Annotated in this window: 51 protein-coding genes and 3 pseudogenes (1 of these 54 running past the window's edge); 21 read left to right on the top strand and 33 right to left on the bottom strand. The window is 59.1% G+C overall.

Translation table 11 applies throughout. The features are described from left to right. Positions 1-166: the 3' end of a hypothetical protein gene (locus tag PGB28_RS19825; RefSeq protein ID WP_237279982.1), read on the top strand. Its footprint begins 590 nt before the window's first position; the window shows 166 of its 756 coding nt (coding positions 591-756); the start codon falls outside the window, past its left edge; its stop codon occupies positions 164-166. Between the two features lie 517 nt (positions 167-683). Here the strand turns inward: PGB28_RS19825 and PGB28_RS19820 are convergent. Next, entirely contained in the window at positions 684-941 is a 258-nt protein-coding gene (locus PGB28_RS19820) for a helix-turn-helix domain-containing protein (RefSeq protein ID WP_009820240.1), read from the bottom strand. Between the two features lie 124 nt (positions 942-1065). Then, entirely contained in the window at positions 1066-1326 is a 261-nt protein-coding gene (locus PGB28_RS21305; protein WP_333908249.1) for a hypothetical protein, read from the bottom strand. Between the two features lie 201 nt (positions 1327-1527). Here PGB28_RS21305 and PGB28_RS19815 point away from each other — a divergent pair, with 201 nt between their 5' ends. The 17 genes from PGB28_RS19815 (at position 1528) to PGB28_RS19735 (ending at position 17807) form a co-directional block, all read left to right on the top strand. Beyond that, a complete protein-coding gene (locus tag PGB28_RS19815) occupies positions 1528-1896 on the top strand; it encodes a hypothetical protein (protein ID WP_047997960.1) in 369 nt (122 codons plus the stop codon). A gap of 43 nt (positions 1897-1939) precedes the next feature. Beyond that, positions 1940-2557, top strand: coding sequence for a lytic transglycosylase domain-containing protein (locus PGB28_RS19810; RefSeq protein WP_271423255.1), 618 nt, complete (start codon positions 1940-1942; stop codon positions 2555-2557). A 110-nt stretch (positions 2558-2667) separates the two neighbouring features. Further along, positions 2668-2952: a TrbC/VirB2 family protein gene (locus PGB28_RS19805; protein ID WP_027246639.1), complete on the top strand. Its 285-nt coding sequence runs from the start codon at positions 2668-2670 to the stop codon at positions 2950-2952. After that, positions 2945-3223: a type IV secretion system protein VirB3 gene (locus PGB28_RS19800; RefSeq protein WP_040104433.1), complete on the top strand. Its 279-nt coding sequence runs from the start codon at positions 2945-2947 to the stop codon at positions 3221-3223. Before PGB28_RS19805 ends, PGB28_RS19800 begins: the two co-directional genes overlap by 8 nt. Beyond that, on the top strand, positions 3213-5588 hold the full coding sequence (locus PGB28_RS19795) for a VirB4 family type IV secretion/conjugal transfer ATPase (RefSeq protein ID WP_271423268.1): 2376 nt from the start codon (positions 3213-3215) through the stop codon (positions 5586-5588). The genes PGB28_RS19800 and PGB28_RS19795 overlap by 11 nt, the downstream gene beginning before the upstream one ends. Continuing rightward, the gene (locus tag PGB28_RS19790; RefSeq protein WP_162841715.1) at positions 5585-5752 is read left to right on the top strand and encodes a hypothetical protein; all 168 of its coding nucleotides are present in this window, start codon (positions 5585-5587) and stop codon (positions 5750-5752) included. The genes PGB28_RS19795 and PGB28_RS19790 overlap by 4 nt, the downstream gene beginning before the upstream one ends. A gap of 55 nt (positions 5753-5807) precedes the next feature. Continuing rightward, positions 5808-6896, top strand: coding sequence for a lytic transglycosylase domain-containing protein (locus tag PGB28_RS19785; protein WP_271423267.1), 1089 nt, complete (start codon positions 5808-5810; stop codon positions 6894-6896). Next, positions 6896-7705: a type IV secretion system protein gene (locus PGB28_RS19780; protein ID WP_271423266.1), complete on the top strand. Its 810-nt coding sequence runs from the start codon at positions 6896-6898 to the stop codon at positions 7703-7705. The genes PGB28_RS19785 and PGB28_RS19780 overlap by 1 nt, the downstream gene beginning before the upstream one ends. A 115-nt stretch (positions 7706-7820) precedes the next feature. After that, positions 7821-8474, top strand: coding sequence for a virB8 family protein (locus PGB28_RS19775; RefSeq protein ID WP_271423254.1), 654 nt, complete (start codon positions 7821-7823; stop codon positions 8472-8474). Between the two features lie 55 nt (positions 8475-8529). Beyond that, complete coding sequence (locus PGB28_RS19770; RefSeq protein WP_271423265.1) at positions 8530-9171, top strand: TrbG/VirB9 family P-type conjugative transfer protein; 642 nt, start codon at positions 8530-8532, stop codon at positions 9169-9171. Further along, the gene (locus tag PGB28_RS19765; protein ID WP_271423253.1) at positions 9168-10547 is read left to right on the top strand and encodes a TrbI/VirB10 family protein; all 1380 of its coding nucleotides are present in this window, start codon (positions 9168-9170) and stop codon (positions 10545-10547) included. Before PGB28_RS19770 ends, PGB28_RS19765 begins: the two co-directional genes overlap by 4 nt. Before the next feature lie 4 nt (positions 10548-10551). Then, positions 10552-11538, top strand: coding sequence for an ATPase, T2SS/T4P/T4SS family (locus PGB28_RS19760; RefSeq protein ID WP_271423252.1), 987 nt, complete (start codon positions 10552-10554; stop codon positions 11536-11538). After that, positions 11535-11723 (top strand): hypothetical protein, encoded by a 189-nt coding sequence (locus tag PGB28_RS19755; RefSeq protein WP_057821914.1) that lies wholly within the window; start codon positions 11535-11537, stop codon positions 11721-11723. The genes PGB28_RS19760 and PGB28_RS19755 overlap by 4 nt, the downstream gene beginning before the upstream one ends. Before the next feature lie 407 nt (positions 11724-12130). Continuing rightward, on the top strand, positions 12131-13210 hold the full coding sequence (locus PGB28_RS19750) for a type IV secretion system protein (protein WP_271423251.1): 1080 nt from the start codon (positions 12131-12133) through the stop codon (positions 13208-13210). 187 nt (positions 13211-13397) lie between these two features. After that, a complete protein-coding gene (locus PGB28_RS19745; RefSeq protein WP_271423250.1) occupies positions 13398-15050 on the top strand; it encodes a DEAD/DEAH box helicase in 1653 nt (550 codons plus the stop codon). After that, positions 15034-16866, top strand: a complete 1833-nt coding sequence (locus PGB28_RS19740) for an ATP-binding protein (protein ID WP_271423249.1) — start codon at positions 15034-15036, stop codon at positions 16864-16866. The genes PGB28_RS19745 and PGB28_RS19740 overlap by 17 nt, the downstream gene beginning before the upstream one ends. An 11-nt stretch (positions 16867-16877) precedes the next feature. Further along, entirely contained in the window at positions 16878-17807 is a 930-nt protein-coding gene (locus PGB28_RS19735) for a phospholipase D family protein (RefSeq protein ID WP_271423248.1), read from the top strand. Positions 17808-17824: 17 nt separating this feature from the next. On the opposite strand, the gene PGB28_RS19730 is transcribed toward PGB28_RS19735, so the two are convergent. The 11 genes from PGB28_RS19730 to PGB28_RS19680 form a co-directional block, all read right to left on the bottom strand. Next, on the bottom strand, positions 17825-19717 hold the full coding sequence (locus tag PGB28_RS19730) for a hypothetical protein (RefSeq protein ID WP_271423247.1): 1893 nt from the start codon (positions 19715-19717) through the stop codon (positions 17825-17827). After that, positions 19717-22065 carry a sensor histidine kinase gene (locus PGB28_RS19725; RefSeq protein WP_271423246.1) on the bottom strand — a complete coding sequence of 783 codons (2349 nt, stop codon included), beginning with the start codon at positions 22063-22065 and terminating at the stop codon, positions 19717-19719. The genes PGB28_RS19730 and PGB28_RS19725 overlap by 1 nt, the downstream gene beginning before the upstream one ends. 67 nt (positions 22066-22132) lie before the next feature. Then, positions 22133-22969 carry a phosphoadenosine phosphosulfate reductase family protein gene (locus tag PGB28_RS19720; RefSeq protein ID WP_271423245.1) on the bottom strand — a complete coding sequence of 279 codons (837 nt, stop codon included), beginning with the start codon at positions 22967-22969 and terminating at the stop codon, positions 22133-22135. Further along, on the bottom strand, positions 22966-26199 hold the full coding sequence (locus PGB28_RS19715) for a hypothetical protein (protein WP_271423244.1): 3234 nt from the start codon (positions 26197-26199) through the stop codon (positions 22966-22968). The genes PGB28_RS19720 and PGB28_RS19715 overlap by 4 nt, the downstream gene beginning before the upstream one ends. Positions 26200-26257: 58 nt before the next feature. Further along, positions 26258-27196, bottom strand: coding sequence for a DUF4007 family protein (locus PGB28_RS19710; protein ID WP_271423243.1), 939 nt, complete (start codon positions 27194-27196; stop codon positions 26258-26260). 9 nt (positions 27197-27205) lie between these two features. Next, positions 27206-28363 (bottom strand): cysteine desulfurase family protein, encoded by a 1158-nt coding sequence (locus tag PGB28_RS19705; protein WP_271423242.1) that lies wholly within the window; start codon positions 28361-28363, stop codon positions 27206-27208. A gap of 206 nt (positions 28364-28569) precedes the next feature. Continuing rightward, positions 28570-30549 carry a type IV secretory system conjugative DNA transfer family protein gene (locus PGB28_RS19700; RefSeq protein WP_271423241.1) on the bottom strand — a complete coding sequence of 660 codons (1980 nt, stop codon included), beginning with the start codon at positions 30547-30549 and terminating at the stop codon, positions 28570-28572. Between the two features lie 8 nt (positions 30550-30557). Next, on the bottom strand, positions 30558-32909 hold the full coding sequence (locus PGB28_RS19695) for a relaxase/mobilization nuclease domain-containing protein (RefSeq protein ID WP_271423240.1): 2352 nt from the start codon (positions 32907-32909) through the stop codon (positions 30558-30560). Continuing rightward, complete coding sequence (locus PGB28_RS19690) at positions 32896-33477, bottom strand: helix-turn-helix domain-containing protein (RefSeq protein ID WP_271423239.1); 582 nt, start codon at positions 33475-33477, stop codon at positions 32896-32898. The genes PGB28_RS19695 and PGB28_RS19690 overlap by 14 nt, the downstream gene beginning before the upstream one ends. Before the next feature lie 517 nt (positions 33478-33994). Beyond that, on the bottom strand, positions 33995-34201 hold the full coding sequence (locus tag PGB28_RS19685) for a hypothetical protein (RefSeq protein WP_007120662.1): 207 nt from the start codon (positions 34199-34201) through the stop codon (positions 33995-33997). Between the two features lie 538 nt (positions 34202-34739). Beyond that, positions 34740-35669 carry a DUF2493 domain-containing protein gene (locus PGB28_RS19680; protein WP_271423238.1) on the bottom strand — a complete coding sequence of 310 codons (930 nt, stop codon included), beginning with the start codon at positions 35667-35669 and terminating at the stop codon, positions 34740-34742. Positions 35670-36589: 920 nt separating this feature from the next. Here PGB28_RS19680 and PGB28_RS21365 point away from each other — a divergent pair. Next, a pseudogene (locus PGB28_RS21365) lies at positions 36590-40195 on the top strand (YobI family P-loop NTPase). Positions 40196-40236: 41 nt separating this feature from the next. Here the strand turns inward: PGB28_RS21365 and PGB28_RS19665 are convergent. The 15 genes from PGB28_RS19665 to PGB28_RS19595 all read right to left on the bottom strand — a co-directional run bounded on the left by PGB28_RS19665 (position 40237) and on the right by PGB28_RS19595 (position 53447). Then, entirely contained in the window at positions 40237-40788 is a 552-nt protein-coding gene (locus PGB28_RS19665; protein WP_271423235.1) for a hypothetical protein, read from the bottom strand. Between the two features lie 155 nt (positions 40789-40943). After that, entirely contained in the window at positions 40944-41672 is a 729-nt protein-coding gene (locus PGB28_RS19660) for a DUF736 family protein (protein WP_188678842.1), read from the bottom strand. A 124-nt stretch (positions 41673-41796) separates the two neighbouring features. Beyond that, entirely contained in the window at positions 41797-42102 is a 306-nt protein-coding gene (locus PGB28_RS19655) for a hypothetical protein (protein ID WP_271423234.1), read from the bottom strand. Between the two features lie 19 nt (positions 42103-42121). Then, positions 42122-46384: a strawberry notch family protein gene (locus PGB28_RS19650; RefSeq protein ID WP_271423233.1), complete on the bottom strand. Its 4263-nt coding sequence runs from the start codon at positions 46382-46384 to the stop codon at positions 42122-42124. A gap of 101 nt (positions 46385-46485) precedes the next feature. Further along, on the bottom strand, positions 46486-46638 hold the full coding sequence (locus PGB28_RS19645; RefSeq protein WP_248411066.1) for an antitoxin PaaA2 family protein: 153 nt from the start codon (positions 46636-46638) through the stop codon (positions 46486-46488). Next, the gene (locus PGB28_RS19640) at positions 46628-46792 is read right to left on the bottom strand and encodes a hypothetical protein (protein ID WP_271423232.1); all 165 of its coding nucleotides are present in this window, start codon (positions 46790-46792) and stop codon (positions 46628-46630) included. Before PGB28_RS19640 ends, PGB28_RS19645 begins: the two co-directional genes overlap by 11 nt. 93 nt (positions 46793-46885) lie before the next feature. Then, positions 46886-47404 (bottom strand): type II toxin-antitoxin system YhaV family toxin, encoded by a 519-nt coding sequence (locus PGB28_RS19635; protein ID WP_271423231.1) that lies wholly within the window; start codon positions 47402-47404, stop codon positions 46886-46888. After that, positions 47401-47727: a type II toxin-antitoxin system PrlF family antitoxin gene (locus tag PGB28_RS19630; protein ID WP_005668772.1), complete on the bottom strand. Its 327-nt coding sequence runs from the start codon at positions 47725-47727 to the stop codon at positions 47401-47403. The genes PGB28_RS19635 and PGB28_RS19630 overlap by 4 nt, the downstream gene beginning before the upstream one ends. A 125-nt stretch (positions 47728-47852) precedes the next feature. Further along, a complete protein-coding gene (locus PGB28_RS19625; RefSeq protein ID WP_271423264.1) occupies positions 47853-48485 on the bottom strand; it encodes a DUF6927 domain-containing protein in 633 nt (210 codons plus the stop codon). Continuing rightward, on the bottom strand, positions 48485-49078 hold the full coding sequence (locus tag PGB28_RS19620) for a hypothetical protein (protein WP_025042408.1): 594 nt from the start codon (positions 49076-49078) through the stop codon (positions 48485-48487). Before PGB28_RS19620 ends, PGB28_RS19625 begins: the two co-directional genes overlap by 1 nt. 76 nt (positions 49079-49154) lie before the next feature. Further along, complete coding sequence (locus tag PGB28_RS19615) at positions 49155-51137, bottom strand: ParB/RepB/Spo0J family partition protein (protein WP_271423230.1); 1983 nt, start codon at positions 51135-51137, stop codon at positions 49155-49157. A gap of 150 nt (positions 51138-51287) precedes the next feature. Further along, entirely contained in the window at positions 51288-51677 is a 390-nt protein-coding gene (locus tag PGB28_RS19610) for a DUF3768 domain-containing protein (RefSeq protein ID WP_271423229.1), read from the bottom strand. A gap of 87 nt (positions 51678-51764) precedes the next feature. Continuing rightward, entirely contained in the window at positions 51765-51974 is a 210-nt protein-coding gene (locus tag PGB28_RS19605; RefSeq protein ID WP_271423228.1) for a DUF6330 family protein, read from the bottom strand. A 23-nt stretch (positions 51975-51997) separates the two neighbouring features. Beyond that, on the bottom strand, positions 51998-52936 hold the full coding sequence (locus PGB28_RS19600) for an ArdC family protein (RefSeq protein WP_271423227.1): 939 nt from the start codon (positions 52934-52936) through the stop codon (positions 51998-52000). Between the two features lie 40 nt (positions 52937-52976). Continuing rightward, a complete protein-coding gene (locus tag PGB28_RS19595; protein WP_271423226.1) occupies positions 52977-53447 on the bottom strand; it encodes a hypothetical protein in 471 nt (156 codons plus the stop codon). Positions 53448-53814: 367 nt separating this feature from the next. On the opposite strand from PGB28_RS19595, the gene PGB28_RS19590 reads away from it, so the two are divergent. Beyond that, positions 53815-54111, top strand: coding sequence for a hypothetical protein (locus PGB28_RS19590; protein WP_271423225.1), 297 nt, complete (start codon positions 53815-53817; stop codon positions 54109-54111). A gap of 28 nt (positions 54112-54139) precedes the next feature. Here PGB28_RS19590 and PGB28_RS19585 read toward each other — a convergent pair whose 3' ends face one another. The 5 genes and pseudogenes from PGB28_RS19585 to PGB28_RS19565 all read right to left on the bottom strand — a co-directional run bounded on the left by PGB28_RS19585 (position 54140) and on the right by PGB28_RS19565 (position 57074). After that, positions 54140-54556: a hypothetical protein gene (locus tag PGB28_RS19585; RefSeq protein ID WP_231017891.1), complete on the bottom strand. Its 417-nt coding sequence runs from the start codon at positions 54554-54556 to the stop codon at positions 54140-54142. Continuing rightward, entirely contained in the window at positions 54549-54818 is a 270-nt protein-coding gene (locus PGB28_RS19580; RefSeq protein WP_099913506.1) for a type II toxin-antitoxin system prevent-host-death family antitoxin, read from the bottom strand. The genes PGB28_RS19585 and PGB28_RS19580 overlap by 8 nt, the downstream gene beginning before the upstream one ends. Positions 54819-54967: 149 nt before the next feature. Beyond that, positions 54968-55822, bottom strand: a pseudogene (locus PGB28_RS19575) (ParB/Srx family N-terminal domain-containing protein); the annotation flags it as partial. Positions 55823-56580: 758 nt separating this feature from the next. Next, complete coding sequence (locus tag PGB28_RS19570; RefSeq protein WP_271423224.1) at positions 56581-56880, bottom strand: CcdB family protein; 300 nt, start codon at positions 56878-56880, stop codon at positions 56581-56583. Then, positions 56880-57074: a type II toxin-antitoxin system CcdA family antitoxin gene (locus PGB28_RS19565; RefSeq protein ID WP_271423223.1), complete on the bottom strand. Its 195-nt coding sequence runs from the start codon at positions 57072-57074 to the stop codon at positions 56880-56882. The genes PGB28_RS19570 and PGB28_RS19565 overlap by 1 nt, the downstream gene beginning before the upstream one ends. Positions 57075-57300: 226 nt before the next feature. Here PGB28_RS19565 and PGB28_RS19560 point away from each other — a divergent pair. Further along, positions 57301-57552: pseudogene (locus tag PGB28_RS19560) on the top strand (Tn3 family transposase); the annotation flags it as partial. Positions 57553-57671: the final 119 nt, after the last annotated feature.

Genomic DNA, 57671 nt, shown 5'->3' with positions numbered 1-57671 from the left:
CCAAGGTGACTTCGCGTGGCAAAGGTCTTCCGTCACTGCCCTTCCTTCGGCTCACGTAGGTCTTGAACGCTGGGGCGAGCATTGCCCTGGCATTTATCACCGATCCGTCTTCGTCGATTGGCGTGACTATGAGGGCAACTACGGGTTCGAGCAGGTGAACTACTGACCTGCCGCCACGTAGATTTGTCTCGGAAGACGGCTTCTTTGGCGTGTACGACCGCACCGCATACGCGTCGCGGTCCACATGCTGTTTGGCGTTTCGGCAAACACTGCGGGTTCGCTCTGTTCACCTGTCGTCGCTTCTTCCGATCCTCGTCAGCGCATCGAAGTCGATTTCTTGCTTCTGTTCGTCACTTATATCCGGCCGGGTTTCCGATACCGGCTGGGGCCCTTGGACGTCCCACATCACCGCATGTGAGCCTGTACTCCAGCGATAAACCCAACCAACAACACTGCACCCATCGGTCCCGATCAGATTGGCGATCGCGACGCCCTCACCCTTATCATCGTTCACTGTTTACTGACTTCCTGCACTGTGGCGCTGCGAAATGCGGCGTGTGGTTGCAGAGTGTTCACTACGACCATGCACCAGCCTTCGTTGATTTTGGCTACCTGGTCCTCGATGAGAGAATGATCATCAGACCGGGAAAATGGGTTCCGGTTTTCTCAACAATTCATTGGCTTTAAATCCTGTGGTCGGGCTCCGTGGCGGCTTCAACGATCGCCAGAACCTCGAACGGGTCAAAGCCGATGGCGCGCGCCAGAACGACCAGCTCGACAACGTCGACCCGGCGCTGACCGCTTTCAAGGCGGGCAATGAGGGATTGGTGGCATCTGAGCTTGGTCGCCAATTCATCTTGGCCAAGGCCTGCCTTGATCCGAGCGTCGACCAACGCCTGGCAGAGTGCCACCTGCCCTTTGCTTCTGATTGTTTTTGCCACGCGTCACATACCTTTTGTGACGTCGCTAGCGGATGAAATCTGTTATCTAAAAAGTAGATATTTGAGGATGTTATCGGCGTCCTGTTTCCATGGGGTGCAAGTCTGATGCAGACCGGATGGACCATCAATCCCCTACCAGCTCCAGAAACCGACCGTAGTCTTCACTGACTGCGCGCGCTTCATCAAAAGCCCGGGCACGCTCTTCATCTAGACAGCGGAAGTAACTCTGGATATCCTTGATGTAGTCTTCGAAATCGCCACGGATGATGTCCGCATAGTCCCGCGCCGCCTGCGAATCGCTTGGCAGAAAAGGACGGGCCGGGGCGAAGCAGGACTCTGCGAAACCCGCGCCAGGGACAACTAGGAGTATCGGTACAGCCCGCAATAGGTGTTGGCCTCTCAACCTGCGGTTTCTCAAACCTGTTATCTCCTTGATCGCGGACACTGGCCGTGACTAGTGTTTGCGTAACCAAACTACAGCTAAAGCATGATATTATATCTTGCGGTTGATAGTATACTATCGTAACTCTGGGCTTCAAGTAGGAATGCCCAGGGTCGCGCCATTGGAGAAAGCGTGAGCCGGGCCATGAACTGGGACATCGAAGCACCAAATGTGGTTACGGAAGCCAGGTTCCGCGAGCTCGTGGAAAGCGGCTATAGCGCAGAAATCCTGTGCCAGGAGTCGGCACATAAGAAAGGCCCCAGCTATTACGGGGTCTGGATCATGCGCGTTGTCTCTGATGACGGCGTGGAAAAGCTCCTCGTCACCGCCCGCACGCGGACGACCTACAACGATATCAAGATCCGCGAGTTCAAGACGATCTCCGGCGTGGTGTCTTTCTTCATTGGCCTTGGCTTTGCGCATGTCGACCTGCCGCTTGAAGCGGGTACAAGCCGCACGCATAAACTCGCCCCGCCAGACAAAGCCCCATCAGACTTGGGCACTGGCAACTAACCTCGTCTGTCTCTGGCTGGTCGCAGCACCTGCCTCAGCGCAAATGGTCCTGATCATGGAGAGCGACGGCTCTCTGACCCCGTCGCGGTCTCAGAGCGGTTTTGCTCGAAACTACAATGACGGCGTTGGTCTGGGATCGGCGTCCGATGGTTTGGCCATTCTTGGTGAGACTGAAGCAGCTTCCGAACTTGACTCGCTGAGGTTTGCGGCACTCGCCCAACCAGCACCCCTGCCCCGCGCAGACGTTCTCTTGGGCATTGAGGCAACAGCCCTGCGCTATGCCGGCCATCCCGGTTTGCGCCGCGCAGGACTGTCCGTCACGGATTGGCTGGCTCTCTATCGAGCCAATATCGAGGTTGAGAGCGCCTACCGGCAGGATGCGATTTCAAGTGCAGGTGCCATTGGCCTTGGTCAATTGATGCCAGCGACGGCGCGTGATCTGGGCGTCGACCCGCGTGATCCGCTGCAGAACCTCGACGGCTCCGCCCGCTACCTCGCGATGATGTTGCGCGAGTTCGGCGATCCGCGTCTTGCCCTTGCAGCCTACAACGCCGGACCCGACGCCGTGCGCCAATACGGCGGCATTCCCCCTTACCGAGAAACCCAGAACCACGTGGCCCGAGTCATGGCCGTCGTGGCCCGATTGGAAGGATCAAATTAATGATGTCCCAACCTTTTTGGAAATCATTCCTCAAAAAACTTATCGGCAATGTCACGAGAGCGCGCAGCGCGGCAGTGCATTGGCGATACCGCTTTTTCCAAACAAGTTGGATTTCAAACCTCTTTGTCGCCTCGCTGGCGCTATTCCTGCTGATTGCCGAGCCCGCCCTTGCGCAAAGCATCGACCTCTCCCCGATCCAGAGCCTGTTGCAGGGCATTGTCGATGCACTGACCGGGCCACTTGGGGTTGTTATCGCCACACTCGCGGTCCTCGGCGTCTTCCTCAGTTGGTTCTTCAACATCATCGACCTGCGCCAGGCGCTCTGGGTGCTGGTCGGCATCGCCGGTGTCGCGGCCGCCCCCACCATCGTTGCCGCGGTCTTTGCCGGTGGCTGAGCGCGCGCCTCTCTTTCTCGGGCTCGTGCGCCCGCCGAAGCTTCTGGGCCTGCCCATCATGTACGCGATGGTCTGGCTCTTCGGTTCGGTGCTCTTGTTCGTCTGGGTCCAGCACATCGCGGTGCTGGGTTTCGCCGCCCTGCTCTATCCCGTGCTCTGGAAGGCCGCCGACTGGGATCCGCGCTTCATCGACGTGATGATGACGGCATTGCAAGAGACGCCGCCCACTCGGAACCGGAGCATTCATGGCGGGGACAGCTATGCGCCCTAATGAAGCCCTGGACGAAACGCTCGATCCCCGCACCCTGACGCCGGACTGGTATGCCCGAGAAACCCGTCTCGCGCATATGCTCCCATATGTCAGCCTGGTCGATGATCGGACCGTGCGGACGCGGGTGAACGAGCTTTTCCAGTGCATCCGCCTCGACGGGGCCAACAGCTACACGACGGACGATGCCTATCTCGACAAGGTGACGGCGCTCTTTGCCCGGATCATCGCGCAATTGGGACCGGAGTTCAGCTACTATGTCCACAAGGTCTCCAAGGCCATCGCACCGGAGCTGGAGCCGGTGTGCGAGGGCAGCTTCGCAGGCGAGGTGGACCGGCTTTGGCGCAAGAAGCTTGAGACGAGCGGGCTGCGGGACAAGACCTTGACGCTCACGGTGATCCACCGCCCTCCCCCGAAGAGTTTCCTGCCGTTCCTCAACCGCAGCGCGCCGGATCGCTTCAAGGAAGAAACCCAGAAACGCCTGCGCCGCCTGGGCGAGGCCGTGAATGTCTTCCTCTCGGGCCTGACGGAGCTGAACCCGCACGTCCTTTCCGCGAAGAGCGGCGAGCTCATCGGCTTTCTCGGGGCGCTCAACACGGGGACAGAACTGCCGCTCTATCCCGCCAATACATACGGCTTCCTGTCCTTCAACGTCGCTAACACCCGCGTGACCTTCCTCGAGGATCATTTTGAGCTTTCCGAAGGCGTCGTGGGGCATCGCTACGGCAAGAGCTTCACCATCGGGGAATACTCCGAGGCCACCTCCTGCACCATGTTCGACATGCTGAACCTGCCGGTCGACATGATCGTCACGCATTCCTTCACCCCGATCAATTCGAACCTCATGGCGGGCCGGATCAAACGACAGAAGCGCCAGATGCAGGCCAGCCAGGATGCGGCCCTCTCGCTCTTGGAAGCGCTCGACATCGCCGCCGATGATCTCGAGGCCAAACGCCAGAGCTTTGGTGAACACCATTTGGTCGTGACGATCTTCTGCGACACGCTGGACGAGCTGCAGACCCTGAGCGCCGAGATCGTCAACGCCGCGGCCACCGAGGGCGTGAAGATGATCGGCGAACGGGTCGCCGCCAAGGCGCATTACCTCAGCCAGCATCCCGGCAACCAGCCAAAGCGCGTGCGCGCCAGCGCCATCACCAATCGCAATTTCGCGGATTTCGCGGCGTTCCACCGGACGCAGCTTGGCAAGCCGGCCAGCAAAGTGCCCTGGGGCAAGGTCATCACCCTGTTTCCGACGCCGGAGCAAAGCGCCTACAGGTTTTCTTATCACGAGCAGGGTTCGCCCAACAAAGAACCCACCAGCGGGCACACGTTGATCATGGGGCGGCCCGGGTCAGGCAAATCGGTGCTGTCGGCCTTCCTGATGACCCAAGCCCGTCGCGCAGGCGCACGGATCTTCGTCTTCGACTATCGCCTCGGTATGGAGATGGCCGTCCGCGCAAATGGCGGGCGCTACGCGTCCCTGAACGCCGGTCAACCCACGGGCCTCAACCCGCTCTGGACAGAGACCGATGCCCGCGGCACCGCCTGGCTCTCGGACTGGCTTGCCACCCTGCTCTACCGCGCTGACAAGCCGCTCACGCCCGCCCAGACCAATCGCATCCAGGAAGTCGTGCGCCAGAACGCGCAGGCTTCCAATCCGGCCCTGCGGAACTGGCGAGACTTCGCATCGCTCTTTGTCTCCACCGATGATGGCGGCGATCTGCATCAGCGCCTGTTTGAGTGGACCGAAGAGGGCCGCTACGGCTGGATCTTCGGGCAGGCTCTGGAGGACACGTTTTCGCTCAAAGGCGATGTCGTGGGGTTTGATCTCACCGGCATTCTCGACAGCGAAGCGGAAAAGGAACGCATGGCGGTCCTCTCCTATCTCTTCCGCCGGGTCGAGCGCGAGATCGAGGACCGGCGCCCCACGATCATCATCATCGATGAGGCCTGGAAGGCACTCGACAACGCGTATTTCGCCGAGCGGCTGTCGAACTGGCTGGTGACCGCGCGCAAGCAGAACACCGTCGCGGTGATGATGACGCAATACGCGAGCCAGCTCGAGCGCACCCGGACCGGCAAGACCATCATCGAGGCGGTGCCGACGCAGATCCTGCTGCCCAATATCCGCGCGCAGCCTGCGGATTACGCCATGCTGAACCTCACGGAGAAGGAGCTCGACGTCCTTCTCAACACGGGCAGCAACAGCCGTTTGGCGCTGATCCGCGACGATCAGGGCTCGATCGTGGTCGATGCCGATCTCAGTGCTCTCGGGCCCAATCTCACCATCCTCGGCGGCATGGAGAAAGGCGAGGCGCTCGTCGGCGCCGATTACCGCGACCGCCCCGACTTCTGGAGGCTTTCATGATTCGTACCCTGTTTCTTCTCACCGCGCTCGGCGCTTTGGCCTCCTGCGCCCAGTACCAGGAACCGCAGGCCAATTGCTTCACATTCCTCGCGTCAACGGCACCTGTCGCGCCTGATTGCACCTTTACGCCCTTAGATGCGCCGGAGGGCGACATTGAAGTCTAGCCTGCCTCATATCCTGGCACTTTGCCTGCTGCCCGGTCTCGCCTTGTCTCAAGGCGTGCCGACCAATGACAGTGGGCTGACCGCGCGTGACATCGTCGAGACTGGCGATCGCGAGGCTGACTTGGCCGTTCAGGCGGACAAGCTTGCCGCGCGCGAACTCATTGCCGAGATCGAACGGGAGCAGCTGGAAACCCTGCAACGCATCCTCGATGCCCAGACCAGCTTCGGCGGGCAGGGCTTGCCGGCTATGGTCTCGGGGCTGGAAAGCGGCAGCGGGGATCCGGCCCGGTCAGTCGAGGCGGTCTATGACAATGCCGACATCGACCCCAATCCCGGCGGTGCGCAGATGTTCGGCGACGCCGCCGAGAACATCGAGCAGCTCATCATCCGCGTCGCCCAGGAAACCAGCGGCTTTGCGGGAGTTGGCCGCGCAGGGCTCTCACCCGTCCAGTGGCGCGCGTTGCTGCAAGCGCTCATCTGGCAGGAAAGCCGTTTCACCATTGGGGCACGGTCTCCCGTTGGCGCTTATGGTCTCACCCAGATCATGCCTGGCACGGCCAGCGATCTCGGCATCAACCCGGAATATTACGACAGCCCCTATCTGCAGGTACATGGCGGCGCGCGGTATCTCGCGACGCAACTGAACACCTTCGATGGCAATATCATCAACGCGCTCGCCGCCTATAACGCGGGACCCGGCAGGGTGTTCGAGTATGGCGGCGTCCCACCCTTTGCCGAGACCCAGCACTACGTTCAGGTCATCCCCGAACGCTACAATCTCTACCTCAGCCGCATCGGGGGCATCGAGGCACTTGGCACCATCGACCCCGCGCTTCTCGCCAATGCAAATCTTTCACTCACGGGCCATGGGGCCGCGGTCTACGGCAACAACTCGCCCCAAGCGATCCGTCAGGCCGCCCTGCGCATCCGCGATATCGTCGAGCGGATTTCCGAGACAGAAGATGTGCAGGAGAGCATGGCGCTCAACACCTATGCCCGCGCCGAACTGGTGCGCCTCGTCGCCGCCCGCATCCGGCTTCAGGCGGCGCGCACCCGCGTCCTTTCCGCCGAAGAGCTGGCTCAGGCCAGTGCGCGTATGGCCGAGGGCGCGTTCATGGATTTTACGATCAGGGAGATTGAATGATGGGACATCTGCTCTTGAGGACAGCTTTGGTCACAACGCTTGGCATTGGCTTGCAGTTCAGCGCCCTATCCCCTGCCCTCGCGCAAGGCGTGCCCGTCGTCGATACCCAGAACATCGCGCAAAACATCCAGCAGCTCCGGCAGATGATCGAAGACGAGATTCTGCAAAACGAGCAGTTGACGCAGCTACGCGAACAGCTTGCCACGCTCACGGACCAACTCGCGGAGCTGCAAAGAACCTACGAGGCCCTCACCCGTCTCGCCGAACTGCCTGAAATCATCCGCACCGAGATGGAAGACGAGTTGAACGGTCTGCTCGACCAGGAGTTCGGGGATATCATTGCAACAATCGAAGCCATCAAGACAGGGGACTTCTCACGCCTCACCGGCTCCGGCGCGGGCGAGATCGAAACCCAGATGGACCGGGTGCTAGCCGATCTCGGTTTTGACGATGACACGCTCTCGGAAATGGCCACCAGTGGCAATCCTGGCGCCAACCGCGTGGCGACCCAAGCCACGACCGGCGCGCTCGTCTCAGCCGCCGCCCAGAACAGCTATGAGGATGCCGGCCAATCGCTCGAGCGGGTCGACCGCCTTGTCGGGCTCATCGACGACATGGACGAACTCAAGGAAAGCATCGATCTCAACACGCGCGTGACCGCGGAGCTCGCCATTGCGCTGGTCGCCATGTGGCAGCTCGAGGCGGTGCAGACCGTGGGCGATGGCACGGGCGGCGTGATCGATGCGGCCACCATCGCCGAGGAGCAGCGCTTCATGGACTTCACCCTGCCCGAGTTGCGGGCTGATTAAGGCGTTTCGAAATTGATCCACAATATCAAATATCGGTTTTCGCGTTCGAGCGAAGCGAGAGGCAGCGAAGAACCGATTCCGCTTATTTCGAAACGCCGAGAGCGGGGTGTGACGCGTGGCGAGTGAACAAGAGATTATCGAAGAGGAACTGGTTTACGGGGCGCTCCGAAGGGAGCGGCTCTGGCAGCGCCTTGGGCTCATCGGCCTCATCTTCGGCATACTCGGGTGCCTGAGCGCGGCGGCGGTTGCGATCCTCGATGTCGATCCACCGCCGGTCGTCGTGCCTTATGATCCCGCCACCGGCTTTGCCCTGCCCGAGGCGTCCGTCGGCGCCACATCCGTCACCGCCAACCAGGCCATCATCGAGGCGGAGGTCTTCCGCTACGTGACCGACCGCGAGATCTATAACCAGCTCGACAACGATCTGCGCATCCGCAGCGTGCTCCGCCGCTCTGACGGCGCTGCCGAAAGTGGTCTGCGTCAGATCTGGAACAGCGCAAATGCAAACTACCCGCCAACAGTTTACGGCCCCAACGCCCGTCTCGACGTGGAAATCCTCAGCATCAACCGGATCGGCACCAACCGCGCCACCGTGCGCCTGCGCAAGCAGCTTACGTCCCTCAACGGCGTCCAGACCGGGCTCTTCACCGCTACGCTTCTTTTCGAGTTCCGCCCCGAGACCCGCCGCTCCATCGATGAGGTCTGGACTAACCCCTTCGGCTTCACCGTGCTCGAGTATTCCATCCGCTCCGACAGATTGGAGAATTAGTTTGATCAAAAAGTTCTTTGTTGTTGGCCTATTTGCCCTGCTGCCCAGCCTCACCATGGCCGAGGCCATCCCGCGTGGCGGGTCCAATGATAGCCGGGTGCGGCTGGCCACCTACCAGGAGGGTCAGGTCTATCGCCTCAATGTTTCTCTCACGCATGTCACAACGGTCGAGTTTGGCGAAGGCGAGAGCATCCGCTCGATCATCGCAGGCGATACCGAGGGCTTCGAAATCGACGGCGTCCCCGGTGGCCAGGCCTTCGCGATCAAGCCGGTGGCGCGCGGCGTCCATACCAACATAACGGTCTACACCAACCGCCGAAGCTACTACTTCAACGTGCAGGAAACTCGCAGCCCAACCTTCTATGTAGTCCAATTCCGCTATCCAGAGGACGATGCGCTCCTGACCCGGGCCATCGCGGCCCAAGCCCCCAACTACAATTATGGGGCCAGCGCGCGCACCGAGTTCACGCCGACACGCGTCTGGGATGATGGAACGTTTACGTATTTCGCGTTTCCGCGGAACGCGCCTGTGCCCGCGATCTTCCGCTATGCGAACGGGCGGGAACGGACGGTTAACACACAAGCCACCGGGGAGGGCGTGATCCGGGTCTCCGGCGTGAACCGGCAATGGGTGCTGCGGATCGGTGACGAGGTGGTCTGTATCGAGGCGACTCCGCCTGCAGGGGTGGGATCATGAGCGATACAGAAAACACAGACCTCGAAAAGCGCCTTGCCGCTCTGGAGCAAGGCAGAGGGGGTGGTCCATCCCCTGCCCCACGGCGCTCGCCGCTTCTGGCTTTGGTTGTTGTTCTCGTGATCGGTGCTGGCGGTGCCCTACTCTATCTGCTCTCCCAGTCCGAGGAAGAAGAAGCCCTGCCCACGGCCACCCCGGATGTCTTCCAGAACGAAGGGGACGGATTTGGCGCCATCGAAACCCTCCCTCCGCCCGAACCGGAGGTGGTTCTCGTGGCACCCGAGCCCGTGGAACCAAATGCCGAGCTTCTGGCGCAGCTCGCAGCACTTCAGGCCCAAATCGAAGAGCTGCGCAATGCGCCGGAACCCGTGGTCGAGGAAGACACGGCTGCGGCCGAGGCCATCGACGCGCTGACCGCACAGATCGCCGCCTTGCAAGCCGCATCTGAGGCCGCGCAACAGCAGTTCCGGGATGAACTCACAGCGCGCGACCGCGAACTTGAACAACTCCGCATGGATCTCGAGCTGGCCCAGCTCGAAGCCAACCGCCCTGCTCCCGCGCCCTTGGGGCCGTCTGAGGACGAGCTGCGCGCGCGGGAAGACGAACGAATGCGCCGTGAGGAAGAGGCCCGGCGCATGGCCGAGCTCGAACGCCGCGCGGCCGAGGAGCGCGCGTTTCAGGAACGCCGCATCGCCTCACCGACCATCGCCTTTGGTGGTACCTCCGGAGCGAATGAGACGGCATTGACCGAGCGCACCTTTGGTGAGGTGACGGATTTCGTGTTGAACGGTGCGTTGCCCTCCACCGTGACGCAGGCCGAGGTGATCGCCAATCCCTCCAACACCATCATCCAGGGCACCATGATCCAGGCCGTCATGGAAACTGCCCTCGACAGCTCCCTGCCCGGCCAGACCCGTGCCGTGGTGTCCGAGGATGTCTACAGCGTCGATGGCGCGCGCCTCTTGATCCCCCGCGGATCCCGTCTCGTCGGGCGCTACCGCGCTGGCGTCGATATCGCGCAGCGCCGCGTCACGATTGCCTGGGACCGGATCATCCTGCCCGACAACCAGACCGTCCAGATCAGTTCATTCGGAGGTGATGAACTGGGCCGTTCCGGTGTCACAGGTTTCGTGGACACGCGCTTTGCCGAGCGTTTCGGATCAGCCGCCCTGATCTCGCTGATTTCGGCCGCGCCAAGTGCCGCCGCCTCCGAGGTCCAGGATGAGACTGCCGCAGACGTTCTCGAGGACGTGGGCGACGATCTGGCCGATGCCACCGACTCTGTGATCGGCGACTACCTCTCGATCGGGCCCGTCATCTATGTCGACCAGGGCGCGCGCGTCACGGTGATGGTCGACCGCGATCTGGAGATTTTCTGAACCGATGTCGCTGAGCTATCTCCAGACTTCGCTCGACCGGATCGATGCCGCCGCCCGCGACGATGTCATCGAGATCTGCATCAACCCAGACGGAACCTGCTGGGGCGAATTCCAGGGCGATCATTTCATGCGAGTCCTGGACCAGAAGCTAACAGCGACGGACGTGAAGGACCTCGGCAACCAGATCGCCTCCTCCGCCAATACCACCCTGAGCAAGGACCGCCCCATCGTCTCGGTCTCGATCACCTATCGGGATCGCCCAATCCGGGCACAGGTCATCACCCCGCCCGCCGTGCTCTCGGCCATGTCGATCAGCCTGCGGTTCTTTTCCAGCCTGCCGCTCGAGGGCATCGAACTCGACTTTCTCTTCGGTAAGGAACGCAAGCTCGAAGAACTGCGCCTCGAGAAAACGCGCGAGCTGCGCGAGGTCGTGGCCTCCGGTTTGATCGATGACGCCCTCGCCTTCTGTGTCGAGAACAAGCTCAACATGATCGTCTCAGGCGGCACTTCCACCGGCAAGACTGTCGCCGCACGCAAGATCCTCTCCCATGTGCCGTCCGAGGAACGCATCGTCACCATCGAAGAAGCCGCCGAGCTTCTACCGACCCAGCCGAATGCCGTGACCCTTATCGCCAACCGGGATGCGGAGTTCCAGACCGCCGATGTGCTGCTCACCGCAACGCTGCGGATGCGCCCCGACCGGATCATCCTCGGCGAGGTGCGCGGCAAGGAGGCCATGACCTTCCTCGAGGCGATCAACACCGGCCACGGCGGATCCATGACAACCCTCCATGCCGAAACCCCGCAATTGGCCGTGCAGCGTCTGGCCATTGCCGCGCTCAAGACCGAGATCCCGATGACCTATGCGGACATGATCCAATACATCGAGAATTCCATCGATGTGATCATTCAGGCCGGTCGCCATGACGGCAAACGCGGCATCACGGAATTCTACCTCCCCGGCGCAACTGAGATTGGAACTTCCCCATGAAGACATTTGAATACGATATCTTGTTCTTTGAGGTGAAAAAACAAAAGGACTACGACGCGATGCGAAGCGCCTTGAATGAGCGCGGCGCGGAGGGGTGGGAAGTCATCACCGCCGAAGCGGGTGACTACGGCTACACCACGTTCTTGAAGCGTGAAACTGTTGCGACGAAGGCGGCTTCAGAATGATGCGGGTCGTTGCAACGGCAGGCCTGCTCGTCGCTCTCTGCCCAACCGCTGGCGTGGCCGAGCGGAACCTGGTCCCAACGCTCGACAATCAGCCGGATGTCTGCCCAGACCAACCTCCCGAGCCACAGTGGATGCAAGACATCGATGTACGCGAGTCCCACAAACGGCTCCTGATCCAACAAATCTATCGGGCGCAGAGTATGCAACGCATCGTTGAAGCCCAAAGCTGTGAATGTCCCACGCGGTATCCATCTTGGGCAGCAGCCGAACGCGTATACGTTGAGCGTTTCGCCTCGTCCGAATACTGGGACATCGTGGAAGCGAGGTCCCAATACCGGCGCCAAGCAAATGAGCTTCGACGCAAAGCCATGCCAATCTGCGAAGCCGCTGGAAACTGGTAGGGATCCATGAGTGTCGTCACCTACTTCGTGGAAACGGCCGAAGGCTATCTCAATACCGCTGCCGAGACGCAATTCGGCGCGGTCGCAGCAACGGTGGGCACGTTGCTGGTTCTGGGCACAACACTGGTTGTCATTCTGGTCTTCATCAACATGATCTACCAGTATCGCGCCATGGACGGCCGAACTGCCTTTTGGCTGGCCGTGAAGGTCGGGCTGATAGGAGTCTTCGCGGCCAATTGGGTCCAGTTCAATGCGCTTGCCTCAGCGATACTGAATGGGATCGACAGCATTGCCGGGGCCCTTGTGGCCTCTGTCGGCGGCGGATCACCAGGTCCGTCCGGTACCTTTGCAGAGGAATTCGACGAACTGATCGCAGCCCTCGGGGACTATCTGAACGCGGCGGGATCTGAGCTAAACTGGATGGCCGGTGCCTTGCTGGACACGCTCGGCGTCCTACTGCTCTCAATTTTGGGCGGGTTGGCAGCGTTCATTGTTGTGGCGTCACGGCTCATGATCGCTCTTCTAATCGGCATTGCGCCGGTCATGATCTTCCTGACCCTTTTCGAGGTGACCAAGGACTACTTCGCGCGCTGGCTTTCGGCACTCATATCCTTTGCGATGTATCCGATCGTCGTCGCTGGCGTGTTCGCGACGATCACGGGGGTTTCTCGGGCTCTTCTTGCCGAACTGGGCGACCCGGAGGGAGCCTCGAACATAGGGGCCCTTATCCCATTTTTCATGATGGTGCTGATGGCAAAAGGCTTCATCATTGCAACGCCCTTTTTGGTTCGGGCAATTTCCGGCAACATCATGATGCCGGCACTTTCGGCAGGGTTCGGGGGGAGCTATGCGTTCGCCAGAGGGCTGGCAGGTAGCCAACAGGTTTACAACCGTTACGCCATCGGGGGTGCAACCGGGGCTGAATACGCAGCCCTTCGAGCGCGACAATTCTTCGGTGTGCAAGCGTTGCCAAGCCGGCCCAACACAGCGGGTGGGCCAACTGCATCTCCTGCCGGCGACGGGACCGGAACTGGCGCTCGGATGCTGGCACAGCTTTCTAGGTTGGGGAGATTAGGCAGACGGTAAGGATTGTCTAGTCTACCGACTTGATTCACGCACCCAACCGTCTTGATCGAGAGCATGCTAATCCTTCGCAACAAGCGTTCTATGACGAAACGGAAGCAAATTCTGCTTTCAAGGTGGCGCGTTATTCAGAACCACCGTAACCTGCCAGCAATTGTTCCAGAACGATTGAGAGGGCAGCGAGCAGACCATGTCATCCGATACAGACATTGATTTGGATTCGCCGGGCCTTGCATTTTCCAAACTTCTAATGCTGGCGAAGCCCGGGAGGGTAAAGGCGCTTCTTCCTGACGAAATGCTCGACATTCTGGATGGGTTAGAACCGGGTTTCAGCACTTCAGAGAAATTGACTGCGTTGGCAGTGAACATGCTGGATCCTACCGAGACGCTGCAGAACGATACGTTGCGGGACTCCGTGATTTCTCTGATGCCGCTGAAGAAGGCGCGCGAGCTTTGCACAAAACTCGGGACTCCAGCCGGGCGAAACCCTTTCGATGATGCACTGAAGCTCGCGTCGGACGAAGAGCACTTCCCAGCATTGCTTTCCTTTTTTGGGGTCATCGATGACCCGACTGCCCCAGGGGCGCAGCTACCAGGAAATGATCGCGCGCCCGTCGGCTATGGGCTCTTTGAGCATCAGCGAGTGGCGGCAAGGCGCACTGAACGGATGCTCTTCGAGGGCCCCCACCGTGGTGTCCTGCACATGCCAACAGGCGCAGGAAAAACACGTACCGCAATGCACCTTGTCGCATCCCACCTAAGCGCCAGTGAGCCGAGACTGGTCGTATGGCTCGCACAGAACATAGAGCTTCTCGATCAAGCCGCAGATGAGTTTCAGAAGTCGTGGCGCTTCCTTGGCAACAGGGATGTCGGGCTTTGGCGGCTTTGGGGAAACAAGCGTGTCGATCTTGCCAACGCCAAGGACGGGCTAGTTGTCGCTGGCTTAGGTAAAATGTCAGCATTGGAAAAGAACTCGGTGAATGAATTGCTCACTTTGGCTGACCGAGTATCTTTGGTCATCATTGACGAGGCACACCAAGCGATCGCTCCAACATATCGCTCTGTACTTGACGCCCTAGCAACAAAACGGGCGACGACGCGTCTCCTTGGCCTTACGGCCACTCCCGGACGAACCTGGGATGATTTGAGCAAAGACGAAGAGCTCTCCGAATTCTTCGGTCGTGAAAAGGTAATGTTGGAAATCGAAGGCCACCCCGACCCAGTCACATATCTGATGGAAGAAGGCTATCTTGCCCGTCCGCACTTCCGGACTCTGAATGTGAAGGCCGGACTCGACTTGTCACAAGAGGACATGAAGGGCCTGTCACAGGCGATTGATGTGCCGGGGGACGTTCTGGAGCGACTAGGTCAAAGCACACAAAGAAACCTCAGGATAATTTCAGAGTGCGAGCATCTCGTGTCATCCCATCGCCGCGTCATTGTCTTTGCCCCATCGGTTGCCAACGCTAGGATGCTGGCAGCCATCATGGTCGCACGCGGCACCGAAGCACTTGTCGTCACCGGAGAATCCGCTCCGGCGGCTCGCGAACGGGCAATTCGACGCTTCAAGAGCCAGGCGCCAGAACCTATTGTGATGTTCAACTATGGCGTTCTGACAACTGGATTCGATGCACCGCAAACGAGCGCGGCCATCATTGCCCGCCCTACCAAATCCTTGGTTCTCTATAGCCAAATGGTGGGCCGGGCTACGCGAGGTGTAAGAGCTGGGGGAAATGAAACCTCAGAGATTGTCACGGTGACGGATACTGAAATGCACGGCTTCGGAGATGTAGCTGACGCTTTCTGCAATTGGGAAGATGTTTGGAATGAACGAAATTGTTAGCGACGGGACCACTGAATCCGGGTTCATTATTCCACCGGAACTCGCCGTAAAAGCGATGCGCGATAGTGGGTATCGAAATACCGCATACGCTCTCGCTGAGCTGATCGACAACTCAATTCAGGCTGACGCCAGTGAAGTTGAGCTCATCTGTGTCGAGAAGTACGAACAGGTAAATTCTCAGCAGCGCCTTCGCCTGCAGGAGATCGGCACGATCGACAACGGCAAGGGCATGTCCGCACGAACATTGGCCATCGCACTGCAGTTTGGAAACGGCACTCACCTGGATGATCGAGCTGGCATTGGACGGTTCGGCATGGGACTTCCAAACTCGTCAATTTCGCAATGTCGCCGTTTGGATGTCTGGACTTGGACGAACGGGCCGGACAATGCCATTCATTCCTATCTGGATGTCGCTGACATTCAAAGCGGTGTGAAAGATCGGGTGCCGCCGCCAACTCCTTCAGCCCTTCCCACCAAATGGCGCGAACGGTCCGAAATCTTGGGGACCTCCGGTACACTCGTGGTCTGGTCGCGATTTGAAGAGTATCGACTTACATGGCGAGGCGCTGAGGCGACCCTGCGAAATACCGAGGCGATCATCGGCCGGATGTATCGCAAGTTCATTAACGATGGCCGTGTCGCCATTCATCTCGTACGGGTGGAAGAGGGTGGGAACACCGGCCGAAGGTTGGCGGTTGTCAATGATCCCCTCTACCTTATGCCAAACTCCTCGACTCCCGAACCTTTTGACAAGGTTCCAATGTTTCAACGTTGGGGCGAGAACGACGAAGAGTTCACAATCGATTTTGGAGGCAAGCAGCATAAAGTTTTCGTCAGGTTCAGTTGGGCCAAGCCGGAAACCGTGCCAGATGACGGGCTGAATCGCGGCGCAAAGCCGTACGGCAAACATGCAATGAAGAACCTCGGCCTTTCGATCGTTCGAGAAGGTCGTGAACTCGATTTGGATACATCTTGGACCAACAGCTATGATCCCACCGAACGATGGTGGGGAGCTGAGGTCGAATTCCCTGCCACGCTCGACGAAATCTTCGGCGTAACGAACAACAAGCAAAGTGCGACGATCTTTTCGCAGCTGGCCCAATATGATTGGAAGGCCGACGCGGAGGAAAATGAAAGCCGCTCCTCTTTCATCGAAAGGGCGAGTAGCGAAGGTGACCCGCGGGCGCTGCTAATCCCAATCGTCGAGCACATCCGGGAACAGATTACCCAACTGAGGAAAAGAACAGAGCAGCAGACCAAAGGAACGCGAAGTACGGGTGGTCGCAAGCGTCATGAAGAGCCAGGCGTGGAAGACACCGTCACTTCGAAGTTCCGCCAACGTGCGGACGAAGGACATGAGACGCCGGGGGACACGGAGGATTTCGAAGCCGAAGACCGGGACGCCTATGAAGACGATTTGAAGGACGACAAGCACTATCCCGACGACGTCGCCAAAGCCATTGCTGACGCCATCCTTACCAGAAAGCGCAAGGTCGCTTTTCTAGAGAAAGCCATGGAAGGCTATGCGTTCTTCAACGTGGAGAGCGTCCAAGGCGGTGTCACCAACGTGGTCTTCAATTCTAACCACCCCTTCTACGAAAACTTGGTAAAGGCGCTGAACCCGGACACCGAAGAAGACACCGAGAAGGAGCTGCTCGACCGGGTACACACCGCTTCAGACACACTGCGCATCGTGTTTTCGGCTTGGGCTCGCTACGAAATGGAAGAAGTCAGGCACAAGCAACGCCTATCGGACATGCGTCAAGAGTGGGGCAAGATGACCCGGTTCTTCCTCGACGATGGCGAAGATGATTGATGCCGGGTGAGATGCTTGGCGACCAGCTGCTGGAACTAGTGTCATCGGCAAAAGAGCGAGTCGTCCTCGTTGCGCCCTTCATAAAGGTTGATGCACTCCAGCGGGTATTGGACACCATCCCAATTTCGGCAAGGCTGCATATCGACTGCGTAACGCGTTGGCGGCCCGAAGATATCGTGGACGGTGTATGTGACTTGGAGATTTTCGAGGTCATTACCAATCGCACGAACGCGCAGCTTTGGAGGCACCCAAACCTGCATGCCAAATTCTTCAGGGCCGACCAATCTTGTCTCCTCGGCTCCGCTAATCTGACCGGGCGAGCACTTGGTTGGCGCCTCCCGACCAATCTCGAACTCCTTGTTGAACTAGATACTAATCTGCTTGGGCTCCAAGCGTGGGAGACATCGTTGATGAACAGCTGCGTCCCAGTGACAGCCAAACTGCGTGATCAGATCGCGCAACAAGCCGCAGACATAGCGGCCCAGCGTCCAAAGATAACCTCGATCGATGTTGAGCACGACGATGATCCGAGTTTTCGATGGGTACCCCTCTGCCCGGCGCCAGAAAGGCTATTCAAGGTATATACCGGCGAACTTGACGAGGCCAAAATGGTCCGGTCGGCCTTCGAATTCGCGCAACGCGATTTGAGAGCACTAGGCCCTCCCAAAGGCTACTCGGAGGAACAGTTCCTGGAATACGTTGCAGTTCGGCTCCAGAATCTGGAAGTTGTCCAGAAAGTAGTCTCTGCCAGCAGTTCAGGGGTTTCGGATACTCAGGCGGCCAAGTTGATAGAAGAGTATATCGATGAGTCAGCAATGATCAGTCCGCCTGACGCCTGGAGAATTCTCAAGCAATGGATGATGCACTTCTTTCCGGAGCAATATCGAATAGAGGTAGGCCAAGAAATCCTGATTAAGGGCCGCACGATTTCTTCAGGGTAGAGATGGAGTCCGGTACACTAACCATTCGCTGGTGTCTCATCCAGCGCGAACAACAGACCGGCCCCCTGACGTTGGCCGATATCGGGCAAGGCATCTTCGACTAATACATTTATGATGATTCTCCCAATCTCTACGCCGTCCCCATCACCAGGGACTTTGCAAGGCTTTGGCTTAACATCCGACTTGTAATCGACTCCAGTTGTGAACAGAGCGTCCAACGCGCTCGGAGCCAAGGTGGACTCGAGTTTCGCTCTGCTTGTTTCGTAGACATCCGCGATTGCCGCCCGGACCTCTTTCATGAAGTTAAACCTGTGCGCGGCGTCGAAGGCTAGTCGATTAGAACTTTCGCCCACCAAGACTCCATCGAGGTTCGTCGCCAACGGGACAAGTTCGCGATGGCTGTTTGTGAAATACACCACACACCGAACCGGGAACATCGATGGCATAGTTTTCAATTCTCCGACCCGACCTAGGTCACTGAGCAACTTTTGCTGTAGAGAAATTGCTGTTTGCTCCTTCAACCTGGCCGGGACAAAGCATGGTCCTTCGGCCGATAGAAGTGAGGAGAGTGCGTCATTCCCGATCGTCTCAACATGCTTCAGGTCCCATTTAACAATACCCCGCAGTTCCGCATTCAGATCCAAGACGGGTGTATGGACCCCATTGGCCACAGCTTTGAAGTTGAGTGCCCCGTGATCATAAAAGATACCAGCGAGTAGCAAGACGCGCTTAGCCTTCGGTGGATCGCGCACGAGGTCGCACAAGGGTGTCAATACGAGGAAAACACGTCGCTCATCACCCTCAAAAATTGTGCCGCTCCGAACATCGGGCCCGTCTTCTTCCGGTGAGATTGCAATAATGTCGCCCAAAGAAACTGGAAAGCCGCTGCTCGGATCAAGTTGCCTTCGTTTTTCGTTGACAAACAGAGTCTTACGGACAACTTCCAATGTGTTCTTATTTCCCGTGATTGAGTTCGGCGGAAAGGACGTTGCCTCAAGTGCGTTGAGTGCGATCGCCGCGTCGATAACGCCTTGCTCTGCCTCCAGCTCATGTGCGAGCACTGCATCCATGATATCGACCATGTAGCCGCCCAATGGCACACCTTCTGAGGATAGCATTTGCTTTACGTGAGAAAGGTCTTCGAGATCGAGCTTACGAACTTCGTTTTGTGCGCGTTGAAGCGCTTGTGAGATGCCCGTCTCCCAGGATTTCAGGAACGACCACAGCTTCAGCGCATCTCCACGATGCTCGGCCAGTTCGAAGACAAGCTGCTCGAGGTGCCCATCTTCTTCGATTTCCGACTTTTTGATGGTCCGGAAGCCAGACGCCAGTAGCCCCGTCTTGTCGCGAAACTCGTGGCGTAGGTCATGAAGGCTGTTGTGTGCAGAAGTCAGGATCACAATGGGCGGGTTATCGGATCGCTCGCGCAAGACTTCTTTCAAACCACTTATCGATCGGTTTTTGTCCCCCTCCGCTTGTTCAGATCCAAGAAACAAATCAACAATAATGAGATCGGCGTCTTTAGCGGCCCCAATAAAATCTCTACCAACTTCGCTTACTTTTAGACCAATGCCATTAAGCCTAGCGGTCGCAGCGCCGATAAATTTCCGGACTTGCTGCTGATTTCCCAAGAATGCCTCAAACACCTTGCCGAGAGCGCTACCAGAAAATCCCTCCCGTCGTTCAAACATTAGCGTAACGAAGGTCTGGTCTTTGATTAGCGCTTCCGCATCGAGATCCTTGTGCTCGGGGTAGATCTCATCGAGCAGCTCTTTGTCCTCGACTGTCAAATCAGCCCAGAAAACCGACCATTCATCATCCACATTGCCAAGGTCGGATACTAGGGGTGACGGATCTACACCGTCATCGACAATTATCGCGGTAACAACGCCGTGCTGTTGGATATCCATTAGGTATGTTCCGAAATGCAGTACTCAAATGTATTCAGGCGCCCGAATTCATTGATTGGCTCCTCTTGTAGCTCGAGTGATCCACCCGCTGCGATAGCGTTGGCTCTAGCGATGTATAGACCTAAGCCGCGTCGTTTCTTGCTCTCTTTCAAAGAAAAGAACATATCGAAGATGCGGTCTTTATGTTCTGGGTCGATCCCCGGGCCATTGTCAGAAAATATGATTCTGGTCGGAGAGCCGACAATGCTGACACTGATCTGAGGTTTGAACAGAGGGGACTTCTCTTTTTCAAGACTCAACCAGTAAACAGAATTTGCAAGTAAGTTCTCAAATATCTGTACAACGTAGCCTTTGACGGTCTTCGTCGTGAAGCGGTTTTTTGGTGGTTCATAGTTGAGATGAATTCCGTGCCTATCGAACTGAGTCTGGTGATCCTCAAGGGTTTCACTGATGAGTTGGGTGAGTGAAAAGGTCTCAGGAGCTTGTCGTCCGCTTACACTCAATGGGTCCAGAATACGCAGTCTCTTGTGAATGCTCTTCATCGAAGCTGCCAACCCATCCAAACCCGTTACGACTTCATCCGACGTTGCTGTGCTTCGAATTTCCCGAATGCGCTCCAAAGCATGCTCTGAGGTCCGTGCGAGTTCGTGAGCGACGATTTCAACCAGTAGTCCTATGCCGGCCATATCTTGCATTAGCTTTGCATCGCCCTCGACTTCGGCGTTTCTTTCTCTCAAGATCTTCGCCAGCTCCGTTAACTCAAGCAACGTTTGTTGTAGTTCTTCTATTGTTTCGCGTTCTTGGTTGGTCGTGACTGAACGCAAATTGCTGATTGCCTTCTGCGCTCTCGTCTCGAGCCTTGCGATCTCCGTCTTTGCTTCGACTGGTCTTGCACGTTTAGCTTTGTACTTGGTCTCCGCACGCCTCATTGCATTACGCAATTGGTCTTGAATAGAGAACTGAACAATCCTCAGCATCGCTTGTTGTTCCTGGGTCTCTCTCAGGCCTTCCCGATTAGTCTGATCTACGAGACCAGGATTCGCGCTTCGACTGATGTCGACTTGACCGACAAGCTGAATTTTATTGAGGAGGTATCCCCTGGCCATAAGGGCTTCACGATCGAGCCCGAGCCAGTCATCCTTCTCCTGCCCATACGGATAGACCCGAAAGTCATCCCGATACATTCTGATCCCGGTCCATTGACGGTGTAGCTTCAGGATCTGCTCGCGATCCATTCCTCCCCCAGCCTTCACACGGCGCCTATTGTACCAATGCGCCTCGAAGGTGAATGGACCCAAGTCAGTCAGCGCATCTTCTGGAATCGCCTCGTCCCGGCCGCGTATCATTGCAAACAGATCCTTCTCCCCGAACCTTAGCTCCTCTTCGACAATTGGGTGCTCAAAACCCAACTCTCTGAGTTTCAAGTTCAGGGTAAGCTGGGGTCCGCTTTTTCCCACCGTATATGCCCCCCAAATGCTGGCGTGGGCGAGCTTGAGAAAGCTTTTTCCAAGCATAGGAACTGGGATGCGCTCACCATTCCATACCAATGCAATTCGTGGTCGATTTCTACTATCTGCAAGGGGATTGGTCAGAAAAGCAAAATCTGCAGCGGCCAACTGCTTGATCCGTCCTTCGTTCCAATCGGATGTTAGTTCTGAGATAATAAGAACAGTTCCAGAGTAGTCCGGCGAAGGTTTTGTTCCAGACGTATTTGCCTTGATATATATGTCTTCGATCATCTTATTGACGTCTTCAAACGCCCGCCAATCGATCTTTAGATGATTGATTTTCCTGTCTTTCTTTCGCGCGGTTTCGATAGAGAGCGTTCCACCCAATCGCATTGCTGACAGCCGACCCAAGCCTTTCTCACCAAGAAAATCGGGCTTCTTCTGCCCTTCAGAAACGGACTTCTCGACTGCGATCTTTCGTGAGGGTGTGCCAATGACCAGGAATTTTTCTTCCAGATCAGTCGCCGACATCCCGGTCCCTGTATCAATGACGCGGATCGTGTTTAGCGAATAGACTTCTTTCAACGCTTTAGAAAGCTGATCATACGAGTCTGCGGCAGCAATCAGTTTCCGCGCTTGGTCATAAATCGTTGTGGCAGATGAGTTCAGCTCAGACAGACAACGCTCCTTGAGATTTTCCAGCGGCACTTCTTGCTCTTTCGAGCGATTGCGAAGCGAGCTGAAGCTTCGTAGACCAAGCACAACATTAAATCGTACCTCAACGCCATTCTCGGTTCGCGCGTCAAACCCGTTCTTGATAAGCTCATAAAACGCGATCACGTCCGAACTGATAAGCTCGGAGCCGAGTTCCAGAACTGTTCTTGCAGTTACTCTAAACAACTATTGCCTTTCTCGCCCCTTTGCCAAAGCACTGTGCTGTGGATCCATGTGCTAAAGAGCCTGGAGACTATTTGTGACAAACAACACAAGAATTTCCTTCAGAGACACCAAAAATCTCGTCGATCGACGGCTCGGAGCGCGCTGACAGAGGGTTGGGCCGTATGGCGCGCATGGCGCGGGCTCGGCGTTTCTCGTAGTCCGCCTTAATCGCCGCAACGCGTTCAGGTTTGGCGAGGTCATCTAGGCTTTCACCATCGCTCCAGGTGAAGGGGGAGCCGTGTTCCTCAGCCGTTTTCTCATAGGCCCGGGCCTCTTCAAATGCCTTGGGATGCTCTTCCATCAACCGCACCCATTCAATCTTCTGTTGGAAGAAGCAGAAGGTGCATCCGGATCTAGAGCGCCAGCGATAGTATTCTGGCTCGCCGATGTCGGTGTCTTTCAGCAAGTCGACGACACCTGCCTTGTCAATGCCGGCATCCCGAAGTGGAAAGCGAACCAACATGTTTGGATGCTGCGATTTGTATCCAGACCGATTTGGCTCATCGGCCCGAATCGCGACGTAGGAATGGACGACTACTCCTTTCTCCAAGTCGTCACGCAGCCATAGGTTCAATGGCCTCAATTTGAGCTGTCGTGTGCACCAACGAGTTTTGGCCGACGGTAGGAAATGCCCATACTCTGCCAGCCAGAAATCAAAATCCCGATCTGGGTTCAGCCGATTGATCCGCTTGCCAAGGAACCCTTCGAGCCTATTTAAAAAGTCATAGACTTCAGGTAGTTCCTTCCCTGTATCGGTGAAGAAGTACTCCATGTCGATGTCGGGGTGGTTCTGGCGCATATAGACGGCCAAGGCGGCGCTATCACGGCCACCCGATATCCCGAGAATGTGTCGTTCGTTGGTCATGCTTCAATCTTGTCCATACTGTCCGTGAGCGCCGCAACCGCCCGAGCGAGAGCCGCCAGCGCGATTTCGTGCCCATGTTCACTTTGGCCAAGATTCCGAATGATCTGGTCCGCAAGCTTACTGGCAGTCTCTTTTTCGTTTTCGCTGAGTTCGAAGCTCTGAAGGATTGGCGGCTGCTTCGGATCGACGCCCACAATGAGAGCGATCGCTTCGGTGTTTGATTTTCGGTCGCGCATCAACGCCACTGCTTCGGCCTGCCTAAAGCGGCGCCCAAGCCTAGCTACCTCAGACAATGCTCCTTCGCGGTTGCGGTCGGACCATTCGCGCATGGGCTTCGGTTGCAGAGTTCCGGCCACCGCCTCAAGGCTGCCGGTCCCGGCTTCAATTTCCCCAACACGCGCGGCAAAAGCCTCAAACTTCAGATCTGAGCTCAACCCCTTGATGGACTCTGCGCGCTCGAGGCTTCCGGCAAAGGTGTCACTCGGAACTCCGATGGATTGCGCCAACGCGTGTCGCAGATCTTTAGCAAGGCTATCATAGGCCGCCTCACACTCTTCAATCGCAGCGACCGTTTTTTCGACTAGATCACCTTTGATATTCAGACCGGGAAGCGTTTCGAAGAGCAGTGTTTCCGGATCGTCTGCGTGCCGGATTGCATCGCGTATCTTGCGCGTATCGGCTGAGAGGAGACTGGTGCGTTTGGCAAAGTCGCTCAAAGCCTCAATACGCTGGAAGGCTGCACTTGCAACGCTAAGTGCAGATGCATCAGACAGATCCAGCCCTTCCGCAATCCGGGAAAGGAACGCCAGATGGTGTTCAGAGCGTCCAGCGGGCCTCAGAACGACGGCCGACGGATCCTGAAGCATTCTGTCGACAAAGATGTCATCGAGATCCGCGACAAAGCGACCGTCTTGGTAGACAGCATAAATCTGCCGATTTGCGAGCAAGAATGCCAGCGCTAAAACCGGCATCACGCCGACCTTCATGCCAAAGGGCGCTCCCCGCCAAGCCTCATAGACTTCCGCCAGCGACTGTTCCTTTTTCGAGCGCAAGATTTTCCATGCTGGCTTCAGGGACGCACCGGTCATGGTCTTATCTGGGTCAGCAAAACCGTAGCCAGACTTGGATTTTCGGTGCAGGCCGCTTGGGGCCAGAGTTGTGAGGTAGAGACCGAATGCAGCTGGAAACCCCTCGAAGTCTAGGTTCTTCCGATCCGGGCTTTTCACCATGGCATGGCAAAGGGCTCGAAGAGCGGCCGCAGCACTCGAGGATGGTCTGTCCTTTTGCAGCAGCTCGCTGTGAATGATTGGCGTCGAATGATAGGCTTTGTCAGCCAGGTGCGATGCCGCGGCGGACAGAGAGAGCACCATCTCGGAGTCGTTTGGCCGAAGGATTTGCCATTGGCTCGACAGCATCAAGCGTTGGAGTTCGACATTCGAGCGATTTCGCAGCAATGCCTCACGCGCACGGATTCCCCGCCGCGCGATCCTGTCTCCGGCGATCTGCGGTACTTGCTTTTGAACTTGAGACAACGCCGCCAGGTCGCCTGCATCTTCAATCAAGCGCTTCCCATCGCCGACCAAAGAGAATGCACTCACGACTCCCGTTTTCCTTAGGATCCGAACAATCTCATCCATCTTCTCTTCGATGTCTGGTGAGCGGGCGTCTTGGGGCGCGATAGCCATTACCATGACACCACTCGCGGCCAACGCCTTGCGACCTACGGTGCGCTTGAACTCATTTGGATCGAATTGCTCCCCCAGGCACTCTACGTGCAACGCAAAGGTCCGCAGCACGCCGCAATCAAAGTAATGTCTTTTAGCGACAATGTGGTCGAAGCCAGCCTTTGCGGCGACTTGGGAAAGATCTGACGAGGTGGTCCGACCCCCAAATCTCTCTAAAGCCGCATCGAGGTCAAAATCGCTGCCAGAGAACAGTGCATACCCACCCACTCGTTTCTGGCGAAGCAAAACTCCCCAGTCGCATAAATCATCGAGTGCACCCGTGATATCAGAGACGTTGTTCCCCGGAACGGCGATCAAGAGAGCGTCCTGGTCGACAGCCAATCCTGTCCCGTTCTTGAAGATTTCAATAAGCGCGGCAGATTTCGCCAGCTTCACGTGCAGGTCCGCTCCGAGCACGTTCGCTTTCTCGATTGCCTCCGCCGCGAGCGTCATTTGCGACCCCAACGGCCCAGCCGCAAGAGCAAGACCAAAGTTCGTTTGAAGATAGTCCCAAAGACGATCGGGGCCGAAGGTTTCCCCTGAGCTTGCCGATTCCGACTTCAGGAACTCGCGAAACCCCCCAGGTTCTTCGGACGCCAAGAATCCGAAGATGCTACGCTCGTTCTGACCGAAACTTCGGCGCGTGATGCCGCCGAGCAACAACGCGCAAATCGGGTTCAAAGGCCAGGTCTGCGAAAGCGCCTCGGTCAGCTCCTCTTCGTCCGTTGGTCGATTTGAACCGACGATTTTGGCCAAGCTTTTGGCCTGCGCTTCTGCTGTGCCAGGGATATCATCCGTATCGATCGCCCGCCCGAGCAGCCTGACCGTTTCATCACTTGCGGAAAGGAAGGAGAGATCCTGAAACCGCCCCTGGATCTTCGCCCATTCGAGACGGGCGCTCGAAGCGAGCTTGTCCGCATATGCCTCAAAAGCCTGATGCAAGATTCCGATCACAACGAAACGGCCTTCGCTTCTGGCGCTTATCTCAGCCAGATCCTGCAGGAGGTGCGCATCGTGGTCTTTATCGGCCGCGGCTTCGAGGAACTTTCCCAATTCATCCAGAACCAGAACAATTGGTCCCTGACTTGCGTGATCAGATATGTCTTGGACGAGTTGGCCATCGCTTTTTGTCGCGCGGTCCTTTTTTGTGCGGGTCCACCCGTATCGCTCTGCCATCTTCTCGGCGATGGCTTGTCTCAGATTAACACGGCTTCCGGTAACCGGAATAACGCTCCAACCACCCAAGCCGGGATCAAAGGCTTTCTCAATTGCCTTTGACAGCTTCGGACCGGCGATCTTCCGAGCGAGAGACTTTCCCTCTTTGGAACCGGCAACGAGGTTACCCAAAAGCAGTGCGGTACTCGACTTGCCGCCGCCGTAGGGTCCGGTCCAAGTAAAAGCACTTTGTGCTCCCTCCGATAGCGATGCGGCCATCGCGAGGAGCGATTTTTCGGTACTGGCTTGGAGCACATAACCTTGAAGGGGCGGCGTGCCGGTCAGATCCATGTCGATCCGCGCGCTTCGTACGAACCGGCCGTTCAGTCTGACTTTGTCTGAGAGCGTTTCACGCGCCATGCCATACGCCCTTTCCGCGGCGCGCAATCTCGCCAAACGCGCTTTGCAGCAGAGCATCCAAGTCAGGACGCCGATTCCGTTGGACCTGTCGCAGGCCTGCCGTATCGGTCCAGACGAAAGCACCACCAGTGCTTTCGTCGATCCGCATCAGCCGTTCGATGACGCTATCTTCGTCCATCTTAAACACCCGGCCGGGACTGCCGGCGTCGTGGCAGATCATTTCCGCGGCGAGCGTCGCGCGGTTGTCGTGCGCGCGAGTCCAGTAGGCATCCAATGCGTAGGCGAACAGGGCGTCGTGAAGGTTCGGCTTTGGGCCAATCGAGAATTCGTACCATCCGCTCGAGCCGGTCTCTTGGACCAATGCCAATTCAGCCAGCAAGGGTTCCGCGGCGTCATCCATCGCCCCGCTCGGTCGGCTGCAGTAGCTCCGCAGAAAGACCGTGACGTCGTTCTGGATAGTCTTGTGAGCACCACGCCATCCCTTTTGCTCGATCAACTTCTCGATGGCATCCACCAAATCTGTCGATCGAAACTCGTGGCCAAATAACCCGTTGAAACAATAGTAGAAAGTTGTGGTGTGCTCCGGCACCGATGCAAGCTTCCAATGGATGAGCCACAGAGAGGTCGGATGCTCCAGAAAAGGGTCAAATCCGTTCTCGCCGAAGAGCAGGTCACCCAAATTGTCAGGCTTTAATTCCTTGCCGTCGAGTTGGATAACTTCCGCCGCTTGCGCCCAAAATCGCATTGAAACAGCCATGTTACGGCCAACGCCGAACCGGGAGATGGCTTCGTCGTCCTTGAATACCGTCAGCGGGGCGCCGCCGCGAACCGCGTCATATGCTTTGCGCAACCAAAGGATGCGCAGCGGGAATGTTTCGTGCCCGGCGAATTGCGGTTTGCCGGACCAATTGTCAAATACATCGGCCATAAGCCTATGCTACTGGTGAAGCTCACCAGTAGCAAGGAGGACTTTCTCCACAGCGCTGACCATGATCGCCGTCGCGGAGCCAATATCGTCTTCAGAAAGCCACCACCCGACACCTATACGCAGGAAGCGTTTCTGCTCGTCATGAGTGAGATGCAGCGCGGAAAGAACCGGCGAAGGCTGCAATGAACCGGAATGGCAGGCAGACGCGTTCGAAAGACATACTTTGGTGTTCAGACTGTCGATCAGATCTGAGCTCGCCGGCGTGTCGACTATGAATGCGGCAGCTCCGGGAACCGCCGGACTTGATGGGAAAAGTCGTTCCACACGCAAGCCGTCGCCAGAGAGTTGCTCCTCGAACAGGGATATCAGACCCCTACTGTGGACAGACTCTCGCGCCATATTCTGAGCCGATATCTCGGCTGCACGGCCCATCGCCGCAACTAACGCGGCAGGTTGCGTTCCTCTCAGATGCTCTTCCAACGGTCTTGCGGATGTCAGCTCGGATGGCTTTGGGACGTTGGCGGCCACAAAAAGCGCACCGACACCCTGTGGTCCCCCAAATTTATGAGCCGATAGGCTGAGGTAATCGGCACCGAGATCGAATACGTCGATCGGATGCTTGCCCGCGACCTGAGCAGCATCGACATGCATGAGCGCGCCGACGGCATGCGCCATTTCACTTATCTTTTCAATTGGTTGGATTACACCCGTTAAATTGCTTGCGAGCATTGTGCTGACGAGCAGTGTGGTCTCGCCCAAAAGAGCCTCGAGACTTTCCAGGCAAATCGAACCATTTATGCCGACAGGACACATCAGGACCTCGAAGCCCAACTCGCGCAGTGCTTCCGCAGGACGTCGAACCGCGTCGTGTTCCAGCGCGGACAGAATGATTTTGTTTCTGTGCGGAAACTGTTCTGCAACGGCGCGCGAAGTCCCTATGATCGCGAGCGCGTTTGCCTCAGTAGCGCCCGAGGTAATGAAGATCTCGTTTGGCGCAGCACCGATAAGGGTCGCAACGGCCCTCCTTCCTTTTTCGTAGAGGCGGTTAGCCTGCCAGCCTGCAACGTGATTGGAGTTCGCGTTTCCGGGTTGAGCCAGCGCCTCAATGAGAACGTCTTTGGCTTCCGGACGCATTGGCCAGCTGGCGAGGCCATCAAGGTAATACATGGTGTAAGCTTTACTCCGTCATCCGCCGGTTAGCGCTCAAACAAAAAAGACAATGAGCCACAGTAACCCCATTTTCTGATGGCTTTTCCCGCTTACCACGATTTCGGGCGACTGCAAATGTTGCCATACTGTTCTCATTGCACCAAAATTTCATTCCTCATTCCCATTTTTCAAGAAAACAACCCTCCAAAAAATCACTAGACGTCTTAAGGCCCATCTTTCATAGCCGACTCTAGCGCGCCCAGGCCATCCACAGCGGTCCTCACCTGCTCGTCACCCACCTCCTTTGCCAGATCATCAGAAGGCACCAGCACCGCAAAATCCATCTCCATCTGGCGCTGTTCCTCGACGATGACGACTTGAACGACAGGCGCGGTCTTCTTTGGAGCGGCGTCGGCTTGGCCTGACGGTTGACCATCGCCAGCTTGGCTTGCCCTCTCCACATCGGCTTCTGTTCCCCCTGGCCCATCCGAAGGCGGCGTCATCGGCATGGCGCGCACACTCAGCGGCAGCGTGCCTTGCGATCCCCCTCCTCCCGGCTTCGGAAACGGCAACTCCCCCGTCTGTGCCGCGTGGATTGCCTTGAACAGCCGATCGTCAAAATATTGGATCCGCTTTGCACGGACCGGCATTTGCGCATCGATCACCATGACAATCTCGTCGAGCGGTAGGCGGCGTGCCTCATCCTCGGGCAGGAGAGAGCTTTCTTCGGTCCGCGTGGATTGGCTGCGCCCTTCAAAGGGGTTCTTGCCGATGGACTGGGACCGCGTGATGACGGTCTTCGTGGTCTTGCCCACCGCCTTGCTCAGCTCTTCGACGGTTTTTTCATCCGAGGGCGTCAAATAGAGCTTCACACCGGCATTGCCTTGCAGGGCGCGGCGGGTGTTCTCGCCGTAGATTTCATCGAGGGCGGGGATGGTTTGGGTGACCACGGCCAAATGGCCGCGATAGGTACGCAGGGTCTCGATGCTCTCGACCACGATGGGCATCTTGCCGAGACGGTTGAACTCGTCGAGCATGATCATCACTGGCCACGGCTCGTCTGGCCCGGGATCCTTTTCCTGCATGGCCGAGAGCAGGTCGGAGAAAAACAGCCGGATCAGCGGCGCGAGCGGCTTCACCATCAGCGGCTGGACCACGAGATAGACCGAAAAGGGCTTCTTGCGGATCGTCCGGAAGTCAAAGTCCGACACCGCCGTCGCCTCATCGATGGCAGGGTTCTGCCATTGGTCGAGCCCCGAGGTCATCAGGAGCGAGACATAGGAGGTCAGCGTGTCGTTATTGGTCGAAGCGAGCCGCGTGAAGATCAGCTTGGCCGCCCGGTTGTCGACTTCGTGGCCCCGCGCGAAATACTCCTTCTGCTTGTTCCCGCCCGAGGCCGCAATGCGGTAGATCTCGCCCAAGGTCGGGCGCTTGCGCTGGAACGCCAGCAGGCCTGCCGCCACGAAGAGATCGATCCCGCCTTTTAGCAGCCCCTGCACCCGGTCGTTGTCGCTTTGCAAGAAGAGCGTCGCCAGGAGCTGCAATTCCATCTGCTGGCGCGCGGGATCTTTCAGTTGATAGATGCGCAGGAGCGGGTTGTAACGATGCGTGCGCTTGCCCTCCCAATCGGTGGGGGCAAAGCGATAGACCTTGTCGCCTTGGGCTGCGCGATGCCGGGCCGTGGCCTCGAAACACTCGCCCTTCACATCGAGCGTCACAGCGGAGCCTTGCCAGGTCAGCAGGTTCGGAATGACAAAGCCCGTGGTCTTGCCACGGCCCGTGGGGGCCACGATCAGCGCATGGGGGAAGACCTTGGAGCAGATGTAGTTGGCGCGGGAGCCCGGCGGCCCCAGCTTGCCGAGGATGAACCCGGTGCCCGGCGCCCCGAAGAAGCCATTGGCCTTCATCTCGCGCGCGGTCTGCCAATGGGTCTGGCCAAACCGTGTCAGGGCGGACCCCGAGAGGGCGAGGCTCAGCATCAGGCCAGCGGCGGCGAAGCTGCCGATGATCAGGTGAATAAGTTGCGCGTCCTCCGGGCGGCGATCGAGGATCGCCATGTAGTTCTGCGCGATATAGGCAAAGTCGATCTCGGCCCCGAACCCGAGATCCTGGTAGGTCAGCACCGCCGAGGCGATGGTATAGCCCATGGCCCCGGTCACCAGCGTTACCAGAAAGACCCCTGTGGCGATCCGCGCTTTTCCCATGGAGGCGCTCAATGGGCCTGACCCCGCTCGGTCTCTCCATCCACGTCTGTCGCGCGGTGTTTTTCATATTCGGTGTCGGCGAGATCATCGACCACCTGACGCAAGGCCTCCGTGTTGGCCGTCGCGGCATCCGATTGCAGGTAGACCTTGGCGACATAGAGCCGGTCGAGGCGGTCCTCGAGAACCTTCTCAAGCGCATCGGCATCGCCGGATGTGAGACGGCCCAATTGGCGGTCATCCAGCACCCGCGCGATCCCGTCGCGGAAGGCGTCCCGCTCCGCCTCGGTCTCGAAGGGTGCGGACAACTCCCCAGCCCGCTCATGGTCCAGGACACGCGCAATCTCGTCTGCAAGGCGGTCGGCACGGTCAGACTGCGGCGCAGTTTCACCGCGGGCTGCGAGGAATGCGTCGCGCGTGCCAGACCCGAGCCCGTCGCGCATCTCGGTTTCGCGGCGGACCTGGTTGATGGCCTCCGTGTCGCGGATCTCGACGACGGCCGCATAGGTCGCGCCAAGCCCGCGGGCGAGGTGGGACGGCATGTCCGGATAGCGCGCGCGCAAGTCATCCGTGACAGCATCTGCAACCGGCATGCGGAGGTCGCGTCCCTCCATGATGCGGTCGACCTCGCGGGTGATCTCGCTGGCGCGGGCCGCATCGGTGATGGTCTCCCTGTAGGGCTCAGACCGGTCGATCACGTCGCCGGGACGTGCGAGCAGCTCCGGGTGTGCCACGAGATACGCGCGCTGCTCGGTCTCGATCCGGCGCTCTGCCCGCGAGACAACCTCAGGGTCCCGGTCCTCGATCTGCTGCGCGGTCAGGCCGTCTGCGCGCATCTCCTGACGGATTGTCCCTTCCATTGCCTGGACCGCGTCCCGGTGATAATGGAACCGCTCGCTGACCGGTTCCGCTTCCATGACACCATCCCGGCGCAGCACGTTCTCCCGTTCCAAAAGCGTGCCAAGTTCGACATGCACATCGTTGAGAATGTCGCGCGCCTGTTCCAGATCGGCGCGGCGCTCGAGGTTCAGATCCCGCGCCTCGGCGACCTTGGTTAGATCATTGGCGATCCATTGATGCTCGAGCGCTGCATTTGAGGCGCCCGTCTCGATCCGGGCCACCACTTCCGATGTGCTGATCCCGGTGCCGTGTAGTGCCGCGTCAATGCGCGATCTCAGATCGGGCTCTGCCAGACGCTCGCGCTGGCTGGCGTCGATATTGGCTTCGGAATAGATCCCGCCCTCCGAGGGGGTCTCCGACAGCGTAGATGATCGCAAACCGAGAGGCTGCATGTGCTGGACCTGCGTCTGGATCTCGATGAGGCGTTTTTCCAGCACGGGACGTTCCGCGTCAGACTTCTCGGCGATCATGCCCTGCACCCGCGCGAGCTTCTCCGCATAGAGGCTTCTCAGATCCTCGAAACTTTGATCCTCGGCCATATACACATCTCCTGTTCGGTCCACCTGCCCGCCATGCGCCAGCACCTCGCCCGCGCGGAAGAGTGCCGCGGCAATGTCTTCGCGGGCCCCGCGGACCTCGGAGGTCTCCCGGGAGGCCTCCACGGCAAGCGAATGATAGACGGTTCTGGTGTTGGCGATCTCCGCCAGCGTACGCGTCAGGTCCTGCCCAACACGTTCCCGCTCGCGGGGCGCGCGACCCTCTTCTTTCGCCGCATAGACCTCGCGGGTAGCGGCTGGGTAATGCACAACCCCGCGATCCACCCGGCGCGTGGCCTCGAGGCGCACACCATACTTCTCGGCCTCCTCGACCATGGCGAGGCGGAAATCGTCATAGTTGAAGCGATGGTTGCGCCCCAGAAAGAAGAACTCGCCTTCCTGCGAGCGGCGGTTCAGCACCAGATGCGCATGCGGGTGATCCCAGTCCTCATGTACCGCGATGATGTAGTCGAAATGCCCCGCGTCGGTCTGGAAGAACCGCTCGGCCACATCCGTCGCGATGTCGCGCACATCCTCCCCGCGCGTGCCGATGGGGAAGGACATGAGCATATGGGTCGTCTGGCCCAGCTTGGGCTTGAAGCCTGCATCCCACCGCTTGGCAAAGCGTTCGGTCAGATCCTTGATGTCGCCCGCCTCAAGTTTCGCCTTGCCATCCAGAAACCCGCTCGAGTCGACGATATGGGTCGACTTCGTGGTAAGGTAATCGAGCTGGTTTGAGAGCTGCGATTTGGTATGCGTACCCCCGCCCCGGATCGCCTTGAAGACCGCCGGCCGGTGCCCTGCTGCAGCACGCACGAGTTGCTTCTGCTTGGCCACGTGCAGCCCCTGCATCGAGCCCCGGATCCGGCTCCAGCCATCCCGGAACACCTCCCCGGTAACAGCGTCGACAGCATCATTCAGCCGCATGGGCAAACTCCCTCAGCGCGGCCGTGGCCTGCAGCTGCATCGCGTCTCGACGGCGGCGCAGCAGCAGATCGATCTCGTCAGCGGAATCCAGGATGAACCGCGCCAGCCCGCGCATCTGCGCAAGGCGCAATTCGGTAAACTCCGGGCCAGCCCCCTGCCCCTGCCGGTTGGCCTGCGCCATCTGCTTGGCGATCTGCGCGACCCCATTACCGACCTCGTGCAGCGAGGCGCGATAGCGCGCCATCTCTGCTGCCATCTGCGCGTCCGGAACGAACACCCCGCCTGCCGCCTGAATGAGCCGCCTGAGCCCCTCGGCACGGCTCTCAATCTCGGCCTCAGCGAGCACCTCGTCGAGCGCCGCGAGCTCTGCAGCCGTGACTTTCACACTGACCGCTGAGACCGGAATAGCGGTATCGGTCTGGCGCTCGGCATCGGCTTTCAAGACGTAGCGCACGGCGCGCGATGTGACCTTGAAACGCTCGGCCAGCTCAGACGTCGACACACCCTCCGCGGCCTCGCGGACGATCTGCATCTTCTCGATCTCTGTCAGGCGTTTTGATCGGGACATGCGGAAGAAAGACCCCCTATTTCCTGCCACCTTCCACCAAGGCTGCCCCTACCTTACGATAATATACCTAGATGTCAATTATATACTTACGTCGCATCAGGTCTCAGGCAGCCTTGGTGTCCGCTTCCCCCGCGGCCCGCAGGGACGCGGGCCTGCCCCCTCACCACCAGCGCAGCCTCCAACTTCGGAGTCCCCCTTCCCCAGCCCCGCCCGAGGGTCTGGCCGAACACGCATGTGTTCGGACGGAACCGCGGGCGGGCGCAAACCCCACCGACAGGGCGGACAGGCAGGGTCAAGGAGGGCCAGATTTGGGTCCCCAAATCTCTGCCGCAAAAACCGGGAGGCCCTGGCCGATAGGTTTTTGTGGATGGCCCCCTTGAGGCTGACTGGCCGGTCTGTCGCGGCCTGATCATTCCGGGTGGAGTGCGTCCGTTGAACGCGCAGGGACCGGCATCCCTGGAACAGGGATCGGGCCGCCCCCGGATCGTCCTGGGGCGGCCCATCCTCGTCAGAGGATTCAGTCCTGGGGATCCTTCGCGCTCGGCGGGAACATCACCAGCTCCGAGACCGCGACGGGAAAGTCGAGCTTGAGGCTGAAGAACTCCGAGCCATCCCCGTTGCGGGTGTTGCGGAACATGGCGCCCACGCGTTGGAAGCGGGTGCGCTCCTGACCATCGGTGTCGGTGAACTTGACGGGGACGGTGGCGACGTAGTGGTTGGTCATTTGGGATACTCCTTGTTGCGATGGGGATCACCCAGCACGGGGGCAAGAGGCCCAGCCGCAAGCGCAAATGCGGAGGGTCCGCGGCCCGCCGTGGAAGCCGTATTTGTGCTTGCCGAAGCGGAAGCTGAGGGCACGATTGGGCCGACCCCGTGCGATCCACATCTATGAGCAAAAAGGAGTGATCCGGATGACCCTTGCCATCACGCAGCCGCCACCATCCGCGTCCGCGTCCCGCCGAGCCTGGCCGGGGTGCGGACGGAGCCCGCCGGCGTGGGTGTGATGTTCCGAAACGCCACCCAAGCGTTGTGCTGGTCTTCAGCCTCAAGTCCGACGTCTCGACCCCTCGCGTCTTACGCTGCTGGCGATCCATGTGAGGTGCGCACCATCCCCAGCCCGCGCCAATGCGGATGGACCGAACACTGACGGACCGGGTAGAGCGATGACAGTGCCGGCCGCCGCAGCCTGTCGATCTTGCGTAACCGACCGCACGCGCCATGAGACATGACGAAAGGGCCGCGCCAAGCGCGACCCCCTCTCTTCACTCCTGCGACGCCTTCTTCACCGGGTCCGCAACCCGCATGACCGTCAGGCCTTTCGCTTCCGCTTTCTGCCCGAGGTTCAGCGCGACCCCGTTGCCGCCGAAGAGTACAACCCCCGTCGCCGCGAACTTGTCGTCCAGCATCTCATCGTTGCACTTGAACGGTGCCGCCCGCCCGTGCGCGGACCAGCGCGGATCGAAGCGCGCCTGCGCTATCCCGCGTGCCCGGGCCCACCGAGCCGCAATCATCTCCGCCCCGTGCTTGCCACCCTTGTGGCAGAGGAAGATCTCCTGATTGCGGTTCTGCTTGATCCGTTCGCGAACCTTGTCCAGCGTGTTGAAGATCACATCGACATCGGTCCAGTCGGTGGCGCCTGAGACGATCAGGGGCACCCCCTCGACTTTCGACTTCTCGGCAGTCTCCCGGTCATGCTGCTCCAGGAGCTGCCGCGCCTCGAAGACCGCCCCGGTCTCCTGCGCCCGGACGCTCGCGCGCGACCCGGCTGCCGGGATGAAGGCGTGGCCCGTCTCGATCTCGTAGCATTCCGCCGCTGCCTCGCTCATCACCTCAATGGCGCTGACAATCTCGCGCAGCTGCAGAAAGCGCGCCTGCGCTTCTTCGAGCGCGGTCTCGGCGATCTCCGATCCGTCGTGAGATTTTGCCAGCGCGCCGATCTTGTCGGCGGTGCGGTCAACCTCCTTGCCAAGCGCCACCTTGCGCCGCTGCAGGATCGTGGCGAGCCCATGGGCCAGCGGTTCGATCTCTGCTTCAAGCCCGGTGCCGCGCAGCTGCCCGAGCAAAGCCTCGAAGCTGTCGCGGATAATGTGGTCGGTCAGGATGTGATCCTCGGGGATCGGCAGCTGTGCGTCCTTCTCGGTCAGTCCGAAAAGCTCGATGGTCTCGTAGGTGTTCGCAGTGTCGTAAGCCATGTCTGGTCTCCAGTGTTCGGTTCCAAGGCCACCACGTGAGTGTGGGGGCATGGCCGAATGCCTGGTTTCCGAATCTGCCCGGGTCAGGGACGGCGCAGCCGCCGGCTTGCCGGGCGCAAAAGTTTTCCGAGCGCGGCACCGGACACATGCGCGCGCTCACGCACGGGACCGCCCCAAGCCACCGGCTCCGCCCTCGCCGAAAAGTTTTGCGATCCTTGACGCGGGCTGATTTGGGGGCCATCCGGAGGATATGCTTCCGCACTCATGTGTGTGTGTTTTGACGGTAGGTTTGCCCGACACGAGCAGGCAAACGGCCCGACCGGACGCGGGAGACGGATGAAGTGGCGGGATCGTTTTGGCCTCGGGCCAAAACAGACCAGAGCGCAATCCGGCGGAGCGGCCGGGGAGGAACGTGCTCGCGAGGCGGGCAAACCGGGATGCCGGGTGCGACGCCGCGGTGAGGCCGCATGGCCGAATGCGCGACGGACCGAAGGGCCGTTCTCCCCTGCGACACGCGAAGCCGAGCTGGGGAGGCCGCAAGGCTCCAATCACATTAGAAGTTTAGGCAATCACCCTACCAGCCACAACGAGCTGATGCGCGTCAGAATCCGGCACAACGGGCGGATCGTACACATTCACTGCGCGAGTTGTCGACAACCGCTTCGCGCTAAAAACTGCCTCGGGCATCGCGGAGGCCAATGACTGCAATCAACCCAAGGCTTGCGAAACCTCCAATACAGTTGTTGGAAACTGGGCGTTTGCTTCGGTTGTGGCAAAAGGCTATTTCGAACCACAAGAGAAGGCTGTCTGCGACAAGTCAGAATTCGGCATCACAGCAAACATTTGGCCCCGAGAGCGCGTGGTCGTCTACATTCTAAGCGCGGATGGGACAAAGCTTGGAACATGGTAGACAACCCGTTATGAAATCCAACCTTACTAAAATCAGCCATTGGATATTCGGCAAGCTCGTCAAAATTGCGGAAGCATTGCGCTTGAGAACCGCTGCCCCCGTAGGGCCAGCAAAATTCGTTGACCTCGCCCCAACCGACGAGGCTGACCAAGGAGGGGTATATTCGGCTGCATTGAAGTTCGCGACCGACAGTCCGGACGTGTCAAACATCGCGCTCACCGGGCCCTACGGCTCCGGCAAGAGCAGCATCATCCGAACTTTCCTGAAATCCTATCCCCGAAAAGCCCTGCATATCTCTCTCGCCGCCTTCTTACCGGAAGCAGGTGATGAGCGACGCACAGTGACCAAACAGGAAATTGAGCGAAGTATCCTCCAACAACTTCTATATGGCGCAGATTCAAACAAACTGCCCCTCTCGCGCTTTAAACGTATCCAATCACCGGGATTCTGGTCGATCTTCCGATCCTTCTACATTCTTTCCGGACTACTCGCTCTTTGGCATGCGTTCTACAATCGCGCAGATATCTTTGAAGGGTCGTATTTCGAACCCTTCGATCTCACGAACTGGTTCAATATCTCCTTAGCCGTTTTTGCGCTAATCTTTCTTTGGTCTGTGATACATCACTTTTACGTCGCCAGCTTCGGTGTGTCCCTTAAGAGCATTTCGCTGAAGGACATCGAGATGCGGCCGTCTTCGGAAGACCAAGACTCAATCCTCAATCGTCACCTGGATGAAATCGTCTACTTCTTCCAATCTACGCGCTACGATCTCGTAATCGTGGAAGATCTCGATCGCTTCGAGGATTCCGACATTTTCGTCACGCTTCGCGAGATCAACAGTCTCGTGAACAGCAATGTAGGCGTGAAACGCCAAGTCAGATTCCTCTACGCACTGCGCGACGACATGTTTGTCAACACTGACCGGACCAAGTTCTTCGAATTCATCATCCCCGTCATTCCGATTATTAACAGCTCGAACTCAATTGACATGGTGCTCGCGCAGGGTGAGCGACTCGAACTGGACGGAAGGCTAGATCAGCAATTCCTGCGGGAGGTGTCTCGCTACCTCAGCGACCTCCGGCTGATCCATAACATTTTCAATGAGTATGCGATTTACGTCGCAAACTTGGAAACCGATGGCGAGAACGTGCTCGATGCCACGAAGCTTCTTGCAGTGCTGATTTATAAGAATGTCTATCCTAGGGATTTCGAACAGCTCCACCGCGGCGAAGGGCATCTCGCCGGAATTTTGGGGCGTAAAGACGAGATCATCGCCACTCTTGAACGGGGCTAACGATCCGAGATTGCCAACCTCGAACGCGACATCGCGGCGGCTGAACAGCAAATTCCGAAGGATCGGCGCGAGCTCAACCGCATTTATGCGATGGCGCTCCTCGAAACACTACCGGCAAATACCAGTGGCGTAGGCAGAACCCCACAAGAGAGCATTGCGCCTAATAGTTTGTCCGAGCATGCAGATTTCGAACAAATTATTACAACTCCGAACTTGCACTGCCGTCAGATCAATAATTATCGCTCTCAGCACAATAATTCTAGCTTAGAAGAGAAAGTCGACCCCAATGAAAGCTATGCCGAACGGGTGCGAAGCATCGAACAGAAAGCAGACGCACAAAAGAAGGCTGCGCATCGGCGAATCTCCGTTCTGAAAAGCGAGATCAAGACTATTCGAACGAGCAAGTTTAACGCCTTGCTGCGCTCAAGCGCGTTAGAAATCGAGAACCTTTTCGAAAATATCGGCGAGGGCGGCGAACTGGCTCGGTTCCTGCTCCTGGAGGGCCATCTCGATGATAGCTACTACCAGTATACCTCCTTGTTCCACACTGGACGGCTTTCACCGAACGACAACAAGTTCCTGATTCAGATAAGGGCTTTCCATACACCTGAGCCCCTGTTTCCGATCGACAACCCGAATGAAGTTATCGCTGGAATGAGGGAGGACGATTTTGGCCTTGATTATGCGCTGAACGTCCGACTCGTCGACGCGCTCTTGGAGAGCGGGGAGCATAAGAACCTACTAGAAAAGGTTTTTGCATATCTTTCAAATGAGTTTCCAAATCAGCAGGAGTTCTTCGAGGCCTACTATACGACGGGATTGCACATTGGCGAGTTCATGAGGCAGTTCATTGACGCTTGGCGCGGTTTCGTACCCGCGGCAATTGAGGATTCCTCCGCAATTTTGCATATTTCCCGCCTCATCGAACATCTTTCGCCAGCCACGCTGGCCCGGGAACGCGAGGAGCACCCCGAGCTGCGAGCGTTCGCCGCCAACAATCTCCGGGACCTTCTCGACCTGTTAGAGGGGATGGACCCGAGCAAGCTTGAAGAGTTGCGGATCGAAACGAAGGATCTTGCTGCCATCGATGAATATCCGAACGTTGCGCGCAAACTGTACGAGTTCGGTCATTACCGCCTGAACGCTGCTAACTTTGACTACATCTTCGGCTCTATCCTCGGAGAAGAAACTGGCCCAGACTTGCGTAAGCGACATTACTCGAGGGTTCGAAACTCCGGAGCCGAACCGCTCCTCAACCGGGTGGAAAGCGATCTTTCAGCGTACTTCACGAATGTGCTGTTGGAGATGAACGAGGACGATGAGGAGGATATCGAAGCGATATTGGCCGTGATGTTACACGATGAGCTCGATGCCAACGATGTCGAAGCGTTCGTCCTACGACAAACCAAGCTTCTGCCCACACTGGAAGAAATACCCGAGCGCTATCAGCCCCTGGTGTTCCGTGGGACACAGATCGCTCCTACTTGGTCCAACTGTCTCGCCTTTATCCAGTCTGAAAATTTCGGGGGTGACGCTCTCATCGCCTTCCTTGGCGATGATGAGGTCCGTACCGCTCTCCTGAAAACTCCAGTTCCAGAACCAAAAGAAGCACTCCCTCTTCGTCAGTTCCTCATCGATGCAGAAGGTCTCGCCGATAGCGTCTATCGTGATTATATCCGGGCGCTTCCAAAGGAATTCAAGGCATTTCCCAATGCAGTAAGCGCCGGCAAACGCCGAATACTCATCGAAGAGCGACGCGTCACCTTTAACGCCGAGAATCTGGCCACGCTTGACGGCGAGGCTGATCTTCAAACGGCATTCGTCGCTCAGAACATCGCCTCCTATCTTCGCGACCCCAGCTCGTATTCGATTGACGATAGCTTCCGCGAGAGATTGCTTGCTACCGATATCTCGGACGATGAAAAGCGGGCGCTCATTGGTTTAATGGACTTGAGCGGTCTTCCCAGCCTTCCAGAGCGCGCTGGCATTGTCGGGCCAATCCTTTTACGGGCAAATGGCGCGCTGCCTGCACTCACACCTGAGATCGTCAAGGCAGTTGTCGTGAATACCAAGCCAATCGGCACTCAGGTCCAGTTGCTCAATCTCCTCCATGAAACACTCGATACGAATGAAGTTCGTGAGGTCTTGGGAAAGCTTTCCTACCCATATTCGAAAATCCAAACCGGATATGCTCGTCCTACTCTCAAGAGAACGAATGAAAACAGCGAACTTGTTAGGTGGCTGGATGAGCGCAACATCATCTCTTCGGTAGGAACACCGTTCTGGTCAAACGATATCATGGTTAATCTATATCGGTCATAAGGTGTTGACCCATGCCTTTGACTTTTTCCGTAATCGCGTGATTACGAACGAACGTCGGCTGAGGTGTTCCCCGGCCGCAGCGGCATGATTTCACGCTCGGGACGCTTCAGGGCTTCGGCGTATTTGCGGGCATTGTCATCGATCGTGCTGTGCCACAGCTTCGAGACGAACGCTCGGGCGTCTTGGACCGTCATGTCCTTCAGCGATGAGGACAGCGCCATGAAGAGCTCATCCTCACTGATCGCAGCGGCACGGTGCATGGCGTCCGCGTAAAATGACGGATCGTTCAGGACCTGCTCGCTCAGCGGCATCAGCGCGAGGTTCTCTTCCGGTATCGCCATGAAGATCGTGTCCTGCAGGTCGGTCAGATAAGCACGCCGCGATGTGGACACCGGCTTGCCCGCCGCCTTGGCCTCTCTGTATGCCAGCCTTGTCGTCTCGAGCTTCGACTTGGCAAAAGACATGATAACATCGCGCTTTCGGGCGGGTAGCGCGAATTCGGTCCAGCGCTCGATATGGGCGGTGAGGATCTCAACCTCGGCCGCGACATCAAAGTTGTCAAACCATGGAACCGTCCCTGATCTCGCCGCCACGCGCCCGCTCCCGATACTACGTTAATATATTATTGTATAGCAATCGCACCAGATTGCAAGCGGGTGGGCTCCTTCACGCAAACGGACATGGAAAAAGGGAAACCGTGATCCCACGGCTCCCCTTGCTACTCGAATGTTCAAGCCTCGTGATATGATCAGGCGACCAGCGACAGCCCCGCGCCTCCATCCTGCGGCTGCTCACCACCGTCGATGAACGGGATGATCGAGAAGGTCTTGCCGCCGCGCTGTTCTTCGTTCTGCACGGCGTTGACCCGCAGATCGCCATCGGGCGTGTTGATCAGCAGCGACAGGTAGTCATTGCCCGTGCGGCTGCTCTTGGCCATCCAGGCAGACCCGACGCGGATCGGCTTGCCGCGGGGCGAGCTGACCTCGACCCGGTAATCGGGATGGGTGTCCTCGGACTTGTAGTCGTTCTCGATCAGCATGAAATCGAGGTCGAACATCATGTTGGCGATGTAACCCGCGAAGGCGTTGTCGGCGTCCATCGCGGTCAACTCGCCCGAGATTGAGCCGGATTTCATGAGGCCGTTCGAGACAAGCGGGATGATCTCGAATTCGCCGCTCTGCGCCGCACGCGCCTCCTGGGTCTGCACCGCATTGACACGGAACGGGCCGAGACCCACGTCGATCTGCATCGAGATGTAGGGGTTGCCACTGGTATTGCCGGTCTCGTTCCAGGCCGTACCGATGCGCACCTTGCGGCCCGACTTGTTGACCGCGGTCACGTCGTAATCCGGGCTGCGCGCGGACATCTTCGGGCGTTTTTCAAGCTGGATGGCGATATCGAAACGCGTCGAATGGATCACGCCAGAGTATTGAGCGGCTGCGGTCTCGACATTGCGGGTGAGGGTTCCTGCGAACATGGGATGGTTCCTTTTGGATTGGCCGGTGCCTGACGTCCTTGCCAGCGCATCCGGGATTGCTTTTTCGACCCCTCCTGGGATCACAAACCAGAAAGCTCGCTTTCCTTTCTTCCCAACCTTCAGTTCAGCGCTGGTGCCTGAGAGATTGTGCCACCTCCCCGCCGTGTACGACGCCCCTCCCCTGCCCGTCTGGTCTCAAATGGCTGTCCTGGGTATTCTCGTCGCCCTCCTCCGGTCCCGCGATGAAGAACTCTGCCTCATCCCCGTTCAACCGCTGCCCGCTGCGGTCGGTCAGCCCGATGGTGCTGCCGTTCGGCTCAAACGTGATCAGGTACTGGCCGAATCTGTCCTTGTGCACGCGGTAGCCGGTGTTGGCCCAATGTACGGTCTGGCCGGCATCGACGGCGGCCTTGATTTCATCGAGTGTCATGATCTTTCCCCCCCCTTGCCTATTCTGCTGCCACTGAAGCGGCATCTGGTGCCTGCCCCACGATCCGGGCCAGAATTCTGCCCGTGTCGATCCTGTCCCCATGCGGCAGGAACACCCGAAGCTGGAAGGCGATGATCTCGGTGAAGCAGCCGAGCGCCTTGAGGCCGTCGATCATGCCCCGATCCGCACCGCCCAACTCAAGGCGCATCTCGCCTGCGACCCGGCGGCGGGTCAGGGTCAGGCCGTGGCCCAAATCGACCTGGGCAGTGGTGCCCAGGGCGGCGGTCAGCATTTCTTCTGGGGTTTGTGGGTTGGAGACGAGGAAGCGTGCGCGCAGCGCTGCCGCCCCTTCCTCGCTCAGCGTGCGCCCGATCATCGCGGCCGCCCCGTCGGGCGTGACCCGGTAGATGCGCTCATTGGTGGTCGGGATGTCCTTCCAGATCGGCAAGAGCAGCCCGGTCAGCAGGTAGAGCTTGGTCGTGGTGGTTTTTGGCAGAGCAGCTGCTTCATCATCCCAGAGCCGGATGAATTCGGACTTCCCGATCTTTTCCCAGGCGGAGGCTTCAAACCGGGTCTCCTCGAGATAACTGGACCCGTTGGGCCGCACCGCCTTGCGCATCAGTGTGACGATATCCTCGTCATACATCTGCATGGGCCGCGCCGAGACGAGCGCCGCGCGGCCAGACGCGCGGTTGACCATCGGCTGTTTGTCCGGATCGCGCGAGAGCGCTTCATCCGCGGACAGCACATGCACCGGGTCCGTCACCTCGAGCCCGATGATCCGCGTCACCGCGCCGGATTTCGGGCAGGTCCAGAGGTCCTCCGCCCCGACCTGTTCGATCTTTTCGCCGCGCAGGGTTTCGACGCCGAGATCGAGCGTACCCGCCGCCCGCGCCCGTTCGGTCTGATCGGCGATCCGCCTCATGAACTCTGTAAAGAGCGCGTTCTGCATGTGGATCGGCAGCGCCAGCACCCGGTTGAGGAACCGTTGGATCGGGGGAAGCTCTTCGAGCAGCACCCCGTCCTTGTCGATCAGCCGCAGGGCTGTCCAGTCGGTGAAGCTCTCGTAGCTCATCGCGGCGGCGCGTCCGGCGGCAAGATCGGCGTAGTAGCCGCGCAGCGCCGCCCGCGCGATCGGGCTTTCGAGATTGTCCTCCTCGCGGAACATGCCTTGCGAGCCGGTTTCTCGCTGGCCCTTGGTGAGCGCCCCCAGCTGGTCGAGCCGTTTGCTGATCGTCGAAGTAAAACGCTTCTCGCCATGCACATCCGAGGTGCAGACCCGGAAGAAGGGCGCGCTGACCTGGGCCGAGCGATGCGTGCGGCCCAGCCCCTGGATGGCGGCATCCGCGCGCCAGCCGGGCTCAAGCAGGTAGTGCCGTCGCCGCTTCTGGTTCTTCGCGGTCTGAGCTGCATGATAGGACCGGCCCGTGCCGCCCGCATCGGAGAAGATCAGGACATCCTTCTCGCCGTCCATGAAGGCTTGGGTCTCGGAGGAATTGCTGCTGGCGGCGCGCTTCTCGATGAAAAGATGACCATCCGCCGCCTTCAGTGGCCGGATCGATCGGCCCGTGACTTCCGCCACGGCCTCGTCGCCGAAGGCCCAGAGGATCTGATCGAGCGCCGAGGGGATCGGCGCCAGCGTCATCAGTTCCATCATTGCCGCATCGCGCAGGGCGAGCGCCTCGCGCGAGACGACCAGCGCGCCGGTCTCGTCGCGCAAGGGTTCCGCAACCATGTTGCCGTCGATCTCGACCAGCTTTTGCGCATGGATCGGGAAGGCCTGCTCAAGATAACCCAGCACGTAGTCGCGAGGCGTCAGGGCACCCTCAACGAGTTCATCCTCCGGATCCATGGTCTCAAGTCGCCGCTTCAACAGGCTCTCACCCGTCGAGACCACCTGGATGACGCAAGCCTTGCCTGCCGACAGATCTTCCTCGATGGCACGGACGATGCTCGGGGCCTTCATGCCCATTAGGAGATGATTGAAGAACCGTTGTTTCGTGCCCTCGAAGCGGGACTTAGCCGAGGCGCGTGCGACCGAGGCATTGGTCTCGCCCGAGGCATCGTTGACGCCAGTCGCGGTCAACGCCGCTTCGAGATTGTGGTGGATCGTCCGAAATGCTCCCGCATAGGCGTCGTAGATCTCGATCTGAGCCGGGGTCAGCGCGTGTTCGAGCACGTCATACTCCACCCCATCGAAGCTGAGGGCACGGGCTGTGTAAAGCCCGAGCGCCTTGAGATCGCGTGCGACCACCTCCATGGCAGCCACGCCGCCGGCTTCCATCGCCGAGACGAAACTCTCGCGGCTCGGGAAGGGGTATTCGGGACCCTGACCCCAGAGCCCCAGCCGCGCGGCATAGGCGAGGTTGTGCACGCTCGTCGCCCCCGTGGCCGATATGTAGAAGACGCGGACGCGGGGCGCGGCAAGTTGCAACCGCAGCCCGGCGAGGCCCTGCTGGGAGGGTTTGACCCCCCTGCCCTGCTCGGACCCGGCCGCGTTCTGCATGGCATGGGCTTCATCAAAAGCCAGCACGCCCTCAAAGTCTTCGCCCATCCAGTCGAGGATCTGGCTGAGCCGCATGGTGCCGCATTTGCCCGCGGACCGCAGCGTGGCGTAGGTCACGAAGAGGATCCCGTCGCCCATCGGGACGGGCTGGTCGGGTTTCCATTTGGAAAGCGGCTGGATATCAGCAGGCGAGCCGCCGAGATCAGTCCAGTCGCGGATCGCGTCCTCGATAAGCGTGGCGGATTTGGAGACCCAGATCGCCTTTCTGCGCCCGGAAAGCCAGTTCACGAGAATGAGCCCCGCGCATTCGCGGCCCTTGCCGCAACCGGTGCCGTCGCCGAGGAAATAGCCAAGGCGATAGGCCCGTGCATCCGGGTCATCATCGGCGCGCGTCAGCTTGGTCTGGTCGTCATCGATGGTAAACCGACCGGGCAGATCACGCCCATGGGCATCATGCGCCATGATGATGGTCTCGAGCTGCGCCTCGGAGAGATGTCCCTCCTCTATCAGCCTTGCGGGCAGGCGCAATTCCGCACCACCGTCACCCGAAGGCACGGGCGGCGCGACGGAAGCCATGGCGATGCTTTCGACCAGCGGCGTGGGATGTTCCTGCGCACCCGCGATCTCGATCCGCTGCGGACGGTAGCGCGCATAGATATCCGAGACCGGCGTGTTGTCGCGCGGGATATCAAGGCACGTGAAAGTTAGCGGGCGGGCGGCATTGGCCCGGGGTTTGGAGGCGGCGACAGGCGCAGCGGCGGTCTTGCGCGGAGCAGAGGATGGAACGGTCGGCCGCCCGTTAGGGATCGCCGCTGCCTGTTGTACGGGGCGCATCTCGGTCCGGGTTGAGGCCACAGCATCAACATATGCCAAGGCTTCATCCAGATCCCGCACAGGGACGCGGATCATTTCGCCGTCCTCCTGCACCTTGTCGAAGACCATCAGCTGGGTTTCGACAGATGTGCCGAGCTTGCGGTAGACCTGCCCCGGCATCGTCAACGCCAAGCGCGGCGTCAGGAGACCGCAGGCGCGTGACCAATGCGCGGCATCGCGTTCGGGCGCGAATCCCGGCGGCATGATCGCCACCAGCCGCCCACCGGGCGCGAGACGCTTGGCAGCCGCGACGAGATGTTTGGCGGCGATATGCTTGTCTCGGGAGCGATCGACCGAGGAGGCGAAGGGCGGGTTCATCACCACCACGTCGGGCAGGACCGGCGTCTGCAGCAGATCGTCGATATGCTCGCCGTCATGGCCCGTCACCTCGCCGCCGAAGAGAGCCCGCAGGAGGCGCTGGCGAAAGGGGTCGATTTCATTGAGCAAAAGCGTGGCACCGGCCCGGGCGGCGAAAGCAGCCAGGGCACCGGTGCCAGCCGAGGGCTCCAGCACGGTCTCGCCCTTGCGGATCGCCGCCGCCCGCAAGACCAGCGCCGCAAATGGCAGCGGCGTGGAAAACTGCTGCAGCCGGATCTGCTGCTCTGACCGGCGGGTTTCCGTCAGGAGCCGCGAGGCAAGCAGCCTTGCAGCGGCGATGTCACCTGCCGCGCCGTCCCCACGCAGCAGCACCTGAACAGCCGCGGCCTGCATCAGGTCATATGCCATGCGCCAATCCCAGGCACCGCCGGCATCGCTGCCATGAAACGTTTCGCGCATGATGCGCGCGAGCGCTGAACTGCGCAGGGGCTGGTTGTCGACCTCCGCGCCGATCTGCGCGAGGGCAGAGGCGAGGTTAGCGTTGGAGATTGAGAGAGCCGGATTTGCCGGTTTGGGCTTGGACATGGGGGTTTCCTTTGGATCAGGGTCTGAGTTCCAAAGGACAAAAAGCCCGCTTGCGCTTTTCAGGGTGACGGGGTCAGACCGCGCTGACCTCCAAGGCTTGGTCAGGACTTGGGTTCGACCTCCCGTTTCGCATCAATCAATGCCTGTGCGGCCTGCATCACCTGAACTTGAGATGTTCCCGTGCATTCCTCCTCCAGCGCGGCCTGCACCTTCGCGCGAAACCACGCGTCATACGAATTGACATCAACCGCCACGGAAATGCTCCTCGAGCCCGATATCCAGCAGCTTGCCGAGGTCATCGGGCATGTCTGCAACGTGCACAGCAATTGGGAAATGGTGCCCCGTCAGGTCAGGCGCGCATTGCTCCTCTAGCCCGAGGTGCTGCCTATCCTTTTCCGCCTCAATCATTGTGCTTTCTCCGACCCTATTATCAGCCGAGCTACATCTTCCAGCGGGGCGTCGTAAACGATAATGCTAAAGGGTCACAGCAAGCTGGCCCACTTACCGATCGGGTGCCGCTTCAAGAGACGTCTCGAACCGCTTGTCCGCCGCCGCTGCTTCTTTCAAGAGCGCGTCGAAATTGTCCGGTGGATTGCCATCTTCCAGCATCCCCTTGAACGTCGCATAGGCATCCGTCTTGCTGCCGTAGGCGCGGAGGGTCTTGTCGTCGTTCACCCAGGCCACCACGATGACCTTCGCATCGCTGTTGAACCGATAGAACAGCCGATACTGCTGGAAGAATTTCGCCCGGAACCAGTGCTTGCGGTGATCGCCGAGCGTGCCGCCTTGCCGGTAGGCGGCGGCACCCGGGTCCGCCGGTATGGCCTCGGTGACCAGCTTGAAGATGGCTGCCAGCCGTTTCGTGGGGTTTTTCTTGCGCCAGGTCTTTGGATCGCGTGCCTTACGCGCTTCAACCTCCTCGATCAGCCCTTCGAGCTGATCCAGAAAGAGCGGATGCGCATAAATCGACCATCCGTTTACGACGAGGGGTGCTTGGGCGGGCACGCTATCGCCGCTCATTCATCCTCGAGCGATAGCGGCGCATCGAGATCGACGTCAACGTCTCCGACCAGTGCTGCAAGACGGTCATGCAAAGCCCCATCGAACGCCCGAATGCGGTCCGGATGCGCCTTGATATCGGCCTCGACAAAATCGAGAAAGGCTCCGAGCACGGGATCTTCCTCGTCGCTGCGCACGGGCTCGATATAGACCCTGCCACTCGGCTCGGTGCAGTAACGAATCTGGTCGCCCTTGCCCAGCTTGAGCTGTTTGCGCACACCCGCCGGCACGGTCGTCTGATACCGATCCGTGAGTTTCGAGACATCTTGTGCGAGCGCTGTCATGGCAGTCTCCTGAAAGAATGGGGGTCTTTGCTGCCCGCGATAGGTAATGCATTTGCATTGCCTTGTCAAGACAAGCCGCAGCATCTGCTGTCGCCGGCAGGTCGATCAACGGTTCGGCCCAGCACCTATTCTCGCCCCGCGAGATACTCCGCCAGCACAGGACTGGCAGCACCTTTCGCGGAGCTGAGCAGCTCCGAGCCCGCAAGCGAAGCCTTCGACAGGCGTACGAGCCCACCGGTTTCCTCGATGCGGTAGCAGCGGCGCTTTTGCCGCCCCCGCCTGTAGTGGGTCGCAGTGACGATCTGGCAGGTGCTGCCATCGGTGAGCGTCACGGGCGTGGCGAGCCTGATCTTGTCGCCTTCCTCGTAGTCCGGGATCGCAGCCCAGTCCTGGGCGTAGCTGTCCGGGTCTTTCAGGTCGGAGAGGAGCTCGATCAGCCCAAGGGGAGCACGAGACTCGTTCGGGCCAGCGCTTTCCTCCATGTCCTTGTAGCCCCAGCAGCCGTCATCGTATCGGGTGAGGAAGACAGCCCCGAAAGTGATGGAGCCATCAGGATCGGTCATATAGGTCGCGTCCTCGACAGGGGTGCCGTCGAGATTGGTGACCCTTGCCGCCGCATACCAGGTGGAGCCGACCTTGCAGGCTTTGACCAGTTCGGTTTTGCGCGTGTCGCCCTCAAAGGTGCAGAGCCGGGCAATCTCCACTTTCTCGTCCGCGTAGGATTTGACGCGGCCGTCGGTGTAGAAAAGCCATCCCATCACGCCGCCCTCCGGTCATCGATTTCCATCAGCGCATCGAGCGGCACGCGGTAGGGCTGCATGGCGTCGAAATCCTCGCAATTGCCGCAGTTCTGCACGATCGCGAAGGTGTCGCAGGCATCCTTGAGAATGACCCGGAAGGTGCCGCCGAGGCCCGAGGGCACCTCGTAGGTCCCGCCGATGAGATAGTCCGAAGCCCGGCGCACGAAGACGCGGATGCTGTGGCCATCGGTGGCGAGCCGGATGGCCCCCCGCCCCCGGTCGATGAGCACCTGCACGTCATCCAGGATGTCGGTGTAGAACTGGCCGGTCAGATCGCGAAACGCCATGCGGCGCTGCGCCATCCAGTCGGTGTCCCGAAACGGGTTCATGCCGTCGGCGAAGGCGAAGGAGGGATCGGCCTGCTCGGTCGTGACGATGCGGGTTGTCGTGCCATCGATGCCGTTTGAGCGCAGATGCACACCATTGCCGACGATCAGGATCAGGGCGGGCCTGTCCACGGGCCCGTTCCAGTTGGGCAGGAAGGTTTTGCAGGCGCGCGCATGGGCGATCTGCGCCGCAACAGCGGAGGCAGAGAACTTGAGAATAGCCATGGGGATGTCTTTCCGTTGGTTGTGGGAGTGTCGACCCGCGCGGGTGTCATGGTCCGCGCGCGGGTCACGTGATGCATCAGGCCGCTTGCGCGATGTCGCTGTCAGGCTCGGGGGTTTCCGCAGTGGGTTCCGCCTCATCAAAGGCGACACCGGCGGTCTGCATCATCGGCGGGCACCAGGCGGCCACGGCAGCGCGCTGCGCGTCCGTGAGCGTGGCGAAGGGTTCGGCGAAGAGCTTGTCGCAGAAGGCGACGATCTCTTTCTTGCTCGACGAGGCGAGCGTCACCGCCTCCTGGGCGAGACCCAGATCCTCGCCGAGGATCTTCAGGAGCCAGGCCTTCTTGAAGCGGTTGAAGAGCGCCGCGTTCGGCGTCCAATACGCGCGGATGTCGGGCATGATCTCGATCTCGAACGCATGCATCAGGCTGTCGCGCTGGCGGTCCCGCGCGAAGCAGGACTGCGTGGTGCTGGCCGTGGCATAGGCCACGAGCTTGGCCTTCTCCCCTGCATCGAGCGCGCGAAACGCCGCGAACTGATCGGCGGGCGCGCGGGCGTCATCGAGCCAGGAGAGATCAAGTGCATCATGCACCGCCGCCACCTGCTCGAGCGAGGTCTCGTCGATCTCGTCCATCTTGGCATGGCTGCGGTATTCCTTGCGGGCATCGATCTTGATCGCCTGCGTGACACTCATGCCGCTGGCCAGAACGTCACTGACCAGCTTGAAGAGCGTCAGATCGAGCGTGGCTTCCGGATGCAGCGCCATCGCGGCCCCAAGCGCCATGGCTCGCTCGGTCTTGAGGTCCTCAGCCAGTGAGGCTGGATAGGTGATTTCGTCCGGGTCCGGGGCCTCCTCCCCGGTCGGGCTAGCCGAGGAGCCGCGCGCGCCCTCCTCTTTGACGGTGTCCTCGGGGCGGACGAGACCAACATGGAGCGTGATCTGCCCACCCTGCCACGACGCGATTACCCCAGACCGCGCTAGGTCCTCGGCGCTGTAGGCCTCCTGCAGATCGCGCGCTTCCTCTTCCAAGGCGTCCACGCGCTCGTAAAGCGCGTTGTAGGCACCGTCCTCGAGCCCCTCATCCTCCATCTCGAGCTGCAGTTTCTCGAGTTCGGCGGTGATCTCATCGATGCGCTTTTGCGCAGCCTCATCAGGCTCGATCGGGCCGGGATAGACGCGGCCGTAGTCGGCCATGGTCGCGTAATCATAGCGGACCATCGCATCGGCCCAGGCAAAGCCCAGCTTTATGCGGGCCTCTTCGGCAGCGGCACCGAGCTTTTCGAGCAGGATGGTCTCGACCAGCGCCGCATCCTCGAGCACGGAATGCTCTTCCAGAAGGTCAGCCGCGACTGCGCCGCCACGCGCCTCGTAGTCCGCGCGCACGAAAGCCCCGATATCATCGCTGACCTGCACCCCGCGGGATTTGAGCGCCTGTCGAACGGTATAGGCCTGCAGAAAGCCGCCGTCTTTCGTGAGCGCCTCGTAGACCTCACGCTGCGCCTCTTGGCTCGGGTGCTCGGCGAAGGCTTTCATCGTGTCGAGCGTGATCACCTTGCCCCGAGCCGCGGCGCGGATGTCGGGGTGGATCAGGCCATAGCGCAACCGGCCTTTCACGGCCGCCACCGTGGTGCCGAAGGTCTTTGCGATCGTCTCGGGCGTCTGGCCGTCGACCTCCATCATCCGAGCGAAGGCCTCGAACTCGTCGATGGCATTCATCGGTGCCTGGGTGATGTTCTCGGCGAGCGACAACGCCGTGGTGACGTCGCAGTCGTCAGGGACAAGGCGGCAGTCGACCTTGGTTTTCGCGGTGAAACCCTTCTCGCTCTTGTCCGCAGCCAGTTCCTTCAGGGCGGCATGGCGGCGGCCGCCGGCCAACACGGCATATTTGCCGTCGATCTTCTGGACCAGGAGAGGCTGGAGCAGGCCCAGAACAGCGATGCTGGCTTTCAGATGCGCGATGTTCTCGGGGTCATAGGTTTCCGGGGAGTTGCTGCGCACGTTGGCGGGATGGGCGACAAGGTCGCCGATGGCGACAGAAACGGGTTTGAAGCTTGCGGTCATGGGATATCCTTTTCGATGGGTATGGTCCGGCCCGCGCTCGCGCGTGACCAATCCCCGGGTTCGGAGATCAAAACGACAGAAGGCCCGCTTTGCCTTTTTAGGGGCAGCGGGCCTTCATCGTCTGGGCTGTCAGTAGGGGTGTCCCCTCCCCTACCAGTCGCGCGACATCATGATGGTCAGCACGCGCATCGTTGTTGCAGGGTTGTCCGGGGTCTCGGCCCCGTAGCGGAAATCGGAGTCCGCCTCATAGAGATCGATTTTCCAGAACACGGTCTCGCCGCGGACCTCGACCGCCCCGAAATCGTGCCATCCCTCGGGGTCATTCTCGGGCTCGAATGTGGCAAACTCACCGGTTGCCTTCACCGCCTCTGCCATGAAGCCGTCACCGGGCTCCATGAGCGAGCGGGTGACATGCATGCGGCCTTGGATGGGCGCCTCTGGCGCTATCCCGAGGCAGGCGAGCTTGCGGAAGGCATCGTTCTGATCGGCGATTACGGCGGGGTCTGGGCGGTCTGTCAGAGGCTGTGCTACGGAGGTCATGGGTCTGTCCTTTGAGAAGTTGAAACACCCTTCCCAAAGCCCGCTTTCACTTTTCTGCTTGGCGGAAGGACCGAAGCAGAAGGTGCCCTACCCGAACAGCCCTCTGGCTCTGTAATTCGGGTTGGGGATGGTTTCGATCCAGCCGCCCTGTTCCTTGATGGTCTCGAGCGCTGCCGAGAGTGGATAGGCACCCTCGGACGCGCTCCACCAATAGGCACTGCGCTTGAAGGTGATGATCTTGCGGCGGCCGTCAGCGAAGCAGGCCACCCGCAGCGTCTTGGGTTCCTTGCGTGACATGGGCGTCTCCGTTCTCCGTGTGGTCAGGCGGCCTCGGCACTGCGCCCTGCCCTGCCCGTCTCCGATCTGGCGATCAGATAGTCGCAGGCGCGCTGCGCGTCCGCGGCGTGCCGGAAGATCGCGCCCTTGTCCGAGCGCAGAACGCGCAACCAGTTGTGGAGGTAGGCGGCATTCATCTCGAGCGTATGCGCCGTGAAGCCGAGCGTCTGACCCAGGAACACCGAGGTCAATTCCGCGACGATCTCTTCGCGCGCATAGGACGTGTTGCCGAACTTCGAGAACCCGAAATCACGGTTCAGTCGATGGGGGGCCTTCGTGGCATGGGCCAGCTCATGGGCCCAGACCCCGTAGAAATTGCGCGGGTCCTGGAACCGCGTGATGGACGGCATGTAAACCTTGTCCACGGGCGGCAGGTAGTACGCTTCCGTTCCTGTGAAGACGGTCGTGATGTCGATGGCATCGAAAAACGCCTGCATGTGCGGGATGGGCTCGGACGGCGGATGCTCGGGCACGGGCTCCGGGTCAGGGTAGAAACTGTCGGGCAAGCCCTCGATCTGGCAGGCGTTGAACACGCGATAGGATTTCTGGAAGCGGAAGATATGGGCTTCCTCGGAGCGATCATCGCCATCGCTGCGGTCGTCCTCGCCGCCCGCGTCATTCCGGCTTTGACCGTAATAGACGACGACAGAGGATTTCTCGCCCTTGCGGACCTTTGCGTCCAACGCATTGGCCTGCGGCAACGTCATCCAGAAGGGAGAGCTGTGGCCCGCCATCACGGTCCGCATTGTCAGCAGGAAGTTGTTCACCCCCTGGTAGGGTTCTCCGCCCACGCGCAGGGGACGAGAGCTGCCCCCTGCGGTCCAGGGCTTGCGCCACGGCAGGACGCCGCGCTCGATGATGCGGATGATTTCGTTTGTGATGACCTCGGAGGCATCGAATTTGGGCGTGCGGGATCGGGCCATGGCTGGCCTCCTTTCGAGTTTTGGTGAGAGGGAATGGGGATCAGATTGACCGACAGGGGCGCGGATCGTTGGCGATCCTGGCACCGAGGGCTTCGACCATGTCGATGTAGGTGGTCAGCGACACGGACTTGCCGGGACCCGAAGAGTCAGGGTCGACCGATCCGTCCCGCGCCACACGCGGCAGGTTCGCGAAGGCGATGACATCGGTGACGGGTCGGATATCGATGAACGGGGTGCCACGTGAGACCGCAAGAGTGGCCAAGGGAAAGCGCTCGATCGGCGCGAAACTCGACACGGTGGTCCAGCCGAGGTGGATGAATGTCCCGCCCTCTCCGCAGATCACATGCGCGTTTGGCAATGACGCGGCCTGCTTCAAATACCCGAGATCACACAGGACGGTCTCGCGCTCGAGCCGTTGTGCCTGCCCCGTCTGGCCGGTTCGGCGTAGTCCCTTGTGTCGCCACCACGAGGCAGCGTTCGCGCGCAACACGCGCAAGACACCTATTTGCATGGGAATGCCCTTCATCAGGAACGGCAGACCGGAATCCGGCCCGGACCCATCTGAGGGACCCCAAAGGCCCTCATCCGTCAGTCACAAAACCCAAAGAACACTTTCACTCTTTAGGGATCTGATGCCGGAGAATGTTAAATGCGAAGCTCATGAGAACCTAGGATCCTGCACTTTCCGGCATCAGACCCCGATGAGGAACAGGATCAGGCCGGTTCAACCCTCTTTCGGGCACCCTCTCTCCGACACCCTCAGGCCTGACCCTCCCCGGCCCTCCTCTTCTTCTCAAACCCCATGATTTCCGGAGGTGGCTTGATTTTGTTCCTGTTATGTTCTATTTTAAGAACCACGCTAAGAAGGGAGATCCCCCATGGAAAGCACCACTTACGCCCTGCCCGCGACGCCAAAGCAGATCGCCTATGCGCGCGCGCTGGCCCTGCGCAACCAGACGCTTCTGCCGTGGGAGGTTCAGCAAGATCGGCGGTCGCTGAGCGCCTGGATCGACGCACAAGCCAAGCTCACACCCTCGACAGCGCTGGACAGCCTGCCCTCGTCCAAACAGGTCGCCTTCGCCGAGCGCCTCGCCCGGATCAAACGCCGCGCCGTCCCGGATGAGTGTTTCCGCGACAAGGGGCTGATGTCGAAGTGGATCGACGGGAACAAGTGAAGCTGGGCAGACCCTGCGGTGATCGAGATTACTTCAGCCGATCGACAACGGATGCCCCGCCCGACCTGGCAAGCGCGATCAGGCTGGACTGGATTTTGGATGTGAAGACTGAGCTGAATGTGCCGATGGGCGTGCGGTCCTCCCAGACATAGGACCGCTCCAGAATATCGGTGTTGATCTCGTCCAGCATGACCCATTTGCGAACATGGGTTTCCAACCCCACGCGCTGCGACTCGATCTGGGGCACCTCGATGAACTTGCGCGATGGCAAGGGCGGCTGCGTGGTGATCGGCAGGATGAACACCACGGTCTCGCTATCGGACTTGGCGACAGTGACGGCGATACAAACAGGCCGCGTCTTGCGGCCCTCGGTCTCACCGGCCATCTGTTCGCGTTTCCACAAGAACGGATAGCGGAAAACCTCTCCAGCACTCGGCTTAGTCATCAGACTGCGTCAAGTCCCGCTCGAGTCCTTCTATCATCAGCGCCTTGAGATCCTCGGGCATCTCGTCAACCATATGAGCCTGCTGCGTAGCCCCCCGGGTGAGTTGCTGATACTGATCCATGCTCATCAGCACGAATTTAGGCTTGCGGTGCTTGGTGATCGCAATCGGCGACCGAATGGCCGCGTCGAACAGGTCACTGGTGTGCCGCGTTAGGTCGGCCGCCTTGAACTCGGGAAGCTCTTGCATGATCTGGGTCTCCATTCGTGCAGAATATACATAAATTCCGGATATTCTGCAAGAGATGGGTTGAGCCCTCCCATGTGTCATCCGAACCGCTGCACGGTCTCAGCGTAGATGTACACATTGGCGGTGATGCCGTTCTCGATGGACTCGGCCGAGGTCAGATGGTCGTAGCCGCGATAGACTGCCAGCGCGCCGTAGCGATCGAGCGTGACGAACGCCCCTGCCCGCCTGATGTCTGTCGGATTGAAGACTAACGGCAGGGCCTCGATCTTTTCCATCTCCGCTTCCGACACGCGAAGCCGCTTATCAATCTCGGCGGGGGTCTCATCCTGTCCCGCGTGTTCTTCTTCCAGCGCCTGATACTCGGAGAGCCGTTTGGTATGAACCGCTTCCTCTTCATCCGTCATAGGTGCCGGATCGCAGGACAAGGACCGCATGCCGTGGCTGTAGCCGTAGGGCAGGTCGACTGCGACCTCGATCCACTTCCAGCCCTCAACCGCAACCGTCTCAGCCTCGGCCTGGAGTTTTTCCGTCACCAGCCGATCGAGCAAGGCAGGGTCCTCGAGCGAACTGTCGCCATCGCCCTGGAAGAGGTCATGCAGCATCGGTCTGACCCTTGTCAGGCAGAGACACAAACGCGCGGAACTGGTAGAACGGGTGCAGAGTGACGCGCTGCATGTTTTCCGCAAGGCAATCGTCCTCGGCCAGAATCTCGAACCCCGCACGATGCAGGAAATGGGCGTGGTCTTCGCCAACCGCTTCTGCTTCACCAGCAAGGACAATGCTAGGAACCGGCGGCCCCCGGTTGGGATCTCGAACTTGCCGGTCTCGGTACCATCGTCAGCCAACACGGGCCGCACGCTCAGGCTCTGCATGAGGCTGCGGCGAGCGATGTCTTCGGCCAGGTCCTCGACGGACACGCCGGCCTTGATACGCCGCACGTTGGACTGCCTCAACATCAGTTTGTCGAAAGGGATATCGAGGGACCGGGACAGGGTGATTATCTGGGCAGCTTTGGTCATCAGATATTCTCCACGACGGGCGTCGGAAGCCACTCTTCCGATCTCACTTCCGGTCACCCTCAAACCAACACTCCTTTCCCTATCACGGTGGTTCTTGACCGCGGTCAAGAAGTTCATGTGGGAGCAAGTTGTGTGCGTAGGACCCTTTCAAAATAGGCGTCAGGGTGTTTGATCGTATCTGCTCTTGCTATCAGGTAGTCAAAGATGATGTCGCGTAGCCCTTAATTGTGAGATGGGAAATTCAAGGAAATCAACGGCAGTGCTTTGCCCTTAAATATGAGATTTTGCCCTTAATTCCGATATTTTTGCCCTTAAACCTGAGACAGGGGTCAAAGACTTGTGCTGCAAATGTCGATGGAAAATGATGGCGAAGACTCGGTTGCCTTCGGTGCTGAGGAGGAGCGTAGGGCTGCGGTGCCACGTCTGCTTGCCGCAGTTGGTCACATTGCACAAAGGCGGGCGAGAAGCAAAGGCCCCATGACAGCCGAATCTCGCAATTAAGGGCAAAACTCGATGCCGAAAGCGTCTCGTCTCAGATTTAAGGGCAACGCGACAAGCGGTAACCTTTCAGGCGGGGCATGGTGGATGGAGTACTCATCAGAAACGTTTAGACAGCCACGAGACTACAAACAAGTTGGCGATGCCCTCCCGCAATGGACCCCACATACGCTTTATCCTGTCGCCGAGCTAAGCAATGCCTTACACTGAGAAAGGTGATCTTGCTCGACGAGGGACGTCGGATGCTTGTCGTTATTGGGTCAAAAGCCTTGCATAAGCATGTCGACGGCTATTGTGATTTTTTCAAAATCCTCATCAAGCTTTCCGACCGAGGACTTGAGAATCCCTGCCGGGACTGCAGCCATGAACTGCGTTACCATGACGACAGGTTCCCCGCTTATCACGAAGGTCGGATTTAGCCTCGTCGCAGGTTTCGGCGAACGGGAACTTGGCAGCAACGGTACAACAACACGCGTATTCAAATCGCTTAGTAGATCGGTTTGCACGTCCAACAGAAAGCCGTCTCCTGATGGATTGGGAAACACGTCATACTTGGCCATCAGAACTGGCGGAACTCATCAAGCGGCAGGCCATGCTTCTCAACGTAGGAGTTGGAGCTCCGAAGGGCGGCGGCATTCTCAGCTTTCCATTGCTCTGCTTTGGCGGCTGCAACTGCATGTCGAACCCCCTCTTCTGCTGCGCGAGACAAGTTCACCTTCAGCGCCTTGGCTTCTGTGAGCAAAGCGATATCCATAGACAGGTTTGTAGGTTTTCGTGGTTGAGAATTCATAGGCCAAGCCTCCTGAAGCGAGGATATCACTCGAGAAAATGCGCGTCAATCATACGCATATATATTGCGCATGATAATCTGATGGATTGGATGCTGGCGTTTTCGGTGGGTTTGCCGGAATGTGGGAAGTCAAAAGTTAAAACAGGCTCATTTGCCCAGAGGTCAATGTCCCGTAAGATAAACACTCTGTCCCCGCCAGCATGAACTGGCCGTGGCGCTCCGAGAAATCGGCCGCATCGAGCGCACGCTGTTCATCATCGAGTGGTTACTCGACGCCGACATGCAGCGTCGGGCTCAGGTCGGGTTGAACAAGGGCGAGGCACACCACGCCTTGAAAAACGCCCTGCGCATCGGGCGCCAGGGTGAAATCAGGGATCGCACCGCCGAGGGCCAGCACTACCACATGGCGGGCCCCAATCAGCTCGCGGCAATCATCATCTACTGATGGTGTGGATACCTCACCCCGCAACGGCATCGCGATGTGCCAATATGGTGACGTTCAAAGCACCAGAATGGAGGAGGTATCCATGAACGAGGTTACAATCATCGGCATTGATTTGG

The organism is Primorskyibacter aestuariivivens (assembly GCF_028023675.1).
GTDB classification, from domain to species: Bacteria; Pseudomonadota; Alphaproteobacteria; order Rhodobacterales; family Rhodobacteraceae; genus Marinovum; species Marinovum aestuariivivens.
The sequence above is the reverse complement of the archived record's forward strand: the minus strand, read 5'-3'. Positions and strand labels throughout refer to the sequence as shown.

Coding starts and splice junctions, on each gene's coding strand:
- PGB28_RS19815 (WP_047997960.1), top strand. CDS start 1,528: ATGAACTGGGACATCGAAGCACCAAATGTGGTTACGGAAGCCAGGTTC.
- PGB28_RS19810 (WP_271423255.1), top strand. CDS start 1,940: ATGGTCCTGATCATGGAGAGCGACGGCTCTCTGACCCCGTCGCGGTCT.
- PGB28_RS19795 (WP_271423268.1), top strand. CDS start 3,213: ATGCGCCCTAATGAAGCCCTGGACGAAACGCTCGATCCCCGCACCCTG.
- PGB28_RS19790 (WP_162841715.1), top strand. CDS start 5,585: ATGATTCGTACCCTGTTTCTTCTCACCGCGCTCGGCGCTTTGGCCTCC.
- PGB28_RS19780 (WP_271423266.1), top strand. CDS start 6,896: ATGGGACATCTGCTCTTGAGGACAGCTTTGGTCACAACGCTTGGCATT.
- PGB28_RS19770 (WP_271423265.1), top strand. CDS start 8,530: ATGGCCGAGGCCATCCCGCGTGGCGGGTCCAATGATAGCCGGGTGCGG.
- PGB28_RS19765 (WP_271423253.1), top strand. CDS start 9,168: ATGAGCGATACAGAAAACACAGACCTCGAAAAGCGCCTTGCCGCTCTG.
- PGB28_RS19760 (WP_271423252.1), top strand. CDS start 10,552: ATGTCGCTGAGCTATCTCCAGACTTCGCTCGACCGGATCGATGCCGCC.
- PGB28_RS19755 (WP_057821914.1), top strand. CDS start 11,535: ATGAAGACATTTGAATACGATATCTTGTTCTTTGAGGTGAAAAAACAA.
- PGB28_RS19750 (WP_271423251.1), top strand. CDS start 12,131: ATGAGTGTCGTCACCTACTTCGTGGAAACGGCCGAAGGCTATCTCAAT.
- PGB28_RS19745 (WP_271423250.1), top strand. CDS start 13,398: ATGTCATCCGATACAGACATTGATTTGGATTCGCCGGGCCTTGCATTT.
- PGB28_RS19740 (WP_271423249.1), top strand. CDS start 15,034: ATGAACGAAATTGTTAGCGACGGGACCACTGAATCCGGGTTCATTATT.
- PGB28_RS19735 (WP_271423248.1), top strand. CDS start 16,878: ATGCTTGGCGACCAGCTGCTGGAACTAGTGTCATCGGCAAAAGAGCGA.
- PGB28_RS19730 (WP_271423247.1), bottom strand. CDS start 19,717: ATGGATATCCAACAGCACGGCGTTGTTACCGCGATAATTGTCGATGAC.
- PGB28_RS19720 (WP_271423245.1), bottom strand. CDS start 22,969: ATGACCAACGAACGACACATTCTCGGGATATCGGGTGGCCGTGATAGC.
- PGB28_RS19715 (WP_271423244.1), bottom strand. CDS start 26,199: ATGGATCTGACCGGCACGCCGCCCCTTCAAGGTTATGTGCTCCAAGCC.
- PGB28_RS19710 (WP_271423243.1), bottom strand. CDS start 27,196: ATGGCCGATGTATTTGACAATTGGTCCGGCAAACCGCAATTCGCCGGG.
- PGB28_RS19705 (WP_271423242.1), bottom strand. CDS start 28,363: ATGTATTACCTTGATGGCCTCGCCAGCTGGCCAATGCGTCCGGAAGCC.
- PGB28_RS19700 (WP_271423241.1), bottom strand. CDS start 30,549: ATGGGAAAAGCGCGGATCGCCACAGGGGTCTTTCTGGTAACGCTGGTG.
- PGB28_RS19695 (WP_271423240.1), bottom strand. CDS start 32,909: ATGCGGCTGAATGATGCTGTCGACGCTGTTACCGGGGAGGTGTTCCGG.
- PGB28_RS19690 (WP_271423239.1), bottom strand. CDS start 33,477: ATGTCCCGATCAAAACGCCTGACAGAGATCGAGAAGATGCAGATCGTC.
- PGB28_RS19685 (WP_007120662.1), bottom strand. CDS start 34,201: ATGACCAACCACTACGTCGCCACCGTCCCCGTCAAGTTCACCGACACC.
- PGB28_RS19680 (WP_271423238.1), bottom strand. CDS start 35,669: ATGGCTTACGACACTGCGAACACCTACGAGACCATCGAGCTTTTCGGA.
- PGB28_RS19660 (WP_188678842.1), bottom strand. CDS start 41,672: ATGTTCGCAGGAACCCTCACCCGCAATGTCGAGACCGCAGCCGCTCAA.
- PGB28_RS19655 (WP_271423234.1), bottom strand. CDS start 42,102: ATGACACTCGATGAAATCAAGGCCGCCGTCGATGCCGGCCAGACCGTA.
- PGB28_RS19650 (WP_271423233.1), bottom strand. CDS start 46,384: ATGTCCAAGCCCAAACCGGCAAATCCGGCTCTCTCAATCTCCAACGCT.
- PGB28_RS19640 (WP_271423232.1), bottom strand. CDS start 46,792: ATGATTGAGGCGGAAAAGGATAGGCAGCACCTCGGGCTAGAGGAGCAA.
- PGB28_RS19635 (WP_271423231.1), bottom strand. CDS start 47,404: ATGAGCGGCGATAGCGTGCCCGCCCAAGCACCCCTCGTCGTAAACGGA.
- PGB28_RS19630 (WP_005668772.1), bottom strand. CDS start 47,727: ATGACAGCGCTCGCACAAGATGTCTCGAAACTCACGGATCGGTATCAG.
- PGB28_RS19625 (WP_271423264.1), bottom strand. CDS start 48,485: ATGGGATGGCTTTTCTACACCGACGGCCGCGTCAAATCCTACGCGGAC.
- PGB28_RS19620 (WP_025042408.1), bottom strand. CDS start 49,078: ATGGCTATTCTCAAGTTCTCTGCCTCCGCTGTTGCGGCGCAGATCGCC.
- PGB28_RS19615 (WP_271423230.1), bottom strand. CDS start 51,137: ATGACCGCAAGCTTCAAACCCGTTTCTGTCGCCATCGGCGACCTTGTC.
- PGB28_RS19610 (WP_271423229.1), bottom strand. CDS start 51,677: ATGACCTCCGTAGCACAGCCTCTGACAGACCGCCCAGACCCCGCCGTA.
- PGB28_RS19605 (WP_271423228.1), bottom strand. CDS start 51,974: ATGTCACGCAAGGAACCCAAGACGCTGCGGGTGGCCTGCTTCGCTGAC.
- PGB28_RS19600 (WP_271423227.1), bottom strand. CDS start 52,936: ATGGCCCGATCCCGCACGCCCAAATTCGATGCCTCCGAGGTCATCACA.
- PGB28_RS19595 (WP_271423226.1), bottom strand. CDS start 53,447: ATGCAAATAGGTGTCTTGCGCGTGTTGCGCGCGAACGCTGCCTCGTGG.
- PGB28_RS19590 (WP_271423225.1), top strand. CDS start 53,815: ATGGAAAGCACCACTTACGCCCTGCCCGCGACGCCAAAGCAGATCGCC.
- PGB28_RS19585 (WP_231017891.1), bottom strand. CDS start 54,556: ATGACTAAGCCGAGTGCTGGAGAGGTTTTCCGCTATCCGTTCTTGTGG.
- PGB28_RS19580 (WP_099913506.1), bottom strand. CDS start 54,818: ATGGAGACCCAGATCATGCAAGAGCTTCCCGAGTTCAAGGCGGCCGAC.
- PGB28_RS19570 (WP_271423224.1), bottom strand. CDS start 56,880: ATGGCCAAGTATGACGTGTTTCCCAATCCATCAGGAGACGGCTTTCTG.
- PGB28_RS19565 (WP_271423223.1), bottom strand. CDS start 57,074: ATGGATATCGCTTTGCTCACAGAAGCCAAGGCGCTGAAGGTGAACTTG.